The 54,634-nt window shown below is 64.9% G+C and carries 60 protein-coding genes (2 of these 60 only partly in view); 32 read left to right on the plus strand and 28 right to left on the minus strand.

Annotated features, from left to right (window positions below; translation table 11 throughout):
* On the plus strand, positions 1 to 1,749 hold the 3' portion of the coding sequence (locus JG743_RS23630) for an LTA synthase family protein (protein ID WP_202293121.1). Its footprint begins 180 nt before the window's first position; 1,749 of the gene's 1,929 nt are visible here — the last part of the coding sequence; the start codon falls outside the window, past its left edge; the stop codon is at positions 1,747 to 1,749.
* A gap of 22 nt (positions 1,750 to 1,771) precedes the next feature.
* Here the strand turns inward: JG743_RS23630 and JG743_RS23635 are convergent, their stop codons facing one another.
* Positions 1,772 to 3,403 carry a pilus assembly protein gene (locus JG743_RS23635; protein ID WP_202293122.1) on the minus strand — a complete coding sequence of 544 codons (1,632 nt, stop codon included), beginning with the start codon at positions 3,401 to 3,403 and terminating at the stop codon, positions 1,772 to 1,774.
* Between the two features lie 443 nt (positions 3,404 to 3,846).
* Between JG743_RS23635 and rpsF the strand changes: the two genes are divergently transcribed.
* From rpsF to JG743_RS23700, 13 genes are all read left to right on the plus strand, one after another.
* Complete coding sequence (gene rpsF / locus JG743_RS23640; protein WP_202293123.1) at positions 3,847 to 4,347, plus strand: 30S ribosomal protein S6; 501 nt, start codon at positions 3,847 to 3,849, stop codon at positions 4,345 to 4,347.
* On the plus strand, positions 4,347 to 4,595 hold the full coding sequence (gene rpsR, locus JG743_RS23645; RefSeq protein WP_006203718.1) for a 30S ribosomal protein S18: 249 nt from the start codon (positions 4,347 to 4,349) through the stop codon (positions 4,593 to 4,595). Before rpsF ends, rpsR begins: the two co-directional genes overlap by 1 nt.
* Positions 4,596 to 4,814: 219 nt before the next feature.
* Entirely contained in the window at positions 4,815 to 5,399 is a 585-nt protein-coding gene (rplI, locus tag JG743_RS23650; protein WP_202293124.1) for a 50S ribosomal protein L9, read from the plus strand.
* Between the two features lie 277 nt (positions 5,400 to 5,676).
* Entirely contained in the window at positions 5,677 to 6,966 is a 1,290-nt protein-coding gene (locus tag JG743_RS23655; RefSeq protein ID WP_202293125.1) for an SAM-dependent methyltransferase, read from the plus strand.
* A 91-nt stretch (positions 6,967 to 7,057) separates the two neighbouring features.
* Positions 7,058 to 7,378 carry a YnfA family protein gene (locus JG743_RS23660; protein WP_202293126.1) on the plus strand — a complete coding sequence of 107 codons (321 nt, stop codon included), beginning with the start codon at positions 7,058 to 7,060 and terminating at the stop codon, positions 7,376 to 7,378.
* Between the two features lie 117 nt (positions 7,379 to 7,495).
* Complete coding sequence (locus tag JG743_RS23665) at positions 7,496 to 8,464, plus strand: small ribosomal subunit Rsm22 family protein (RefSeq protein WP_202293127.1); 969 nt, start codon at positions 7,496 to 7,498, stop codon at positions 8,462 to 8,464.
* 218 nt (positions 8,465 to 8,682) lie between these two features.
* Positions 8,683 to 10,173, plus strand: a complete 1,491-nt coding sequence (locus tag JG743_RS23670) for a replicative DNA helicase (protein WP_202293128.1) — start codon at positions 8,683 to 8,685, stop codon at positions 10,171 to 10,173.
* Between the two features lie 231 nt (positions 10,174 to 10,404).
* Positions 10,405 to 11,823: a DNA repair protein RadA gene (gene radA, locus JG743_RS23675; RefSeq protein ID WP_202293129.1), complete on the plus strand. Its 1,419-nt coding sequence runs from the start codon at positions 10,405 to 10,407 to the stop codon at positions 11,821 to 11,823.
* Between the two features lie 43 nt (positions 11,824 to 11,866).
* A complete protein-coding gene (locus JG743_RS23680; protein WP_202293130.1) occupies positions 11,867 to 12,547 on the plus strand; it encodes a CvpA family protein in 681 nt (226 codons plus the stop codon).
* A gap of 134 nt (positions 12,548 to 12,681) precedes the next feature.
* Complete coding sequence (gene purF / locus JG743_RS23685) at positions 12,682 to 14,163, plus strand: amidophosphoribosyltransferase (protein WP_202293131.1); 1,482 nt, start codon at positions 12,682 to 12,684, stop codon at positions 14,161 to 14,163.
* Between the two features lie 27 nt (positions 14,164 to 14,190).
* Positions 14,191 to 14,946 carry an SDR family NAD(P)-dependent oxidoreductase gene (locus JG743_RS23690; protein ID WP_202293132.1) on the plus strand — a complete coding sequence of 252 codons (756 nt, stop codon included), beginning with the start codon at positions 14,191 to 14,193 and terminating at the stop codon, positions 14,944 to 14,946.
* A 77-nt stretch (positions 14,947 to 15,023) separates the two neighbouring features.
* Complete coding sequence (locus JG743_RS23695) at positions 15,024 to 15,665, plus strand: hypothetical protein (protein ID WP_202293133.1); 642 nt, start codon at positions 15,024 to 15,026, stop codon at positions 15,663 to 15,665.
* A 136-nt stretch (positions 15,666 to 15,801) separates the two neighbouring features.
* The gene (locus tag JG743_RS23700) at positions 15,802 to 16,023 is read left to right on the plus strand and encodes a hypothetical protein (RefSeq protein ID WP_126055664.1); all 222 of its coding nucleotides are present in this window, start codon (positions 15,802 to 15,804) and stop codon (positions 16,021 to 16,023) included.
* Between the two features lie 47 nt (positions 16,024 to 16,070).
* Here the strand turns inward: JG743_RS23700 and JG743_RS23705 are convergent, their stop codons facing one another.
* Entirely contained in the window at positions 16,071 to 16,577 is a 507-nt protein-coding gene (locus JG743_RS23705) for an OsmC family protein (RefSeq protein ID WP_202293134.1), read from the minus strand.
* A gap of 198 nt (positions 16,578 to 16,775) precedes the next feature.
* Here JG743_RS23705 and JG743_RS23710 point away from each other — a divergent pair, with 198 nt between their 5' ends.
* Positions 16,776 to 18,287 carry a S10 family peptidase gene (locus JG743_RS23710; RefSeq protein ID WP_202293135.1) on the plus strand — a complete coding sequence of 504 codons (1,512 nt, stop codon included), beginning with the start codon at positions 16,776 to 16,778 and terminating at the stop codon, positions 18,285 to 18,287.
* Positions 18,288 to 18,314: 27 nt separating this feature from the next.
* Here the strand turns inward: JG743_RS23710 and JG743_RS23715 are convergent, their stop codons facing one another.
* From JG743_RS23715 to JG743_RS23725, 3 genes are all read right to left on the minus strand, one after another.
* Complete coding sequence (locus JG743_RS23715; protein WP_202293136.1) at positions 18,315 to 18,491, minus strand: hypothetical protein; 177 nt, start codon at positions 18,489 to 18,491, stop codon at positions 18,315 to 18,317.
* Positions 18,492 to 18,673: 182 nt separating this feature from the next.
* The gene (locus JG743_RS23720) at positions 18,674 to 19,090 is read right to left on the minus strand and encodes a nuclear transport factor 2 family protein (protein WP_202293137.1); all 417 of its coding nucleotides are present in this window, start codon (positions 19,088 to 19,090) and stop codon (positions 18,674 to 18,676) included.
* Positions 19,091 to 19,817: 727 nt separating this feature from the next.
* The gene (locus JG743_RS23725; protein ID WP_202293138.1) at positions 19,818 to 20,243 is read right to left on the minus strand and encodes a nuclear transport factor 2 family protein; all 426 of its coding nucleotides are present in this window, start codon (positions 20,241 to 20,243) and stop codon (positions 19,818 to 19,820) included.
* Between the two features lie 327 nt (positions 20,244 to 20,570).
* Between JG743_RS23725 and JG743_RS23730 the strand changes: the two genes are divergently transcribed.
* Positions 20,571 to 21,458 carry a DMT family transporter gene (locus JG743_RS23730; RefSeq protein WP_202293139.1) on the plus strand — a complete coding sequence of 296 codons (888 nt, stop codon included), beginning with the start codon at positions 20,571 to 20,573 and terminating at the stop codon, positions 21,456 to 21,458.
* Between the two features lie 49 nt (positions 21,459 to 21,507).
* Positions 21,508 to 22,428, plus strand: a complete 921-nt coding sequence (locus JG743_RS23735; protein ID WP_202293140.1) for a DMT family transporter — start codon at positions 21,508 to 21,510, stop codon at positions 22,426 to 22,428.
* Between the two features lie 141 nt (positions 22,429 to 22,569).
* Here the strand turns inward: JG743_RS23735 and JG743_RS23740 are convergent, their stop codons facing one another.
* Complete coding sequence (locus JG743_RS23740; RefSeq protein ID WP_202293141.1) at positions 22,570 to 23,433, minus strand: LysR substrate-binding domain-containing protein; 864 nt, start codon at positions 23,431 to 23,433, stop codon at positions 22,570 to 22,572.
* A gap of 114 nt (positions 23,434 to 23,547) precedes the next feature.
* Here JG743_RS23740 and JG743_RS23745 point away from each other — a divergent pair, with 114 nt between their 5' ends.
* Together JG743_RS23745 and JG743_RS23750 are read left to right on the plus strand one after the other, a co-directional pair.
* Entirely contained in the window at positions 23,548 to 23,955 is a 408-nt protein-coding gene (locus tag JG743_RS23745) for a tautomerase family protein (RefSeq protein ID WP_202293142.1), read from the plus strand.
* 107 nt (positions 23,956 to 24,062) lie between these two features.
* Positions 24,063 to 26,285 carry an AMP-binding protein gene (locus tag JG743_RS23750; protein ID WP_202293143.1) on the plus strand — a complete coding sequence of 741 codons (2,223 nt, stop codon included), beginning with the start codon at positions 24,063 to 24,065 and terminating at the stop codon, positions 26,283 to 26,285.
* Between the two features lie 16 nt (positions 26,286 to 26,301).
* Here the strand turns inward: JG743_RS23750 and JG743_RS23755 are convergent, their stop codons facing one another.
* Together JG743_RS23755 and JG743_RS23760 are read right to left on the minus strand one after the other, a co-directional pair.
* The gene (locus JG743_RS23755; protein WP_202293144.1) at positions 26,302 to 27,120 is read right to left on the minus strand and encodes a CDP-alcohol phosphatidyltransferase family protein; all 819 of its coding nucleotides are present in this window, start codon (positions 27,118 to 27,120) and stop codon (positions 26,302 to 26,304) included.
* Positions 27,121 to 27,123: 3 nt separating this feature from the next.
* Positions 27,124 to 27,822 carry a phosphatidylserine decarboxylase gene (locus tag JG743_RS23760; protein ID WP_202293145.1) on the minus strand — a complete coding sequence of 233 codons (699 nt, stop codon included), beginning with the start codon at positions 27,820 to 27,822 and terminating at the stop codon, positions 27,124 to 27,126.
* 238 nt (positions 27,823 to 28,060) lie between these two features.
* Here JG743_RS23760 and JG743_RS23765 point away from each other — a divergent pair, with 238 nt between their 5' ends.
* The gene (locus JG743_RS23765) at positions 28,061 to 28,954 is read left to right on the plus strand and encodes an SMP-30/gluconolactonase/LRE family protein (RefSeq protein ID WP_202293146.1); all 894 of its coding nucleotides are present in this window, start codon (positions 28,061 to 28,063) and stop codon (positions 28,952 to 28,954) included.
* On the opposite strand, the gene JG743_RS23770 is transcribed toward JG743_RS23765, so the two are convergent.
* From JG743_RS23770 to JG743_RS23785, 4 genes are all read right to left on the minus strand, one after another.
* Positions 28,933 to 29,280 carry an antibiotic biosynthesis monooxygenase gene (locus JG743_RS23770; protein ID WP_202293147.1) on the minus strand — a complete coding sequence of 116 codons (348 nt, stop codon included), beginning with the start codon at positions 29,278 to 29,280 and terminating at the stop codon, positions 28,933 to 28,935. The genes JG743_RS23765 and JG743_RS23770 overlap by 22 nt on opposite strands.
* Positions 29,281 to 29,537: 257 nt before the next feature.
* Positions 29,538 to 31,421, minus strand: a complete 1,884-nt coding sequence (locus tag JG743_RS23775) for an ABCB family ABC transporter ATP-binding protein/permease (RefSeq protein WP_202293148.1) — start codon at positions 31,419 to 31,421, stop codon at positions 29,538 to 29,540.
* 20 nt (positions 31,422 to 31,441) lie between these two features.
* Positions 31,442 to 31,789 carry an ArsR/SmtB family transcription factor gene (locus JG743_RS23780; RefSeq protein WP_202293149.1) on the minus strand — a complete coding sequence of 116 codons (348 nt, stop codon included), beginning with the start codon at positions 31,787 to 31,789 and terminating at the stop codon, positions 31,442 to 31,444.
* 132 nt (positions 31,790 to 31,921) lie between these two features.
* Complete coding sequence (locus JG743_RS23785; RefSeq protein WP_202293150.1) at positions 31,922 to 33,418, minus strand: LysM peptidoglycan-binding domain-containing protein; 1,497 nt, start codon at positions 33,416 to 33,418, stop codon at positions 31,922 to 31,924.
* 131 nt (positions 33,419 to 33,549) lie between these two features.
* On the opposite strand from JG743_RS23785, the gene JG743_RS23790 reads away from it, so the two are divergent.
* Positions 33,550 to 34,161, plus strand: coding sequence for an LOG family protein (locus tag JG743_RS23790; RefSeq protein WP_202293151.1), 612 nt, complete (start codon positions 33,550 to 33,552; stop codon positions 34,159 to 34,161).
* A gap of 110 nt (positions 34,162 to 34,271) precedes the next feature.
* Here JG743_RS23790 and JG743_RS23795 read toward each other — a convergent pair whose 3' ends face one another.
* Positions 34,272 to 35,162 (minus strand): LysR substrate-binding domain-containing protein, encoded by an 891-nt coding sequence (locus JG743_RS23795; RefSeq protein ID WP_202293152.1) that lies wholly within the window; start codon positions 35,160 to 35,162, stop codon positions 34,272 to 34,274.
* Positions 35,163 to 35,279: 117 nt separating this feature from the next.
* Here JG743_RS23795 and JG743_RS23800 point away from each other — a divergent pair, with 117 nt between their 5' ends.
* Entirely contained in the window at positions 35,280 to 35,570 is a 291-nt protein-coding gene (locus JG743_RS23800; protein WP_202293153.1) for a muconolactone Delta-isomerase family protein, read from the plus strand.
* 46 nt (positions 35,571 to 35,616) lie between these two features.
* Here JG743_RS23800 and JG743_RS23805 read toward each other — a convergent pair whose 3' ends face one another.
* The 3 genes from JG743_RS23805 to JG743_RS23815 all read right to left on the minus strand — a co-directional run bounded on the left by JG743_RS23805 (position 35,617) and on the right by JG743_RS23815 (position 36,971).
* Positions 35,617 to 36,474, minus strand: coding sequence for a hypothetical protein (locus JG743_RS23805; RefSeq protein ID WP_202293154.1), 858 nt, complete (start codon positions 36,472 to 36,474; stop codon positions 35,617 to 35,619).
* A 91-nt stretch (positions 36,475 to 36,565) separates the two neighbouring features.
* Complete coding sequence (locus tag JG743_RS23810; RefSeq protein ID WP_202293155.1) at positions 36,566 to 36,739, minus strand: hypothetical protein; 174 nt, start codon at positions 36,737 to 36,739, stop codon at positions 36,566 to 36,568.
* 52 nt (positions 36,740 to 36,791) lie between these two features.
* Positions 36,792 to 36,971, minus strand: coding sequence for a hypothetical protein (locus tag JG743_RS23815; RefSeq protein WP_202293156.1), 180 nt, complete (start codon positions 36,969 to 36,971; stop codon positions 36,792 to 36,794).
* 366 nt (positions 36,972 to 37,337) lie between these two features.
* Between JG743_RS23815 and JG743_RS23820 the strand changes: the two genes are divergently transcribed.
* Together JG743_RS23820 and JG743_RS34605 are read left to right on the plus strand one after the other, a co-directional pair.
* Entirely contained in the window at positions 37,338 to 38,336 is a 999-nt protein-coding gene (locus JG743_RS23820; RefSeq protein WP_202293157.1) for a transporter, read from the plus strand.
* A gap of 107 nt (positions 38,337 to 38,443) precedes the next feature.
* Positions 38,444 to 39,076 carry a CatB-related O-acetyltransferase gene (locus tag JG743_RS34605; RefSeq protein ID WP_202293158.1) on the plus strand — a complete coding sequence of 211 codons (633 nt, stop codon included), beginning with the start codon at positions 38,444 to 38,446 and terminating at the stop codon, positions 39,074 to 39,076.
* On the opposite strand, the gene JG743_RS23830 is transcribed toward JG743_RS34605, so the two are convergent.
* The 10 genes from JG743_RS23830 to cysS form a co-directional block, all read right to left on the minus strand.
* The gene (locus tag JG743_RS23830; protein ID WP_202293159.1) at positions 39,048 to 39,734 is read right to left on the minus strand and encodes a glutathione S-transferase family protein; all 687 of its coding nucleotides are present in this window, start codon (positions 39,732 to 39,734) and stop codon (positions 39,048 to 39,050) included. The genes JG743_RS34605 and JG743_RS23830 overlap by 29 nt on opposite strands.
* 71 nt (positions 39,735 to 39,805) lie before the next feature.
* Positions 39,806 to 40,735, minus strand: coding sequence for an EamA family transporter RarD (gene rarD / locus JG743_RS23835; protein ID WP_202293160.1), 930 nt, complete (start codon positions 40,733 to 40,735; stop codon positions 39,806 to 39,808).
* 122 nt (positions 40,736 to 40,857) lie between these two features.
* Positions 40,858 to 41,385 carry a hypothetical protein gene (locus JG743_RS23840; RefSeq protein ID WP_202293161.1) on the minus strand — a complete coding sequence of 176 codons (528 nt, stop codon included), beginning with the start codon at positions 41,383 to 41,385 and terminating at the stop codon, positions 40,858 to 40,860.
* A 4-nt stretch (positions 41,386 to 41,389) separates the two neighbouring features.
* Positions 41,390 to 43,012, minus strand: a complete 1,623-nt coding sequence (gene cimA / locus JG743_RS23845; RefSeq protein WP_202293162.1) for a citramalate synthase — start codon at positions 43,010 to 43,012, stop codon at positions 41,390 to 41,392.
* Complete coding sequence (gene pip / locus JG743_RS23850) at positions 43,009 to 43,974, minus strand: prolyl aminopeptidase (RefSeq protein ID WP_202293163.1); 966 nt, start codon at positions 43,972 to 43,974, stop codon at positions 43,009 to 43,011. Before pip ends, cimA begins: the two co-directional genes overlap by 4 nt.
* On the minus strand, positions 43,971 to 44,447 hold the full coding sequence (locus JG743_RS23855; RefSeq protein ID WP_202293164.1) for a GFA family protein: 477 nt from the start codon (positions 44,445 to 44,447) through the stop codon (positions 43,971 to 43,973). Before JG743_RS23855 ends, pip begins: the two co-directional genes overlap by 4 nt.
* Positions 44,444 to 44,935, minus strand: a complete 492-nt coding sequence (locus JG743_RS23860; protein ID WP_202293165.1) for a GFA family protein — start codon at positions 44,933 to 44,935, stop codon at positions 44,444 to 44,446. Before JG743_RS23860 ends, JG743_RS23855 begins: the two co-directional genes overlap by 4 nt.
* Before the next feature lie 6 nt (positions 44,936 to 44,941).
* Positions 44,942 to 45,328 (minus strand): VOC family protein, encoded by a 387-nt coding sequence (locus tag JG743_RS23865; protein WP_202293166.1) that lies wholly within the window; start codon positions 45,326 to 45,328, stop codon positions 44,942 to 44,944.
* A complete protein-coding gene (locus JG743_RS23870) occupies positions 45,325 to 45,732 on the minus strand; it encodes an endonuclease domain-containing protein (protein ID WP_202293167.1) in 408 nt (135 codons plus the stop codon). Before JG743_RS23870 ends, JG743_RS23865 begins: the two co-directional genes overlap by 4 nt.
* A gap of 178 nt (positions 45,733 to 45,910) precedes the next feature.
* Positions 45,911 to 47,413 carry a cysteine--tRNA ligase gene (cysS, locus tag JG743_RS23875; RefSeq protein ID WP_202293168.1) on the minus strand — a complete coding sequence of 501 codons (1,503 nt, stop codon included), beginning with the start codon at positions 47,411 to 47,413 and terminating at the stop codon, positions 45,911 to 45,913.
* A gap of 390 nt (positions 47,414 to 47,803) precedes the next feature.
* Between cysS and JG743_RS23880 the strand changes: the two genes are divergently transcribed.
* Positions 47,804 to 47,959, plus strand: a complete 156-nt coding sequence (locus JG743_RS23880) for a hypothetical protein (RefSeq protein WP_202293169.1) — start codon at positions 47,804 to 47,806, stop codon at positions 47,957 to 47,959.
* A 79-nt stretch (positions 47,960 to 48,038) separates the two neighbouring features.
* On the opposite strand, the gene JG743_RS23885 is transcribed toward JG743_RS23880, so the two are convergent.
* Positions 48,039 to 48,806 carry an SOS response-associated peptidase gene (locus JG743_RS23885; protein WP_202293170.1) on the minus strand — a complete coding sequence of 256 codons (768 nt, stop codon included), beginning with the start codon at positions 48,804 to 48,806 and terminating at the stop codon, positions 48,039 to 48,041.
* 111 nt (positions 48,807 to 48,917) lie between these two features.
* Between JG743_RS23885 and JG743_RS23890 the strand changes: the two genes are divergently transcribed.
* The 4 genes from JG743_RS23890 to JG743_RS23905 all read left to right on the plus strand — a co-directional run bounded on the left by JG743_RS23890 (position 48,918) and on the right by JG743_RS23905 (position 51,310).
* Positions 48,918 to 49,346, plus strand: coding sequence for an NUDIX hydrolase (locus tag JG743_RS23890; protein WP_202293171.1), 429 nt, complete (start codon positions 48,918 to 48,920; stop codon positions 49,344 to 49,346).
* A 74-nt stretch (positions 49,347 to 49,420) separates the two neighbouring features.
* Entirely contained in the window at positions 49,421 to 49,798 is a 378-nt protein-coding gene (locus tag JG743_RS23895) for a TIGR02301 family protein (protein ID WP_202293172.1), read from the plus strand.
* A 353-nt stretch (positions 49,799 to 50,151) separates the two neighbouring features.
* Positions 50,152 to 50,409: a hypothetical protein gene (locus JG743_RS23900; protein WP_202293173.1), complete on the plus strand. Its 258-nt coding sequence runs from the start codon at positions 50,152 to 50,154 to the stop codon at positions 50,407 to 50,409.
* 103 nt (positions 50,410 to 50,512) lie between these two features.
* Positions 50,513 to 51,310: a hypothetical protein gene (locus tag JG743_RS23905; protein WP_202293174.1), complete on the plus strand. Its 798-nt coding sequence runs from the start codon at positions 50,513 to 50,515 to the stop codon at positions 51,308 to 51,310.
* 15 nt (positions 51,311 to 51,325) lie between these two features.
* Here the strand turns inward: JG743_RS23905 and JG743_RS23910 are convergent, their stop codons facing one another.
* Positions 51,326 to 52,657 (minus strand): dihydroorotase, encoded by a 1,332-nt coding sequence (locus JG743_RS23910; RefSeq protein WP_202293175.1) that lies wholly within the window; start codon positions 52,655 to 52,657, stop codon positions 51,326 to 51,328.
* A gap of 83 nt (positions 52,658 to 52,740) precedes the next feature.
* Here JG743_RS23910 and ygfZ point away from each other — a divergent pair, with 83 nt between their 5' ends.
* The 3 genes from ygfZ to JG743_RS23925 all read left to right on the plus strand — a co-directional run.
* Positions 52,741 to 53,601: a CAF17-like 4Fe-4S cluster assembly/insertion protein YgfZ gene (gene ygfZ, locus JG743_RS23915; protein WP_202293176.1), complete on the plus strand. Its 861-nt coding sequence runs from the start codon at positions 52,741 to 52,743 to the stop codon at positions 53,599 to 53,601.
* Positions 53,601 to 54,239: a YfbR-like 5'-deoxynucleotidase gene (locus JG743_RS23920; RefSeq protein WP_202293177.1), complete on the plus strand. Its 639-nt coding sequence runs from the start codon at positions 53,601 to 53,603 to the stop codon at positions 54,237 to 54,239. Before ygfZ ends, JG743_RS23920 begins: the two co-directional genes overlap by 1 nt.
* Before the next feature lie 65 nt (positions 54,240 to 54,304).
* Positions 54,305 to 54,634, plus strand: partial view of a putative bifunctional diguanylate cyclase/phosphodiesterase gene (locus JG743_RS23925; RefSeq protein WP_202293178.1) — the beginning only. Its footprint extends 1,809 nt past the window's final position; 330 of the gene's 2,139 nt are visible here — the first part of the coding sequence; the start codon lies at positions 54,305 to 54,307; its stop codon lies off the right edge, out of view.

Below are 54,634 nucleotides of genomic sequence, written 5' to 3' on the forward strand. Positions count from 1 at the left end.
ACGGTCGCCTTCTTCCTGCAGCCCTTCAAGCCGGGCTGGACCACCATCATCGTCTTCGCGCTGGTGCTGATCGGTCTCGACGCCGTCATCGGCCGCAGCCACCAGGGCCTGATGATCGTGGCGCCGCTGACGCTGGCGCTGGCCTTTGTCGGCCACCAGAAATCGCACTATCTCGGTGATCCGCTCTACCCGACCGATTTCCTCTATTCCCGCCAGATCATGGCGCTGATGCCGCTTCTGGTGCGCGAACGGCCGTGGACCGCCGCCATGCTGGCAGTGGGGATCGTCGCCGGCCTAGCGCTGCTCGTCTATGGCTGGCGCCTGTGGCGCCGCAAGGTGCCGATCCTCAGCCGCAAGGGACGGCTGGCGCGGCTGACGCTGGCGGTGCCGCTGCTCGCCTTCTTCGTCTCGATCATGGATTACGCCACCTTCTCGTGGACCCGCGATCGGCTGCAGATCATCCCGATCATGTGGGACCAGAAGGAAAACTACGCCTCCAACGGTTTTGCGCTGGCCTTCGCGCTCAACGTGCCGATGGCGCATGTCTCGGCGCCTTCGGGCTATTCCGACAAGGCGATCGCGGCGATCGAGAGGCCCGAGGTGGCGGCCTCGGTGCCCGACGAGAAGCCAGACATCATCATCGTCATGAGCGAATCCTTCTGGGATCCGACCAAGCTGCCCGGCGTCACCATCACGCCGGACCCGATCCCAAATGTGCGGGCGCTGCGTTCCGGCTACATGTTCTCGCCGGAATTCGGCGGAATGACCGCCAACATCGAGTTCGAGGCGCTGACCGGCTTTTCCAACGCCTTCCTGCCGGCGGGCTCCATCCCCTACCAGCAATATGTGCGCACGCCGACGCCGTCGCTGGCGACCTTCCTGAAGAGCGAGGGCTACCGGGCGCGCGCCATCCATCCCGGCACCAACTGGTTCTGGAACCGCGGCGCGGTCTATGCCGATTTCGGCTTCACCGACTTCCGCTCGGAGGAGACGCTGCCGCCGATGGAAAAGCGCGGGCCACTCGCCTCCGACGCGGCGATGACCGACGAGATCATCCGCGAGGCCGACGACAGCGAGGATCCGGTCTTCCTGTTCGCCGTCAGCCTGCAGAACCATGGGCCCTACGAGCCGTACCGCTATTACAATCCGACCCACAAGGTCGCAGCGCCAATCAGCTCCTGGGCGCGGGAATCGCTACTCTCCTACGCCGAAGGATCGTCCGACGCCGACCGCGGGCTGCAGCGGCTGGTCGAATGGGCAAAGAAGCGCGAGCGGCCGACGGTGATCGCCTTCTTCGGCGACCACTTGCCGCCGCTCGGCCCGGTTTATGTCGAGACCGGCTTCCTCAAGGACAATGTGGCGCCGCGCAAGGAACCCTCGCCGGAGGCTGCGCTCGAGCACCACCAGACGCCGCTGATCATCTGGTCGAACCGCACCGGTCCGGCCGAGGACATGGGCGCGGTGAGCCCTGCCTTCTTGCCCTACCACATCCTGACGACAGCCGGCATCACGCATCCTTATTACACCGGCTTCCTCGGTGCCTTGCGTGAGCGCTACCGCGTCGTCGACCGCAACCTTCTGCTCTCGCCGGCCGGCGAGGCCACGCCCGACTGGGCGCGGCAGAAGAAGATCGACCCGGCGATCAACGATTTCCGCCTGATCCAGTACGACATGATGTTCGGCAAGCGAAACGCCGCTCCGGACTTCTTCCCCGAAACGGTCGACAAGGTCGTCGCCCATACGAGCTGAGCCGGCGGGGCGGAACCGCCGTTCAGTTGGTCAGCTGCAACTTTGAGAATTTGTTGGCGATGGTCTGGAAGACGTTCGGCAACTTGCTCGGATCATTGACGGCGTAATAGTCGCTCGGATCGGAGGCGCAGGCGCTGTAAAGCGCGCGGTTGGCCGCCGTGTCGGCCTGCAGCACCATGGTGTAGACCTGCACGCCCTGGCTCTTGAGCTGCGTGCAGACGTCCTTGGTCCAGCCATCGACATTGCGCGCAGCCGCCGTCTGGTTGTCGGAGCCGAAGCGGGCGCCGGCAAGATGGCCGTAGGACGTATAGTCCGACTTGGTCGGCTGGCCGCTGGCGCCGTAGACGACGTTTTCGCCGTCGGTCAAGAGCATTACGACCTTGCTGACCCCCGAGGTCTTCCAGGGCGTCGCGTCGGTATAGGGCGCCTGCGGCGACAGCACCCGCATGCCCCAGGCCAGCCCTTCCGAGACATTGGTGCCTGAGCCGTTCCATTCGCTCATCTGGGCGGCGGCGGTGCGCAGGCCGTCGAAATCGTCGGTCAGCGGGACGATCGGCGTCGGGCAGGCACGGTTCGGACCGATAGTGATGGTGCTGCCGGCCTCGATGACGATCTTGTTGGTCGAGGCGACATACCGCGCGATCTTGTTGACGTTGGCGTCTGGCACGCCGGTAAGATCGACACCGAGGAGGTTGACGCCCGGCAGCGCCAGCTTGGTCTTGTCGATCGTGTCGTCCAGATAGGAATTGTTGTAGCCGGTCGACGAATTGCCGTAGGAAGCGGACGGCTTGCGGGCGACGTCGGGATCGTCCGGCGCGAAATAGGGGACGAACAGCGTGTCGGGGTTGGACGGATCGGGCGGCGTGTCGGAGATGTTGTAGGCACCCGGCCGCGCCTCGACGCAGCCTTTCCAGCCGGTCCCCTTCCAGCCGGTGTGCTTCAAAGCCGGAACATCCTGCTGAAGCTGCTTGAACAGCGACATGTGATCGGGACGTTTGCCTTTTACTGCCGGGAAATTGATGCCGTTGGTGGACGACTTGCCGTTCATGTCGATCCAGGACGGGTCGAATTCGGGGCCGTCGACGTTGACGGCGGTAACGAACGGCACCAGCGAGGCGCGCACCTCGCGGGTCGGCGACTTGGCCGCCTCGAGATAGTCGAGCAGCGATTTGGTCGCCTGCCTCAGCGCGCTGATGCGCGCGCCGGCCATGGAGCCGGTGTTGTCGAGCACCAGCACGACTTCGAGCTGGTTGTTCGATTCCATCGCCGAGGCGTCGACAGTGATGTGCCTGTCGCCGCCGAACAGGAAAGCGAAGTTCAAATTGACGTCGGCCGAAGCGACAGCCTTGGTCTTGATGTAGTTGACGCCCTTGTCGACGCTGAGCGTGGCCTCGGCGTTCGACAGTTCGCCGTGGGTCGCGACGTTGGCCTGGAAATAGCGGTTGAAGGCATCGGTGCGCGAGATGTCGATGTCGCCGAGATGCGAGGAGGCAAGATTGGCCGCGTCGAGCGCGTTCTGCAGATTGCTCTTGGCCTTCATCAGTGTCGAGACATCGGTGGCGAAGGCCACGGCCGTGAGGATCGCCGGCACGCCGAGCGCCAGCATCAGCGCGAAGTTGCCGCGCTTCGAGCGCCAGAAATTCTTGAGAAGCATCCTACCCCCGGGTCGCCCAACCAGACCGCCCCCGCGCGGTCACCCGGTTTCGTGCACTTCTCGCCGTGAAATTAGTGTTACAACCCAAAACAACCGCTCTTGGTGGTTAAAGCGGGATTACCGGAAAATCGATAAAATCGTTCGTCCCAGAACATCGGCGTTTTTCCCGACTGTGACAGCAAGGACCGACGCCCCTCCCTTGCCTTCCTCGGGAATTGCTGTATAGACGCCGGCAATCTGCCGGTCCTTGCTGGGGGCTGAACGGAGGGCCGCGGGTTTTCTCGAAAACCCGCGTGTGAAGCCAGAAGCGCTTCCGCCTCCCGTGTCTCCGCTCTCGACCGTCTCGTCATGCTCCTTTCTTCCCCGCTTTCGCGGGTCAGAGAAGTTGCAGAGGCTTTAGCCGCGAGGAACCGGGAGAGAAACGAAGAAAGGCACCGATCACTATGGCTCTATACGAACATGTGTTCCTTGCCCGGCAGGACCTCTCGCAGCAGCAGGTCGATGCGCTTGTCGAACAGTACAAGGGCGTCATCACCGCGAATGGCGGGTCCGTCGGCCGGGTCGAGAACTGGGGACTGAAGTCCCTCACCTACCGGGTCAACAAGAACCGGAAGGCATACTACACCCTTATGGACCTCACCTGCCCGCCGGCCGCGCTCAACGAGATGGAGCGCCAGATGGGCCTGTCCGAGGACGTGCTGCGCTTCCTGACCGTCAAGGTCGAGGCGCATGAGGAAGGTCCCTCCGCGATGATGCAGAAGCGCGAAGAGCGCTCCGAGCGCGGCGGCTTCGGCGACCGCGACCGTGGCGACCGCCCGGCGCGCAGCTTCGGCGACCGCGATCGCGGCGACCGTGGCCCGCGTTCGTTCGGCGGCGACCGTGATGGCGGCGGCGACCGTGGTCCGCGCCGTCCGCGCGAAGGCTTTGAAGGGGGTGCAGAATAATGGTCGACATCAACCAGATCCCGACCCGGCGCCCGTTCCATCGCCGCCGCAAGACCTGCCCGTTCTCCGGCGCCAACGCGCCCAAGATCGACTACAAGGACGTGCGTCTGCTGCAGCGCTACATTTCCGAGCGCGGCAAGATCGTGCCGTCGCGCATCACCGCCGTCAGCCAGAAGAAGCAGCGCGAGCTCGCCAAGGCGATCAAGCGCGCCCGCTTCCTCGGCCTGCTGCCCTACGTGGTTCGCTAAGACTTCCGAAGCGGGCGGCTTGCCGCCCGCTTTTTTCACCGCCGCGACGGGCGTGGCGGGCAGAACATCAAATCCCGAGTTGAGGTTGCAAGACCTCTAACTGCCGCGACAGGCAGGACAGCGACACCGGCGGCAACGCCCTTTTTGCTTCCTGACCTGTTCCAGACCATTCGGCGACGGTCCCTGAGGGATCGATTGCCCAGATGAAGGAACAAAACCATGGAAGTCATTCTTCTCGAACGCGTTTCCCGCCTCGGCCAGATGGGCGACACCGTCAAGGTCAAGGACGGGTTCGCCCGCAATTTCCTGCTGCCGCAGGGCAAGGCGCTGCGCGCCAACGAAACCAACAAGAAGAAGTTCGAAGGCCAGCGCGCTCAGCTCGAAGCGCGTAACCTCGAGCGCAAGTCGGAAGCCTCGCAGGTTGCCGAAAAGCTCGACGGCAAGAGCTTCGTGGCCGTGCGTTCGGCCGGCGAGACCGGCCAGCTCTACGGCTCGGTGTCGACCCGCGACATCGCCGACCTGCTGACGGCGGAGGGCTTCTCGGTCAACCGCAACCAGATCCAGCTCAACCATCCGATCAAGACCATCGGCCTCACCAATGTGGCGATCGCGCTGCATCCGGAAGTCGAGGTCACGATCACGCTCAACATCGCCCGCACGGCCGACGAAGCCGAGCGTCAGGCCAAGGGCGAGACGCTGACCACCGCCGAAGCCATCTATGGCGACGACATCAACGACAATGCGCGGCCGGAAAACTTCTTTGACCCGAACGCCGAGTTCGAAGGCGGCGAAGAGAACGGCTGACCTGGCACGATCGAGCGCCGCAGCGGCGCTCGAACACGCCTTGTCGCTTTCCGGTTTCGACTGGACCAATGCCCGGGCCTCGCGCCCGGGCATTTTTATACCAAATGGAACTTTTCGAACCCCTATATCTTGAGGCAGACTACAGCGTCGCGCGTCCTTTGGACGCACAAAGGACGTCGTAGTCCTTCGACTTGGCGCATGGATCCCCCCGCGAAATCGGAACCGATTTCGGGACCCTGCGCCAGGCCAGTCTGTCTGACGTTGGGGACATTTGGTCATGAACATTCTATTGAAACGCCTTCTCGACCGCCTGGTTCGCACCGGCAATCTCAAGGTGACCGGGCCCAAGGGCTCGACAGTCATCTTCGGCGACGGCAGCGGCGAGCCAGTGCATATGCACATCAAGACCAAGCACGCCGAACGCGCCATCACCTTCGATCCGATGCTGGCAGTGCCGGAAGCCTATATGGACGGCGAACTCGATATCCTCGAAGGCGGCGTGCTTGGGGTGATGCGCATTGCCTTCCAGAACATGGGCAGCGGCGGCATCGACGCGACATGGTCGAAGGCGATCGAAGGCCTGCGCCACGCCTTCCGCCGTTTGCAGCAGATCAACACCGCGTCGCGCTCGCGCCGCAACGTGCAGCGCCATTACGACCTCTCCGGCGACCTCTACCGGCTCTTCCTCGACGAGGACATGCAGTATTCCTGCGCCTATTTCGAGCAGCCCGACATGACGCTGGACGAGGCGCAGGCCGCCAAGAAGCGCCACATCGCCGCCAAGCTCCGGCTGAAGGCCGGCCAGACCGTGCTCGACATTGGCTCCGGCTGGGGCGGGCTCGGCCTCTATCTCGCCAAGGCCTTCGACGTCGACGTGCAAGGTGTCACACTGTCGACCGAGCAGCATGGCGTCGCCACCGACCGCGCGCATACGCTGGGCCTGCAGGACCGGGTGCATTTCGACCTCAAGGATTATCGCTCGCTCAACGAACGTTTCGACCGCATCGTCTCGGTCGGCATGTTCGAACATGTCGGCGTCAACCATTACCGCACCTTCTTTGACAAGTCGGCGACGCTGCTCAAGCCCGACGGCGTGATGCTGCTGCACACGATCGGCCGTTCCGGCGTGCCGTGGGCGACCAGCGCCTTCGTCCGCAAATACATCTTCCCGGGCGGCTACATACCTGCGCTTTCCGAAGTGATGCCGGCGATCGAGAAGTCGGGCCTCGTCGTCACCGACATCGAGATGCTCAGGCTGCATTATGCAGACACGCTGAAGCATTGGGGCCTGCGCTTCGCCGCCAACCGCGACAAAGCCAAGGCGATCTATGACGAGCGCTTCTGCCGCATGTGGGAATTCTATCTCGCCGCCTCGGAGGCCGCCTTCCGCTGGCAGGACCTGGTGATCTTCCAGATCCAGCTCGCCAAAAGGAACGACACGCTGCCGGTCACCCGCGACTACATGGGAAAATGCGAGAAGGCGCTGGAAATGCGCGACATGGGCCGCCGGCAGGAACCGGCGGTGGCCAAACCAGCCCGGCGCAGGAAAGTGGCGGACGGCGAGTAGGACGCCAGCGGCATCGCGGCCAATTCGCCCATTGTCCTTGCCATAGGCTGCCCAAGCATGAAAAAGGTCTCGTTATCGCGAGACCTTTTTCATGACCTACCTCATCTACATCGCAGCCGCGCTGGCCGAGATCGCCGGCTGCTTTTCGTTCTGGGCCTGGTGGCGGCTGGAGAAGTCGCCGCTATGGCTGGCGCCGGGCCTCGTCTCGCTCGCCTTGTTCGGCTTCCTGCTGGCGCTGGTCGACACATCGGCCGCCGGCCGCGCCTATGCGGCCTATGGCGGCATCTACATTGCGGCATCGCTTGCCTGGCTGTGGCTGGTGGAAGGCGTGCGCCCCGACCGCTGGGACCTCAGCGGAGCAGCGCTCTGCATCGTCGGCGCCTCGGTCATCCTGCTCGCGCCCAGAGCATGATGCCGAAAAGTGTGAGGCGGTTTTCGGAGGACATCATGCTCTATCTCTTTGACCTGGAACTGGATGATTTCAGGTCGATGCGACCTGAAATCATCCAGTTCTAAGGGAGCCTGAGCCGTGGAACTCCCCGCCCCGCTCCGGCAAGGTGTCGACAACCTGCTCGAAAAGGTGCCGCTGCCGGCCCTCAAACAGGCGGCGAGGACGCTGTCCGACCGCTACCGCGCTGAGCTGCGCGACGGTCGCCTGCACATGGGCGACGACATGGCGGTGAAGGCCTATCTGGCGACCAGGCTGCCCGCCACCTACGCCGCAGTCAGCGCCAGCCTCGACGCGCTCACCGAAGCACGCCCAGATTTTCAGCCGAAGAGCCTGCTCGATATCGGCGCCGGGCCCGGCACGATGCTTTGGGCCACGACTGATCTCTGGTCCGGTCTCGAAGCGGCGGTAATGCTCGAGGCGAGTGCGGCGGTGCGCAAGATCGGCCAGTCGCTTGCCACTGATGCGATCGCCGCCAGGACGGAGTGGCTCGCCGGCGACGCCACGATCGATCTCGCCGATCTCCAGCCCGCCGATCTGGTCACAGCTGCCTATGTGCTGGACGAGATCGTGCCGGCCTCGCTGCCCAAGCTTGTCGGCCGGCTCTGGCAGTTGACTGCCGACACGCTACTGATCGTCGAGCCGGGCACGCCGGCCGGCTGGCAGCGAATTCTTGCCGTGCGCCGGCAACTGGTCGAGGCCGGCGCGCATGTGCTGGCGCCGTGTCCGCACGAGGCGCCCTGCCCGCTCGCCCAGCCCGACTGGTGCCATTTCTCGCGCCGAGTCGCCCGCTCGCGCCTGCATCGCCTCGCCAAGGACGCCGACGTGCCGTGGGAGGACGAGAAGTTCATCTACATCGCCGCCTCGCGGCGACCGGCGCCGGTCCGGCCGGCACGGGTGATCGCGCCACCGAAAGCCGGCTCCGGCAAGGTCCTGCTCAAGCTTTGCCGTTCTGATGGCAATGCCGGCGAGACGCTTTTCAGCAAGCGCGACGGCGAAATGTTCAAGGCGGCGCGGCGGGCGGACTGGGGCGACTCGCTGGATATTTGAATGACGATTGTTCTTTATTTGTTCCAGACCTTCGCGTAGAATCGCGACCTTGCCGAGTCAACCGGAATCGGGGCACGGGAATTCTGTCCTGTGGACGGTTTGCCGTTCCTGTGAACAGCGGGCATCAAGGCTGATTGGCCGTGGGGTGATGCAGAAAGGTCAGCACCGACTCATCTCGTTCTTGCTATCGAGGGGTCGGGATCGAAATCGGGGACATCATGGCTGAGGCAGCGCGCAAATTCGGCGTGGCGGAGCAACCGCTCTATCGCGAGGCACCGAACAACATCGAGGCGGAGCAGGCGCTGCTCGGCGCTATCCTCGTCAACAACGACGCCTTCTACCGGGTCTCCGACTTCCTCAAGCCGGGACACTTCTACGAGCCGCTGCACCGCAGGATCTTCGAGGTGGCGGCCGAGCTCATCCGCATGGGCAAGATCGCGACGCCGATCACGCTGAAGACCTTCCTTCCCGCCGACGAAAAGGTCGGCGACATGACGGTGGCGCAATATATCGTGCGGCTTGCGGTCGAGGCGGTCACCGTCGTCAACGCCACCGACTATGGCCGCGCCATCTACGACCTCGCCACGCGCCGCGCGCTGATCACCGTCGGCGAGGACATGGTCAACATCGCCTATGACGCGCCCGTCGACATGTCGCCCTCCGACCAGATCGAGGATGCCGAGCGGCGGCTGTTCGAACTGGCCGAGACTGGCCGCTACGATGGCGGCTTCGAGAGCTTCACCGATGCGGTCAAGACCGCCGTCGACATGGCCAATGCCGCCTATATGCGCGACGGTGGCCTGTCGGGCATCGCCACCGGCCTGCGCGACCTCGACCGCCGCATGGGCGGCCTGCAGCCCTCCGACCTGATCGTGCTTGCCGGCCGCCCCGGCATGGGCAAGACGTCGCTTGCCACCAACATCGCCTTCAACATCGCCGAGGCCTATGTGCCGGCGCAGCAGGCCGACGGCTCGTTCAAGGCCGCCAATGGCGGCGTCGTCGGCTTCTTTTCGCTGGAAATGTCGTCCGAGCAGCTCGCCACCCGTATCATCTCCGAGCAGACCGAAATCTCGTCATCGAAGATCCGCCGCGGCGAGATCTCCGAGATGGATTTCGAAAAACTGGTCGCCTGCTCGCAGACCATGCAGAAGATCCCGCTGTTCATCGATCAGACCGGCGGTATCTCGATCGCCCAGCTGTCCGCCCGCGCGCGCCGCCTGAAGCGCCAGCGCGGCCTCGACCTCATCGTCATCGACTATATCCAGCTGATGCAAGGCTCCAGCGCCAAGGCCTCGCAGAACCGCGTGCAGGAGATCACCGAGATCACCACGGGCCTGAAGGCGCTGGCCAAGGAGCTCGGCGTGCCAATCATCGCGCTGTCGCAGCTCTCGCGTCAGGTCGAAAGCCGTGACGACAAGCGTCCGCAACTCTCGGACCTGCGTGAATCTGGCTCCATCGAGCAGGACGCCGACGTGGTGCTGTTCGTCTATCGCGAGGAGTACTACCTGAAGAACCGCGAACCGAAGCTCGGCACTGAGGAATACGTCAAATGGGAAAACGAGATGAACGAGATGCGCGGCAAGGCCGAGGTGATCGTGGCCAAGCAGCGCCACGGCCCGACCGGCTCGGTCAGCCTCGCCTTCCACGGCGAATTCACCCGCTTCTCCGACCTGGCGGAAGAGCATCATCTGCCGGATCGGTTTGAGTAGCTTTTTGACCTACCGTCGCGCTCTGTCACACCCCCCTCTGGCCTGCCGGCCATCTCCCCCGCAAGGGGGGAGATCGGAAGTTTTGGCGCCGGCGCTCGTCCTGCAACCTCGGCGATTGGCGAAAGCATTGGTGACAGCCAATCTCCCCCCTTGCGGGGGAGATGTCCGGCAGGACAGAGGGGGGTGGGCGGGAACGCCAGCCTTACGCCATATGCGAACAGCGCAAAACTGATGGCCAAATCCCGCGTCCAGTTCATCTGCCAGAATTGCGGATCGGTGCATCAGCGCTGGGCCGGTAAATGCGATGCCTGCGGCGAGTGGAACACGCTGGTCGAGGAAGGCACGGCGGGCGGCATCGGCTCGGGGCCGGCCAACACGCGCAATGCCCGCAAGGGGCGCGCGGTGGTGCTGACCAGCCTCTCCGGCGACATCGAGGACGCGCCGCGCATTGTGTCGGGCATCGGCGAGCTCGACCGCGCCACGGGCGGCGGTTTCGTGCGCGGCTCGGCGCTCCTGGTCGGCGGCGATCCCGGCATCGGCAAGTCGACGCTGCTTACGCAAGCCGCCGCAGCACTCGCCTCCAGGGGCCACCGCATCGTCTATGTCTCCGGCGAGGAGGCGGTAGCGCAGATCAGGCTGCGGGCGCAGCGCCTCGGCGTCGCCTCGACGCCGGTCGAGCTCGCCGCCGAGACCAATGTCGAGGACATCCTGGCGACGATCTCCGACGGCAAGCGGCCGGACCTCGTCATCCTCGATTCGATCCAGACGCTGTGGACCGACCTTGCCGATTCGGCGCCTGGCACCGTCACCCAGGTGCGCGCCGCCGCCCAGGCGATGATCCGCTATGCGAAATCCACAGGCGCGGCGATCGTGCTCGTCGGCCACGTCACCAAGGAAGGCCAGATCGCCGGCCCGCGCGTCGTCGAGCACATGGTCGACGCCGTGCTCTATTTCGAAGGCGAAGGCGGCCACCACTATCGCATCCTGCGCACGGTGAAGAACCGTTTTGGACCGACCGACGAGATCGGCGTGTTCGAGATGTCGGACAAGGGGCTGCGCGAGGTCGCCAACCCGTCCGAGCTTTTTCTCGGCGAGCGCCACGCGAAGTCGCCGGGAGCGGCCGTTTTCGCCGGCATGGAGGGCACGCGTCCAGTGCTGGTCGAGATCCAGGCGCTGGTGGCGCCGTCCTCGCTCGGCACCCCACGCCGCGCTGTCGTCGGCTGGGACGGCGCGCGGCTGTCGATGGTGCTCGCGGTGCTGGAGGCGCATTGCGGCGTGCGCTTCGGCAGCCATGATGTCTACCTCAATGTCGCCGGCGGCTACCGGATCAGCGAGCCGGCGGCCGATCTGGCGGTGGCCGCCGCGCTGGTTTCGTCGCTCACCGGTCTTGCCCTTCCCGCCGATTGCGTCTATTTCGGCGAAATCAGCCTGTCGGGTGCGGTGAGGCCGGTTGCGCATGCGCAGCAGCGCCTCAAAGAGGCCGAAAAGCTGGGTTTCGGTAGCGCGGTACTGCCCTTGGGCAGCGAGGACCTTGTCGGTGGCAATGGCGCTGGGGGGATCGGGGCCAGCGCTTTCCAGCCCACCGAGCTTGCCGACCTCGTCGCGCGCATAGCCGGCTCACGGCGCAGCCGCGCCGACGAGCAAGAATGACGCGGCTCGTCGAGCGGTAGAGACATGGAGTGGGGCGAAGGACATGCCGATTACGCTGCTTGACGGAATTCTCGTCGGCTTCACCCTGGTCTCGGCGATGCTCGCCATGGTGCGCGGCTTTTCGCGCGAGGTGCTCTCCATCGTGTCATGGGTAGCGGCGGCGGTGGCGGCGTTCTTCTTCTACAAGCCGGTTCTGCCTTACGTTCAGCCCTATGTCGACAACGACAAGATCGCCATGGCGGCCGCAGCCGGCGTCGTCTTCATCATCGCGCTGATTGTCGTTTCCGTCATCACCATGAAGCTCGCCGACTGGATCATCGATTCCCGCATCGGCGCGCTCGACCGCACGCTCGGTTTCCTCTACGGCGCGGCGCGCGGCATCCTGGTGGTCGCGGTGGCGCTGCTGTTCTTCAACTGGCTGGCCGGCGCCAAGGCGCCGGGCTGGGTCGCCAACGCCAAGTCGCGGCCGCTGCTGGAGACGATCGGCGCCAAGCTCGAAAGCCTGCTGCCGGAGAACACGGAAGAGCTCGTCAACAAATACACCCACAAGGGCGCGCCTGCGGCTGAAACGCCGGCGGCGCCAGGTGCCACGACCGACCAGCCGGCGGCCGAACCGCCGGCAAATGGCGATGACGCCGATGCGCCGGCCGATGAAAACGAAGGCGAAGCACCGGCCGATAACGCGCCCGCGCCGGCTCCCGCCGCTCCGGCGCCGGCAAACTGATCCCTGCCAGAACGAGCGCCCGCGGCAAAGCGGGTGCTTGCCGGGGATTGACGATGGTGTGAACGCCGCAAGGCATGCGTTGCTTTCGACGAGCGATCGCCTTATATGGCGACTTTAGCGGAGCTTGAGCCCCCATGGCAGTTTCGAAGGCAGACGCAGGCGACGTGCTTTCCGCCGAGGCCGACGACCATTTCCACGACGAGTGCGGCGTGTTCGGCATTTTCGGCCGCCAGGATGCGGCGGCGATCGTCACGCTCGGCCTGCATGCGCTGCAGCATCGCGGCCAGGAAGCGGCCGGCATCGTCTCCTATGACGGCAGCCAGTTCCATGTCGAACGCCATGTCGGCCTGATCGGTGACACCTTCACCAAGCAGCGCGTCATCGACAGCCTGCAAGGCAACCGCGCCATCGGCCACACGCGCTACGCCACCACCGGCGGCGCCGGCCTGCGCAACATCCAGCCCTTCTTCGCCGAGCTCGCCGAAGGCGGCTTCGCGGTCGCCCACAACGGCAACCTCACCAACGCCATGACCGTGCAGCGCGCGCTACAGAAACAGGGCGCGATCTTTTCCTCCACCTCCGACACCGAGACGCTGCTGCATCTGGTCGCGACCAGCAAGGAGCGGGATCTCAATTCGCGCTTCATCGACGCTGTGCGCCAGGTCGAGGGCGCCTTCTCGCTGGTGGCGATGACCGCCAAGAAGATGATCGGCTGCCGCGATCCGCTGGGTATCCGCCCCCTGGTGCTGGGCGATCTTGACGGCGCCTGGATCCTCGCCTCCGAGACCTGCGCGCTCGATATCATCGGCGCCCGCTTCGTGCGCGACCTGAAGCCCGGCGAGATGGTCGTCATCACCTCCAAGGGCATCGAGAGCCTGTTCCCGTTCGAACCGCAGAAGACCCGCTTCTGCATCTTCGAATATGTCTATTTCGCGCGGCCGGATTCTTCGGTCGAGGGCCGCAACGTCTACGAAGTGCGCAAGCGCATCGGCGCCGAGCTGGCGCAGGAAAACCCGGTCGAGGCCGACATCGTCGTGCCGGTGCCGGATTCCGGCACGCCGGCGGCGATCGGCTTTTCCCAGGCGGCCGGCATCCCCTTCGAGCTCGGCATCATCCGCAACCACTATGTCGGCCGCACCTTCATCCAGCCCGGCGATTCGATCCGCCACATGGGCGTCAAGCTCAAGCACAACGCCAACCGCCGCATGATCGAGGGCAAGCGCGTGGTGCTGGTCGACGATTCCATCGTGCGCGGCACCACCAGCCAGAAGATCGTGCAGATGGTGCGCGACGCGGGCGCCAGGGAAGTGCACATGCGCATCGCATCGCCGCCGACCAGTGCGTCGTGCTTCTACGGCGTCGACACGCCGGAGAAGTCGAAGCTGCTCGCCTCGCGCATGTCGGTCGAGGAGATGGCCGAGTTCATCCGTGTCGATTCGCTCGGCTTCCTGTCGATCGACGGGCTCTACCGCGCCGTCGGCGAGGCGCGGCGCGACAACGACCAGCCGCAGTTCTGCGACGCCTGCTTCACCGGCCAGTATCCGACCCGGCTGCTCGACTTCGAAGGCCACGACAATGTGCGCACGCTGTCGCTGCTGGCGACCAGCGGCGCGTAGGCCGGACCACCTCACGGAAGCTCTCGCATGACCCTCGACCTTTCCGGCCGCCTGGCGGTCGTCACCGGTGCCTCGCGCGGTATCGGCTATTCCATGGCCAAGGAATTGGCAGCCGCCGGCGCGCATGTGATCGCGGTGGCCCGCACCGTCGGCGGGCTGGAAGAACTCGACGACCAGATCAAGGCCGAACACGCCAGGACCGGCAAGGGCGAGGCAACGTTGGTGCCGCTCGACCTTGCCGACATGGCGGGTATCGACCGGCTGGGCGGCGCCATCCATGAACGCTGGGGCAAGCTCGACATCCTCGTGGCGAACGCCGCCGTGCTCGGCGTCATCTCGCCGATCGGCCACGTCGAGGCCAAGACCTTCGAGAAGGTGATGACCATCAACGTCACCGCGACCTGGCGGCTGATCCGCTCGGTCGACCCGCTGCTGCGGCTTTCCGATGCCGGCCGCGCCATCATCATGTCCTCCAACGCGGCGCACTCGGCGCGCGCCTTCTGGGCGCCCTACGCAGCCTCGAAGGCGGCTGTCGAGACGATGATGCGCTCCTGGGCGCACGAGACGCAGAGCCTGCCGCTGAGGGTGAACGCCGCCGATCCCGGTGCCACCCGTACCGCCATGCGCGCGCAGGCCGTGCCCGGCGAAGACCCGGAGACGCTGCCGCATCCGTCCGAGATCGCCAGGCGCATCCTGCCGCTGGCAAGCCCGGAGCTGAAGGAAACCGGGCTTATCTTCCAGGCCAAGCACAACCGCTTCGTCGCCTACCAGCAACCGGAATAAAGCTCGGCTCAAGGCGGATTAAATACGCCTCCGGCTACGTTCTTCGAATGTAGGACATTCGAAACCGGAGGACCGCCATGCGCAAATCTATTCTCGTTGCCGCCACCGCGACTGCCGCCGCTTTTGCCGTCACGGCGGGCGCTGCGCTCTCGCAAGACGCGAAGATGAGTTTCTTCGTCACCAGTGTCGGCTCCGGCAAGGGGGCCGATCTCGGCGGGCTGAAGGGCGCCGACGCGCATTGCGCTTCGCTGGCCGAAGCCGCCGGCGTCAAGGGCAAGACCTGGCATGCCTATCTGTCGACCAGCGCCGAGGATGCGCGCGACCGCATCGGCAAGGGTCCCTGGTTCAACGCCAAGGGTGAGAAGATCGCCGACGATGTCGTTTCGCTGCACGGCGACGCCAATGCCATCAGCAAGCAGACGGCGCTCAACGAGAAGGGCGAGGTGGTCAACGGCCGCGGCGACAAGCCGAACCGGCATGACGTGCTGACCGGCTCGAAACCCGACGGCACAAAGATCGCCGACCAGACCTGTGGCGACTGGACAATGAGCGGCGCGGAGGGAGTGGCCATGATGGGCCACCACGACCGCACCGGGCTCGACGATTCGGCGGCGGCCAAGTCGTGGAATTCCTCGCATGCCTCGCGCGGCGGCTGCAGCCAGGAGGCGCTGCAGGGCACCGGCGGCGACGGCCTCTTCTACTGCTTTGCCGTCGAATGACGCCTTGGAGAGCAGGGCTGACATCACGCGGCTGTGATGTCGCGCGCATTCACCGCGCGCCGGGCGAGCTTTCACCGCTCGCCCGGAGTTGCTAGGATCGGCCGACTCTCCCACACCAACACAGTAAGGAATTCCCATGGCTGCTCCCAGCGTAGCATTGGTCTGGTATCTGGTGATCGCCGGCCCGCAGGGCGGCATGGTGGTGCTGCCCAGCACCTTCGACACCCGCGAACAGTGCACCAACGCCATCACCGAATACCAGAAGCAGCCGACCCCACAGGGCTGGGCGGTGCAGTGCGTGCCGAGCGCCTCGCCCTTCACCGACGAAGGGGATGCCGAAGAGCCCTCGGCGCAGTAGCGACGCTGAAGCTGCTGATCTCCCCCTCGTGGGGGAGATTGGCGGTTTCAGCGCCGCGCGCTGACCGTCAGTTCCGGCTTGTTGCTGATCGTCTGGAACACCACGCAATAGCGTTCGGTGAGCTTGAGCAATGAATCGATGCGCTCCTGCGGCTCGTCGGTATCGAGGTCGAAATTCAGCCGGATGGCGCGGAAGCCGACCGGCGCATCCCTGGCGACGCCCAGCGTGCCGCGAAAATCGAGGTCGCCTTCCGCCTGCACCGTAGCGGCGCCGAGTTTGAATTCCAGCGCCGTCGCCACCGCCTTCAGCGTGACGCCGGCGCAGGCGACCAGCGCTTCGAGCAGCATGTCGCCCGAGCAGAGCTCGAGCCCGGTCCCGCCGGTCGCCGGGTGCAGACCGGCGATGGCAAGCGCCCTGCCGGTCTCGACCTTGCAGGCGATCGACTGGTCGTCGATCGAGCCCCTGGCGCGAAGCGTGATCAGCGCGAGCGAGGCGTCCTCGCGATAGGCTTCCTTCAGAGGCGCCTGCATGGCCTTGAGTGCGGTCGCGTCCATTTGCGCTCCTTTCGAGTCCTTCGTGTCTTGATAGCACTGATACGCTGGCGGGACAGCGCCCCCCTCTGTCCTGCCGGACAGAGGGGGGCGCGGAGGAACTCGACTTTTGTGATGCTGAACCACTGACCTGTCCATCATCCCCTTTGACTTCGACCGCCCCGGCCATACCTATGCGGGAGTTGTTCCCGCGGAGGCATCATGCGGTTCAAGCTGAAACTCGTCCCCCTCACCCTGCTGATGCTTGCCGCTTTCGCGCAACCCGGCCTTGCCGAGACCACTCAGCGGCCGGCGCCCGCGGGCGGGGTGCTATCGCTCTTGCCGCAGCCGCAGACGACCAATCATTCGATCACCATCGCCGGGCGCAAGCTGGACTATCAGGCCAAGGCCGGCACGCTGTCGCTGCTTTCCGGCAAGGGTGATGTCACGGCCGAGATTTTCTACGTCGCCTATACGCTGCCGCCATCGGAAGGTCCGGCGAAGGCTTCCCCTCGCCCCATCACCTTCGTCTTCAACGGCGGCCCCGGCGCGGCCTCCGCCTATCTGCATCTCGGTGCGCTCGGGCCGCGCATCATCGCCACCGGATCCGACGGGGAATTCCTGCCCTCGCCGCAAACACTCATCGACAATCCGGACAGCTGGCTCGACATGACCGACCTTGTCTTCGTCGATCCGGTCGGAACCGGCTACAGCCGCGAGGCGCCTGGCCAGGACACGCACGACTTCTGGGGCGTCAACCAGGATGCCAGTTCGATCGGCGCCTTCATCCGGCTCTATCTGGCAAAGAACGGCCGCACCGGATCGCCGCTCTTCCTCGCCGGCGAAAGCTATGGCGGCTTCCGCGCAGCGCTGCTTGCCCGCACGCTGCAGGAGGATATCGGCATCAGCCCCAGCGGCATCGTGCTGATCTCGCCGGCGCTGGAATTCATGCTGGTGCAGCCGGACGAATTCGAGCCGCTGCACTGGGCGCTCGAACTGCCGTCGCTGGCGGCGGTGCGCCTCAGCAGCGAAGGCGTCAGCGGCGATGCGTTGCGGCAAAAGCTCGCCGAGGTCGAGCATTATGCGATGGGCGACTACCTCACCGCTTTGGCCAGCGGGCTGGAGCAAGGCGGAAGGTTGGCCAGCCAGCACGTGGCCGACATCACCGGGCTGCCGCTCGACCTCGTCCAGCGCAATTTCGCCCGCATCCCGACCAGCCTGTTCGCCAGGGAGTTTCAGCGCGCCAAAGGAAAGGTGCTCAGCCCCTATGACGGCATGATCGGGACAGCCGACATCGCGCCCGAGAGCGCTCGCATCGCAGGCCCCGATCCGGTGCTCGACCGCAGCGTGGCGGCGCTCACCTCGGCCTTCGTCGGCTATATCAGCGACGAGCTCAATTTCCACACCGATGTCAGCTACCGGCTGCTCAATGGCGAGGTCACCCACAATTGGGACTACGGCACCACCCGGCAAGGCTATGCCGGCGTAATGGACGATCTGCAGCGGGCGCGCTCGCTGAACCCCGCTCTCGGCGTCGTCATCGTCAACGGCTACACCGACCTGGTCACGCCGTATCTCGCCTCGCGCTATCTCGTGAACCAGGTTCCGCCGCTCGCCGATGCCAAACCCATCCGCCTCGACGTCGTGGAGGGCGGGCATATGATGTATTTCAGGCCGGACGGAAGACGCGCGCTGAAGGAGGCGGCGGCGGAACTCTACCAGGCAACGCAGTAAACGTTAGGTAGTGTCTCAGTTTGAAATCTAGTTGCTGTCGCCGGCCTTGCCGGCCATGCGGTGCAGAACGCTACTGAGGATTTGGGCGATCTCTTGCATGCCCATCCGCTTCGCCAGCGGGATTAGAATCAATAGCTCCAAAACCAGCAAGGCAAGCGGCCCGCCGAACGTCGGCATGACGGTGAAGAACACCACGTCCAGCAACTAGCGATCTCGGCGCGCCGCTCCGGCGTCATGTTGGCGGCGCGCTTCTTTCCGCCCTTGGATCCAAGTTCTTTGGCGGCGGCGCTCTTGCCGTCGTCCTGCACTTCGTCGGTTCCTCGCCGGTAGCAATGCGCATCACGCGGACGGCATTGCCGATCACATCGGCGGGGCGCTTCTGGCCTTTAGGTCCGGTCGGCACGTTCCCCTCGCTGGTCTTTCTCCGTCATTAGCTCTACCCATTGGGCGCGCCATGCGGGTGGTTCCCAAGGCTCATTGATATACAGCCGCTCCCGAAATACTCTGCCATCGCGAAACTCCATGATCCCCACCACCTTGTGCGGCTTTTCCTTGTTGTAGCGGATCGTATACTCGTTCACCCACAGATGATCGCATCCAATAATCCGGTGCATTTCGAAGGTCACATCGGCGGGGTAAGCGGTTCTGAACGCGATAATGTTTGCTTTCCCACGAAGCCGCTCGCCACTCTGGGGGAACTCAATCACGGCATCGTCCGCATAGATTTCGGACGCGCGGACCTCATCCTTGCCGGCCCACTCGAAATGATCCTCGATCAGCGCTCGCGCGGTCGCCTCGTCCATGGCGCTATCTCCCATGCTTTCCGGTAAGCATATAGGCATTCGGGCTGGATCGCGACAAGCGAGGCGTCAGATTTCAAACTGAGACACTACCAAACGTTATGTGCCCTTGCCTCGCAGGTATTCTACTTCCCATCAGCGAGCGAGCGTTGGAACTGCTCGTCGAGCCTTTGAAATTCCACAACCAGACTGTCGCAGGCAATGCGGCCTGCCTCACAGCGCAGAGACCGTTTCGCGATCCAATGGCCCTGCCCATCCCTGTTGAGGCGCCTGCATGTTACGGCTGGATAGGCGTCCTCGGTGGGCCTTGTGAAAACCCACAGCGTAAGTCCGTCATCTGAAACGAACAATTCGAAGCGGGCCGAATCCTGTGTCCGATGAAGGGCTGTGGATGCCTTCACCTGCCTGAGAAAATCATGCGAGTCAGCACCGTGGAGACCGCACATTGTCGACGGTCCTCGTGCGTCACGATGAACGGCTGCGGCCTCCCCCTGAGCGTATAAGCTGCCAGTGCTTGCAAGCAGCACTGCGCCAGTCACGAGAAATCTTCTCACCCGCACTCCCTCAGAAGGGGCTTTCTCGTAGACTACCATCCGGCGGCATCATTGCCAGCCCTGGCCTGATTTCGCGAGCCTGGGCCGAACGTGGCTTCACCTTTCAAAGCCAACCTACCCTTCCAAGTGCATAGCCCGGCGAAGCTGCCGGTCTCTGCCGCGGCGCGGTCGCGAGGTCACGAACCGGTGCCAGCCGTTGGCGGACGGCGCCCGGAGAGGGCCTCAACCGCGTCTTCGATGCCGACAAGCTGCCGCTCGACGTCTTCTAGATACAGTCGCCCGGCCACAATCTGATCGTCGACGATCTCGAACAGCGTGACCCCGCGCACCTCGAAGGGTTGCCCGTCGCCGCGGGTGCCGGACCAATGCCATTCCGTCCAGGTCGTGTCACCGTCCTGGACCGAGCGCGTGACGGTCGCGTGGAAGTCGGGTATTCCCGCGAACATGGCCTCCCAGTTGGCGCGCATCTGGTCGCGCCCGACGAAGGCTCTGCCCGGGTGCGCCGGCTGTACGCTGCGATAGTTCTCATGGATGAGCGCGGTGACAGCGTCGAGCTGATGCGCGTTCATCGCCGTCACCAGTCGATCGATCACGTCGGTCATCGAAACTCCCGGACTTATGCAGCGCACACATTGGCGCGCCTCCCAGCAGCCCACTTGCGGGTGAGCCACGCCGATCAATCCGCGAGCCCCGAAATTAGCTGATTGGGCTGTGGCCGTCCAGCATTGCAGGACGCCGGACATGGGCGGCGCCACCTCGCGGGGTGCGCCAGCGACCACTGCAAGCGCTCTGTAGGCATCGGGCGAATGCAGGACGCCAGCCTGTGCCCTAACGCAAGCCTGGAGCTGGCGTAGCGCCGCGCGGGCTGTCGCCCGTGTAGGCTGATCCTGCTGGGCCAATTTCAAGCAATATCCGCAGACCGGTGCCGCATGGCCGATGTCGCCATTCTCGATAGCCGCGAAAGGGTGCTTGCCGGCATCCTCTTGACCGGCGGCGCCTATTTCCTGTTTTCGGCGCAGGACGCGGCGATCAAGCTGCTGGTCGTCGGCATCAGCGTCTGGCAGATCATGTTCTTCCGCTCGATCACCATCCTTGCCGCCTGCGCGGCGATCGGCGGGCGGCGCCTGTTCACGGATACGGCGCGCTCGCCCATCATGCGGCCGATGCTGGTGCGCAGCGCCTTCACGCTGGCGGCCTGGCTTTGCTACTACAATGCCGCCCGAGCCCTGCAGCTCGCCGAGCTGACCACCATCTACTATGCCGCCCCGATCATCGTCACCGTGCTGTCGGTGTTCATGCTTGGCGAGAAGGTGCCGCTGCTGCGCTGGCTGGCGGTGCTGATCGGCTTTGCGGGCGTGTTCGTCGCCTGCGATCCGACCCATCTCGGCGTCTCGCTGCCGATGCTGCTTGTGCTGGCCGCCGCCTTGCTTTGGGGTATCGCCGTGGTGCTGTTGCGCAAGACGGCGATGCAGGAGCGCACGACCATCCAGCTCGTGCTCAACAATTTCTACTTCCTGCTCTTCTCGGCGGTGCCGGCGCTGATCTGGTGGCAGACGCCCGATGGCGGCCAGTTGCTGCTTCTGGCCAGCGTCGGGGCGCTCGGCGGCATGGCGCAATATCTTTTGTTCGAAGGCATGAAACGGGCGCCGGTGTCGATCGTGGCGCCGTTCGAGTACACGTCGCTGGTCTGGGCGTTCGCGCTCGGCTTCGCCATCTGGGGCGACGTGCCACGCCGCGAGGTATTCCTGGGGGCGGTGCTGATCGTCGCCGCCGGCCTGCTCATCGTCGGCAATGAGCATTTCCGCAAACGGCTTTAGGGTAGCAACTGACAGAATGATGTCAGCAGGAGGACAATAGACTGGCGGCATGACTGATTCCCTCGATCCGCCGGACACTTTCGCGCAGGGAGCGGCCAAGGCGGCTGCCGAGCGCACGCTGGGCATCATCCTGGTGTCGGCGTCGTCGGTCGTGTTCGGCCTCACCGGCGTGCTGACGAAATCGATCCATGCCGATCCGCTGACCATCACCTGCTGGCGCGGTTTCGTCGGGTCGATACTGATCGCGCTCTACGTTCTGTGGCGGCGCAGGCGCGCCAGCGGACGCGAAAGCCTGCGGCTTGGCTGGCGCGGCTGGCTGCTGGCGGTGGAAGGGGCGGCGGCCAGCATCGCCTTCATCGCCGCCTTCAAGTTCACCTATGTCGCCAATGTCGCGGTCATCTACGCGACCTCGCCCTTCATCGCCGCGTTGCTCGCCTTCCTGCTGGTGCGCGAAAAGGTCCGACTGCAGACGATGCTAGCCGCCGCCGTGTCGCTCTGCGGCGTCGGCGTCATGGTGTGGGCGGGCTTTGGCACCGGCCATCTCGTCGGTGATGGGCTGGCGCTGCTGATGACCGCCGGCAGCGCGCTCTACATGATCATGGTGCGCGCCTTCCGCGACACGCCAGTGGTGTGGGCGGGCGCGGTATCGGCCTTCCTGCTGTTCGTCTTAGGCTGGTTCGTCACCGATCCACTGGCGGTCTCGGCGCGGGATGCGCTGCTGCTTGCCACATTCGGTGGATCCTTCGCGCTGGCATCGATACTGTGGACGGAGGGTTCGCGGCTGATCCCGGCGCCCGAATCCGGCCTGCTCGGCTCCGCCGAGGTGCCGTTCGCCATCCTGTTCGCCTTCCTGTTCCTGGGCGAGATCCCGCCGGCCGCCAGCATCATCGGCGGCGCGATCGTGCTTTGCGCGGTGTTTGCCCATGCCGGGCGCGACTGGCTCGTGGCTAGACGTTCAGCCGCCAACTGAAAAATATTTTGCCGGTCACGGAACCATCATCCGACTCAGGCATTGTTGCGATGGCGGGTCACCCCCAAGTCCCCCCAAACCCCTCGACCCGCCCTACTTAAAGCCGACCCATTAGGTCGGCTTTTTCTTTGGCGCGAACGCTCAGCCCGGGATTGCCGACGGTGCAAGGCCCTCGCCGAACAACGCGGCCAGGTCCCGCGCCGGCCGGTCGGCGTCCGGGCGCAGCCGGATGGCGAATTCTGCCGTCGGAACCGGCGGCAGGCCAAGTTCGCGCGGCGCTTCGACAATGCCGGAATGGGCAAAGCGCGCCGTGCGCAAGGTAAGCGCGATGCCGGCATCGACCGCCGTACGCAAGCCGGCAAGGCTGGCGCTGCCGGCGGCGATGCGGTAGCGGCGGCCCGTAGCGTCGAGCGCCGCGAGCGCGGCTTCGCGAAAGCCGCAATGCGGATCGAGCAGCGCCAGCGGCAACTCCTCTTCGCGCGCAGCCAGCCCTCTTTGCGAGCAGAGCCACAGCATCGGCTCGCCGATCACCGCGACCTCGTCCGGCGTCGGGGCCTGGCGAATGGTGATCGCGAGATCGAGCTGGCCGGTTTGCAGCGCCTGCGCGAGCTCGGCGGAGCGGCCGACGCGCAATTCGATCCTGACGCGCGGATGGCTGACGGCGAAGGCGCGCAGCAGCTCCGGCAGGCCGCGATCGGCAAAATCCTGCGTGGTGCCGATGGCGACGCGGCCGCCGGCACGCGCGCCCTTCAGCGCCAGCCAGGCCTCGGTGTGGACGGCAAGGATGCGCCTGGCATGGCCGACCAGATCCTCGCCCGCCGGCGTCAGGGCGCGCCCGCGGCCCTGGGGAGCAAGCAGCGGCTCGCCGACGATCTCCTCCAGACGCTGCATCTGCGCCGTCACCGCCGACGGCGAGCGGCCGACGGCGGACGCCGCCTTCGCCAGCGAGCCGCCATCGACGAAAGCGAGGAAGGTCTTGAGGAGGTCGGGGTCGAGCGCCTGCATAATTCGATTGTATCGAATCTTTTCTTCAAAACAATTCGATTTTTTTGATTCGACGGTCATGACATGGTTTTTCCCAGCGGCGAGGAAGCGCCGCTCACAACGAGGAGAAAGAAAATGCCGATCATCAATGTCAGCGTCACCGGCAAGCCCGACGTCGCTTTGTCGGCCACTATCGCCAAGGAGGTGACCGAGATCACCGCCACGCATCTGCGCAAGGACCCGACCATCACCGCGGTCGCCATCAACTACATCGATGCGCAGCACTGGTTCGCCGGCGGCAAGTCGCTGGCCGAACGCGGTTCCAATACTTTCTGGCTCGACATCAAGGTGGTCGACGGCACCAACACCAAGCTCGAGCTCGAAGCCTATCTCCAGGCGATCTTCGCCGCCTTCGGCCGCCTGCTGGGCGGCGTGCATGAGGAGAGCTACGCCTTCGTGCACGAGGTTCCGGCCGCCGCCTACGGCTATGGCGGCAAGACGCAGGAGTTCCGCTTCATCAGCGGGAGGCTGAAGGCGGCGTGAGGGGCGCTTGCACACCCACATTGACCTTCCCCCCACTTCCGCTACCCTCTCCTCTCGAAGCGGCCGCCCAAGAGCCGCGACGTGGAGGACGTTGGGAGAGAGCGGCAATGATCCTGATCCTGGCGCTGCTTGCAGGCCTCGTCGTGGCCTGGCTGCTGATCGGCGTACTCGAAACGGTGCGCCTTGGCCTGCGCTTCACGCAGGCGCTGCTCTATGTACCGTTCAAGCTCGCCTACCGGATCGCCGACGAGCGAATCCGCGTCGCCCGCAATGCCAAGGCGCCGGTCATCTATGTGATCTCGCACCAGTCGCGCTTCGAGCCGGCGCTGATGCTGTCGCTGCTGCCGGACGACACGCTGCACATCCTCGACGATGCGTCGGCTCGCTCACCCTGGTTGGAGCCATGGCGCGAGCTCGGCCGCACCATCGCCTTCAACGCCGAGCATGTCTTCGTCAGCCGCCGGCTGGTCAGGGTGCTGAAGGGCAAGGGCCGGCTTGCCGTCTATCTGCCCGATGCGGTCGAGCCTGACGTCAAATCCTTTCGCCTGTTCCGCGCCATCACCCGCATCGCCATGCAGGCCGACGCCAGCATCGTGCCGATCTTCATCGCCGGCGCGCGCGACCTGCCGGTGTCGCTGACCCCGGCGGACCGGGCGCCGCGCCACTGGTTCCCGCGCCTCGCGATAAGCGTGCTGGAGCCGATGACAATTGCCGAGCTGGTGGCGCGCAACCCTGACCAGGCTTCCAACACCAACGCGCTGTTCGACCGCTTCGCGGAAGCCAGGCTCTTCGGCACCAATCTCGACCGCGGCCTGTTCCTCGCCATGCGCGACGCGGCTGATCGCGTCGGCGCCTCGCACCCGATCATCGAGGACGTCATCTCGGGCGCACTCAGCTATCGCAAGATGTTCATCGGCGCGCGCGTGCTCGGCCGTCGCATCGAGGCGGTGACGGCGCCGGGCGAAGCGGTCGGACTGCTCCTGCCCAACGCCAATGGCGTGGTGCTGTCCTTCGTCGGCCTTTTGTCCGCCGGCCGGGTGGCGGCGATGATCAACTACACGGCCGGGCCAGCAAGCGTCACCACCGCTGTCCGCACCGCCGTCATCCGAACCGTCGTCTCCTCCCGCGCCTTCATCGAGAAGGCCGGGCTCGCCGACATCGTCGAGGCGGTCGAGGCGGGCGGCGCGAAAATGCTTTGGCTGGAGGATGCACGCCAGAGCGTGACAATGCTGGACAAGCTGGCCGCCGCGCTGCTGTGGCGCTTCCCGCTGCGGCCACAGGATGCGGCAAAGCCGGCGGTGATCCTGTTTACCTCGGGCTCTGAAGGCACGCCCAAGGCGGTGGTGCTCTCACACAAGAGCCTGCTCGCCAATGCCATGCAGGCCGAGGCCCGCATCACCATTTCGCCCGCCGATATCCTGCTCAACGTGCTGCCGGTGTTCCATTCCTTCGGGCTTACCGGCGGCACAATCCTGCCGCTGGTCACCGGCGTGAAATTGTTCCTCTACCCGTCGCCTCTCCACTACAAGATCATCCCCGAGATCGCGCGCAAGGTCAGGCCGACGATCATGTTCGGCACCGACACCTTCCTTGCCAATTATGCGCGCACGGCCAAGGACGGCGACTTCTCCAGCCTGCGCTTCGTCGTCGCCGGCGCCGAGGCGGTCAAGCCGGAGACGCGCCGCGTCTATCGCGAGCGCTTCGACGCGGCGATCATCGAAGGTTTCGGGCTGACAGAGGCCGCCCCGGTCGTTGCCGTCAACACCGCCATCCATGGCCGCGACGGCACGGTTGGACGCCTCTTGCCGGCAATCCGCATGAAGCTCGAAGCCGTCGAGGGCATCGACGATGCCGGCCGGCTGTGGCTCGACGGGCCGAACATGATGATGGGCTACATGACGGCCGACCGGCCGGGCGAACTGCAGCCGCTCAATGGCTGGCACGACACCGGCGACATCGTCTCGGTCGACCGCGACGGCTTCATCACCATCCGCGGCCGCGCCAAACGCTTCGCCAAGATCGCCGGCGAGATGGTGTCGCTGGGCGCGGTCGAGATGCTGGTGCAGTCACTGTGGCCGGAAGAGCGCCACGCCGCAGTCGCGGTGCCGGACAAAAGACGCGGCGAGCGCATCGTGCTGGTGACCACGGCCGACGACGCCAGCCCGGAGGAACTGCGCGCCTTCGGCAAGAAGGCGGGCGCGGCCGAGCTGATGGTGCCCAACGACATCATCAAGGTCGAGGAGATCCCGGTGCTGGGCTCTGGCAAGACCGACTACGTCTCGACCCGCAGGCTGGCGATCGACCGGCTGGGGCTGAGCGCCGCGGCGTAGGGTGGCGGGGTCCTCGTCACCCGATATCCGAAGGCGGCACCTTCTCGCCTTCGCGCATGGCGCGCTTCGAGTAGGCGCGCACTGAAAACGGCAGGAAGACGAGATAGCCGGCGACGGAAGCCGTCAGCGTGTACCAGGGATAGGTCATCAAAAGCAGGACATAGAGCACCACGGCGAGGATCACCGGCAGCACCTTGTCGCCCGGAACCTTGATGCTCTTGCCGGAATAGACCGGCAGCCGGCTGACCAGCAGGAAGGCGACGAGCACGGTGAAGCCAGTGGCGACAAAGCCGGCGAGACGGGTCGGCTCAAGTCCCAGCCGCAGGAAATAGAGGTAGAGCGGCAGCATGACCAGCACCGCGCCGGCCGGCGCCGGCACGCCGACGAAATATTCGGTCTGCCATATCGGCCGGTCAGCCTTCTCGTCGTCAAGCACATTGAAGCGGGCGAGCCGCAAGCCGCAGGCGATGGTGAACAGCAGCGCCGCGATCCAGCCGAACGAGCCGGCCCGGTCGAGCAGGAAGGCATAGAGCACCAGCGCGGGCGCCACGCCGAAATTGACGATGTCGGCCAGCGAATCCATCTGCGCGCCGAATTTCGACGTCGCCTTCAGCATGCGCGCCAGGCGGCCGTCTATGCCGTCAAGGAAAGCGGCGAGCAGCACCATCACCACTGCCGGCTCGAAGCGGCCCTGGAAGCCGAAGCGGATGCCGGAGAGGCCGGCGCAGATGGCAAGCACGGTGACCAGATTGGGCAGCACCATGCGCATCGGGATTTCACGGATGCGCGGACCGCCGCTGGCATGCGCCTCGAATTTTTTGAAGGGCGCGCCCACGGCTCAGGAAATCCTGACCAGCGGCGTCGCCGCCGCGCCGCCGAATTCGGCAAGCACGGTCTCGCCGCCGACCGCCGTCTGGCCGACGGCGACGCGCGGCACCGCATTCAGCGGTAGGAAGACGTCGACGCGCGAGCCGAAACGGATCAGGCCGAAACGCTCACCGATGGCGATCGAGCCGCCGGCCTCTGCCCAGCAGACGATGCGCCGCGCCACCAGGCCAGCGATCTGCACGGCGGCGACGGTGCCGTTGGGGCTGTCGATGACCAGCCCGTTGCGCTCGTTCTCCGAACTTGCCTTGTCGAGCTCGGCGTTGAGGAATTTGCCGGGCCGATGCTCGATCTTCGTGATGCGGCCGCGCACCGGGGCGCGGTTCACATGGCAGGAAAAGACGTTCATGAACACCGAGATGCGGGTCATCTCGCCACTGCCCAGGCCAAGCTCGCGCGGCGGCACGGCCGGCCCGACCGCCGAGATGACGCCATCGGCGGGGCTGACCACCAGCCGGTCGTCGACCGGCGTGACGCGCTCGGGATCACGGAAGAAATAGACGCACCAGGCGGTCAGGATCAGACCGATCCAGAACAGGATCGAGGAGAAATAGCCCAGGAAAAGCGTGCCCGCGCCAAAGGCGGCAATGAACGGATAGCCCTCGCGATGGATCGGAACGAGCGTATTCTTGATCGTATCGACGATGCTCATGGGCTGGGGGCGGTCCCTGTTTCAGGTCCGGCCTCAATAGCGGAAAGCCCCCCTCGCCGCAACGCAACATTGGGAGAGGAAGGGGCGACAGGTGGCTCCCCTTTGTGCTGGTGGGACAGCAGGGGCGCGAAGTGATGCAACGGCTCCGGTTTCTGGCAAACGATTTTTCCGTGCCGGCTGTCGGAAACCGGTCCGCTCGCGCGTCCTTGGCGAGACGGTCAAACCATGGAGCCAGCCGATGCCATCGCCGAAATCCGCAACCAAGGCCGCCAGGGTCATCACAGAAGGCCTCGCCTTCGGCGAGTCGCCGCGTTGGCGTGAGGGGCGGCTTTGGCTCTGCAACTGGGGCACCGGCGAGATCGTCGCCATCGATGCCCAAGGCAACAGCCAGATCATGCTCACAATACCGGCCACCTTGCCCTATTCGATCGACTGGCTGCCGGACGGACGCCTGCTGGTGGTTTCGGGCCGTGAAGGCCTGCTACTGCGGCAGGAGCGGGACGGGACGCTCGTCACCCATGCCGACCTCAGGCTGCTGTCGAAGAGCCCCTGGAACGAGATCGTCGTCGACGAGCGCGGCAATGCCTATGTCAATGGCGGCGGACCGGCGCCGGCGCCGGGCGAGCATTTCGGGCCAGGCACCATCGTGCTGATCCAGCCAGACGGCACGATCCGCCAGGTGGCCGAAGACATCGCCTTCGCCAACGGCATGGCGGTCACACCCGACAACAGGACGCTGATCGTGGCGGAGTCGCACGCCAACCGGCTGACCGCCTTCGACATCGCCGAAGACGGCAGCCTTGCCAACCGCCGTGTCTGGGCCGACCTCGGCGACGATTATCCCGATGGCATCTGCATCGATGCCGAGGGCTGCATCTGGTATGCCGACGTGCCCAACCGGCATTGCGTGCGGGTGCGCGAAGGCGGCGCGAAAATCGACAGGGTCGAGGCCGATCGCGGCTGCTTTGCCTGCATGCTCGGCGGGCCGGACGGCAGGACGCTCTACATCGCCGCCGCCGAATGGCGCGGCTTCGAGCATATGGTCAGCGACGCCCGCACCGGCCAGGTGCTCAGCGTCGAAGCGCCGGCACCTGGCGTTGGCTATCCTTCCTATAGTTCGGGCAAGCGCTGATAGTTGGCGATATCGGCGCGGACACCGAGCCGGGCGATCGTCTCCTGCGGATTGAAGGCGACGCGTTCATGCGCTGCCTTGACGATCGGCACCACTTTGTCGACCGCCGCCTGGTTTTCCCATTCGACGATGGTCACGAGGTTGAATTCGCCAGGCCCCGAGAACTGCTCGAGCAGGAAATCCTGCACAAAGCCGTCCTGCCGGCGCAGCAGTTCATGAGTCGCCTTGACCTTGCCGATGATCTCCTCGCGGGCCGCCGCCGGCACGACGAACTTGTCGACCCGGAACACGCTGTCCTTGCCATGCTGTTGATTTGTCTTGCTCATTTCGATCCGTCTCCGTGTTGGACGATGTGCTTCGCAGGGGCTCGGAGACGGTTTTGCAATCTCAAGGTAAGTTGAGGTCAAGGGGATTTTTTGGCACCCTCTGCTTCTGCCCTTGTGGGAGAAGGCGGCCGAGCGAAGCTCGGTCGGATGAGGGGTGTTCCAGATGACACCAACGTCTCATTCCTTCCAGCACCCCTCAACCGTCTCGGCGCTGCGCGCCGATCCACCTTCTCCCACAAGGGGAGAAGGGAGAGGCGCTAGCTCACCTCCGACGTCCTCCGGCGCACGATCACGCCAAGCTCGTCGCCCTCGCGTGCGATGCGCAGCCGCTCCTCGGCTTCGGTCGCCTCGCGCTGGCGGTCCCACATCGAGGCGTAGAGGCCGTGCTTGCTCAACAGCGCGGCGTGGGTGCCGCGTTCCGCGATCTGGCCGTCCTTGAGCACGATGATCTCGTCGGCCGAGATCACCGTCGACAGGCGATGGGCAATGACGATGGTCGTGCGGCCCTGGCTGACCAGGTCGAGGGCCGCCTGGATCTCCTGCTCGGTCTGGGTGTCCAGCGCCGAGGTCGCCTCGTCCAACATCAGGATCGGCGGCGCCTTCAGGATGGTGCGGGCGATCGCCACGCGCTGCTTCTCGCCGCCGGAGAGCTTCAGCCCGCGCTCGCCGACCATAGAGCGGTAGCCGTCGGGCAGCTTCTCGATAAAGGGGCCGATCTGGGCGAGCTCGGCCGCCTTGCGCACCTCGTCCTCGCTGGCGCCGACGCGGCCATAGCGGATGTTGTAGGCGATGGTATCGTTGAACAGCACGGTGTCCTGCGGCACCATGCCGAGCGCCGCGCGCAGGCTCTTCTGGGTGACGTCCCTGATGTCCTGGCCGTCGATCAGCACCTGTCCGGACTGAACGTCGTAGAAGCGGAACAGAAGCCTGGAGATCGTCGACTTGCCAGCGCCGGACGGGCCGACGATGGCAACCGTCTTGCCGGCCGGCACTTCGAAAGAGACACCCTTCAGGATCTTGCGGTTGGGATCGTAGGAGAAATGCACGTCGCGGAACTCGACCTTGCCGGAGCTGACGACCAACGGCCTCGCGTCGGGCTTGTCGACGATCTCCTGAGGCACGTCTAGCAGGTCGAACATGTGCTCGATGTCGGTCAGCCCCTGGCGGATCTCGCGGTAGATGAAGCCGATGAAGTTGAGCGGCACGGAAAGCTGCATCAGCATGGCGTTGATGAAGACGAAATCGCCGACGCTCTGCGTGCCGGCCTGCACCTCCAGCGCCGACATGCACATGACGATGACGGTGCCCAGGCCGAAGATGACACCCTGGCCGAAGTTCAGCCAGCCGAGCGAGGTCCAGGTGCGGGTGGCGGCGATCTCATAGCGCGCCATCGAGCGATCGAAGCGCTCGGCCTCCATGGCCTCATTGGTGAAGTACTTGACCGTCTCGAAGTTGAGCAGCGAGTCGATCGCCTTGGTGTTGGCGTCGGTGTCGCTGTCGTTCATGTCGCGACGGATCGAGATGCGCCAGTCGCTGGCCTTGACCGTGAACCAGACATAGATCCAGACGGTGACAGCGACCACGGCCACGTATTTCCAGCCATAGGTGAAAGCGAAGATGCCGGCGGTGAGCGCGAATTCAAGGATGGTCGGCGCCGTGTTCAGCATGATGAAGCGCACGATCGTCTCGATGCCCTTGGTGCCACGCTCAATGATGCGCGACAGGCCGCCGGTGCGGCGCTCGAGATGGAAACGCAGCGACAGCTGGTGCATGTGGACGAAGGTGCGGAAGGCAAGCTGGCGCACCGCATATTGGCCGACGCGGGCAAACAGCGCGTCGCGCAGCTGGTTGAAGCCGAGCTGCACCAGCCTCAGTACGTTGTAGGCGACGACGAGCATCACCGGCGCCAGCAGGAAGGACGGCAGCGGCGGCGGTGTCTTCGCGGCGCCGGCCAGCGCATCGGTCGCCCATTTGAAGAAATAGGGGCCGGCCACCAGCGTCACCTTGGCGACAACCAGGAGCAGCGTCGCCCAGGTGACCCGCGCCCTCAAGTCGGCGCGGTCGGCCGGCCACATATAGGGCCACAGATTGCGCAACGTCGCGAAGGTCGAGGACTCGGCGGAGACGGTCTTTTCGGCCATTTTTTCTTTGCCTTCTTTTTTCAGCCGGCGGAGCAGCAAGATTTGACCAGGGCCGAAAGCGATGCCGAGACATCGGCAAGCGCCACATGGTCGATCTCATAGCGCGAGCGCTGGCGGTCCGGCTCGAAGCGCACCAGGCCGGCCTCGACCAGGATCTTCAAATGCTGCGAGACGGTGGATTGGGCGAGATCGAGATGGTCGACCACCTCGCGGCAGCAGCAGGAACGGCTGGCGGCGAGATGCCTGAGTATCTCGATGCGCGCAGGATGCGACAGAGCCGCGAACCGCGCCGCGACAGCGCGGCTGTCGAGGACGCGGCCAGGCGGCGCGTTGTTTGCGCGAGTGGGTTCAGCCAGGGATTCGGTCATCGTTGATCGGCGATAGACGATGAACGATGAGAGGGCAAGCTAGGCCGATGGGTAGATGGCATTGCTGAAGCGAGCGCAACGCCGAAGCTGCCAGTCTCCCCCTCGTGGGGGAGATCAGCCAATCGCCGAACCCTACTGCGTCTTGGTCGGCGCCGTGGTCATCTGGTCGCCGAGCGCCTTCATGTCGGCGTCCTCGCCTTCCTTCGACTTTTGCGGGACCTTGAACACCTGGCCCGGCCAGATGCGGTCGGGATTGCTGATCTGGTCCTGGTTGGCGAGATAGATGGTGGAATAGCGCACGCCGTGGCCATAGACGCGCCGCGAGATCCGCCACAGCGTATCGTTGCGCCGGATGATGACGGCGCTGTCGGCATGCTCGAGCTTGGGCGCCACCGTCTCGGGGGCGTCGGGCGTCGCGGCAGCCACCTTGGCCGGGGCTTCGGCGGCAGGAGCAGCAGCAGGCGCTTCGCCTGCTGTCGCGGGCGCGGCTGGCTTGGCTTCGGCGGGCTTTGCCTCTGCCGGCTTGGTCTCGGCCGGCGCCACGGCGGCGACCGACTCGCCCGGCTCGCGCTCGAACGGCACGGCGGCGCGGGCCACCACCTTCACCCCGTCGGCATCGAGCGCATCGACATGGATGGTGTAGCTGCCGACCGGAATGTCGCGCGCCGCTTCGACCAGGAAATGGCCGTCAGGCGAGGTCTGGGCATCGCCGAGCAGGATGTCGTTGGCATAGGCGCGCACCTTGCGGCCGGGGTCGGCGGTGCCGGCGACGAAAATCTTGTTGCCGTCAATCTCGACCGCCTCGACCACGATCTTGGGCTCGCCCGCCGGTGCTGCCGGCGGGGTAGCCGGCGTGGCGGGCGCCGGTGCTGGCGCGGCTTCAACCGCGGCCGGCGCCGGTGCGGCCGGGGCCGTCGCAGCGGGCGCTTCGGCCGCCGGAGCGGCCGCCTGGTCGCCAGTGGCGGGTGCCGCGGGCTTCGCCTCGGGCGCCGGAACAGTGAGCAGTTCTGACGGCTTGCCCGGCTCCTCGACCATGGCCAGCACCTGGCCGGCTGGGCTCTGCGGGATCGAGACGACGGCGGTCTGCACCGAGGCGGTCACGACGTCGCCGGTCGCCGAGCGCAGCGTGATGGTGTAGTCGCCGGGCTTCAGCGGATCGTCGAGGACGATGGCGAAGGCGCCGTCCGGACCGGCGATGGTCGAGCCGAGCACCGTCGTGCCGTTGAGGATCTCGACCTTGGAATTGGGCGCCGCGTTGCCGGCGACGACGATCGAGCCATTGCTTTCGACGCGCACGACATCGAATGTCGGCGCAACCGGCCCGGCCGCGGCGGATGCTGCCGCTGGCGCGGCCGGAGCGGCAGGAGCTTCCGCCGCCGGGGCCGCAGGCGCAGCCGGGGCCGCCGCATCAGTGGCTGGCGCTGGCGCGGCCGGCAGCCGCCCCTCGGTGCCCGGCTCGGCCGGCTTGGTTTCCGCTGGCTTGGTGTCGCCCGGCTCCAGCGCCGCGACCTGTGCCGGCGGCGTGCGGTTGAGATACGGATCGAGCGCGCCCGAAACATAGGCGGTTCCCGCCGCGGCGACGGCGCCGCCCGCGGTAAACAACAACGCCTTCAACGGATTAATTGCCATATTTGACTGCCCCTTAGCCACCTAACGCCGGTCTAGCGTGTTTTAGCGAGTCCCACAAGAAAAACGGCCCTGCAAGAAAAAGCCCGTGCCGGGCTTGACCATGTCTGCCGTCGCTATCACCAATCATCGGCATGAACACGATTCGATCCGTCTGCGTCTATTGCGGCTCGTCTCCGGGCCGCGATGAAACCTACATCAAGGCCGGCCATCTGCTCGGCCGCTCGCTCGCCAAATCCGGCCTCAGGCTGGTCTATGGAGGCGGCACCAAGGGCATCATGGGCGCCGTCGCCGAGGGCGCACTCAAGGCCGGCGGCAAGGTGACGGGCATCATCCCCCGCTTCCTCATCAACAGGGAAGCAACCGAGACCGCACTTGACCGGCTCGACGAGCTCGTGATCACCGACAACATGCACGAGCGCAAGCACAGGATGTTCGAAAAATCCGACGCCTTTGTGGCGCTGCCGGGCGGCATCGGCACGGTCGAGGAGATCGTCGAGATCATGACCTGGGGCCAGCTCGGCCACCATCGCAAGCCGATCGTCTTCGCCAACATCAAGGGGTTCTGGGATCCGATGCTGGCGCTGCTCGACCATATGGGCAGTGAAGGCTTCATCCATACCGCCCACCGGGTGAAGCCGCTGGTGGTCGAGGACCCCGAAGCGATCGTCGCCGCCATCATGGTGGCCGGCTCGTCCGTCGATGCCCCGACGGAAGGCGTGCAGTCGGTGATAGACAAGATGTAGGGCAGTAGGGAATAGGCAGTAGGCAGTGTGTAGACTGCCGGGAACGGCAAGTGCCTACTGCCTACTGCCTACTGCCTACTGCCTACTGCCTACTGCCTACTGCCTACTGCCTACTGCCTACTGCCTACTGCCTTCCTCAAATCCGCAATCACCGCCCGCCGATCCCGACGCCTCCAGGCCAGATGAATCGAAACGCTGCGCTCGAACCAGGGCAGGTCGCGGAAGACGATGCCGCCGGGCGCCGCACTGCGCAGGCTCTCCTGCACCGTCGCCAGGCCAAGGCCGGCGCTGACCAGGCCGAGCGAGGTCAAGGGATCGGCCGTCTCATAGGCGATGTCGGGCATGAAGCCGGCCTCGGAGCAGGCGGCCAGGAACTGGGCGCGGTTGGTGTCGTCAGGCTGGCGCACTACGGTGATCCAGGCGCGGCCGTCGAGATGATGCGGGCGGATGTCTGCGACATCGGCGAGCGCATCACCCTCCGGCATCGCCAGCACCAGCGGCTCGCGCCGGACGAGCATGGAGGCGACGTCGGGGTCGTCGGCCGAAGGCGGCGAATAGACGAGGCCGAGGTCGAGCGTTCGCCGGCGCAGCCCTTCGAGCTGCGCGGCCGAACGCTGGCTCATCAACCTGAGATGAAAGTCCGGCCGATCGCTGCGGAACTGCCGGAGCATCACCGCCAGCAGGCCGGCATGCACCGCGCCCTCGACATAGCCGATGGCAAGGCGACCGGCGGCACCGCTCGCCAGGTCGCGCCCCAGCTCCTCAAGGCGCCTTGCGCCAGCAAGCAGCGCCCGCGCCTCTTCGAGGAAAGCCTGGCCCTCGGCATTGAGATGCACCCGCTGGTTCGCCCGCTCGAACAGCGCGACGCCAAGCTGCTCCTCGAGCTGGATGATCTGCCGGCTGAGCGGCGATTGCGAGATGTGCAGCAATTCGGCGGCGCGGCCGACATTGCCCTGCTCGGCCACGGCGACGAAATAGCGGAGCTGGCGCAGATCGAACATTCTTGCTCCGAGAATTAGTCCTTGAAGGTCTCAACTTTAGCCTAATCAGTCTTGGACTGTCTGGCCAGTGGCGACGACAATCCCGCCATTCCAACCAGGACGCCTCAGGAGACCGACATGCAATTCTTTGCCCTTCTCACCCGCAACACCCAGAAGTTCAGCGATGCCGATTTCGTACCGCTGCTGCCCGGCGAGGCCGAGCAGCGCCGCACGCTCTATGTGGATGGCGCGGTCCGCCAGGTTTGGAACCGGGGCGACATTCCCGGCAGCGGCATGATGTTCGAGGCGGCCGACGACGCCGAAGTGCGCAGTCATCTTGGCACGCTGCCGCTGGTCAAGGCCGGCATGATGGAGATTTCGGCGGTCGTGCCGCTCAATCCCTACCCCGGCTTCGGACCGAAGCGCTGAGGCGACCAAATGTTGGAGATGAGTGCTGCCGTGAAATCGGCGGCGCTCATGAACCTCCGCGACCGAACAAGCGACGGAAAATGCTTGCCCGAGGTGCGGTGTAGCGCTCAGGCAAAGGGTTGGTGAGCAAGAACTGCTCGTGCCCCTCGACCGTCTCGGTGCCGCGATAGCTGCATTGCAGCGACCGAGCCAGGGGAACAATCTCCTTCAGCACCGACCCGAACCCCTCACCGTCGATCGGCACATCCTTGACCATGTGCAATTCGCGCGCGAACGCCTCGATGCCGAGGAAGCGATAGCCGCGCTTTTCGAGCTCGGCGCGCAGCCTTGCCAGGGAAGGCTCCGCGCCCCAGAACTCGAAGCGTGTCGGCCGGATGCGGGCGCTCGCGGCGATTTCCAGATTGAGGTCGCCAATCGCCTCGGCAGGAAGAATAAGCGGCGCCAGCGCGCCAAGCGAATGCTGTTCGACGGCGAGCGGAAAGGCCGACGCCCCGGCGGCAGCGCGGGCTATCTGCTCGAAGCCGACGACATCCTCGGTCGTAAAGTAAAAGTCGCGGCGCCCATCGCCATGCTGCTCCGCGATGTAGCATGCGGGGCAGTTCGCGGTCACCAGATCCTCGCACAATCGTTCGAGAAACGCATAGTTCCGGCTCGACCCCTTGGGTGTCAGCAGGGCATCCCGCGGCATCACTTCGTTTGCGCGCGGGGTGAGCTTCAGGAGCAAGATCGGAAACGACGCGGCAGCGCGCAGAAGCGCCATGTTCACCCTCACCCGGACGAACAGCCCACTGCCGTCGGGGCGGTAGCGCATCAGGTCGCGATGCGGCTCGGCCTTGCGGATGACCTCTTCCGTTTCATCGTTCGATACCTGTTCACCGGTGACATCGAACTGAAGCAAAGCCATCGCCTAACCCTCGCCTCCCGGACCACGTCCGATCGGCGGCATCTTGCCAGTTCGCAGCGGCTCAGCCCAGACTCTCTCGGCCAGGCATTCTTCATTGCGTTACGGAGAACCAGGCAATGCAAGGCAGCGCGACCAGCAGCGCCAACCGCAGCACGGCCGATCGCGCCTGGTCGGTCTCCTTGCGCTGCAGCCGGCGCCATATCTGAAGGGTCGCGGCGAGAACGAGCAACGCATAGAGGCCGCCCAGCACCCCGCTCGCCGGCATACCGGCTTTCTCCAGCGATGCGCAAAGCCCTTCCGCCGCTATTTCCTCGACGTTAGCGGCCGGACCGCAGCGACAGGACGAAGCCCACGATCAGGCCAAGGACGAAGCCAAGCGGCCCGGTGATGAAGATGCCGAGCAGCGGACCCTGGTTTGCCTCGGGCGTGAAGATGACCGGCCCGACGAAACCGCCGAGAAAGCCGATGATGCCCAGTATCGCGCCCCATTTGAGCATCGGTTCCCCCATCGCCTGCCGAGCCACTGCAGCAGATTCCCGTCTCGGAACCAAGCCCTCGCATTGGCGTTGCCTCAGTGAACAGCAACTCAGGAGATCGTCATGCTGCGAGGCGCACTGCTCTGGATCATCGGGATTCCGCTGCCCATCATCCTCATCCTCTGGCTGCTCGGCTATCTGCACTGACGACCGGGATGTCCCACGCACGTCCGGCGGAGATGGTCATGAGCCAATCATCACAGGCGGCGTTTGCGTGCACGGCGTCCAACGTCACGGAACCGTCACACGCAATGGAGGCGACCATGCTAGAAACCTGGCTTGGCCGTCCCTGCGACCTGGACCGTATCAAGACCCGGCGAAGCCACCATGAATATTGCCCTCGCCCCGGAAGAGAACGCCCTCTCGCCCTATCTGCCCGATGAACACGGGCTGTTCTTTCTCTATCATTTCACCGCCGAAGGCCTGCGCACGAAGGATGCGGCGCAGGCGCACTGGACCTGGCGCAGCTACCAGATCTCCGACTTGCGCGCCCGCCGCGAGATCGCCGCCGAGACGGCGTTGCCCGGACCGGTGCGCGAAGCGTTCCTCGGAGCAAGCCAGGGCTGTCATATCGACCTCGAGGACGACTGGCTCTATGGCGACCTGCCGGACCTGCGCCACGACTATTCGGCCGAGGCGCGCGGGCTCGGCCATTTCCGCTTCGCGCTCAACGACCGGATGCTGATCGGTGCCCGCAAGCAGCCGCTGCAGTCGGTCGACACGATCCGCAAGGCGGTCGAGAACGGCACGCGGAAATTCCGCTCGCCGGCGGAACTGATCGAGGCCGTCATGGGCCAGTCCCTGGACGGCATGGCGGCCGAGCTCGGCGGCCTTTCCGCGACGCTCGACGGCATCGAGGACCGCATCGTGTGCGATGCATGGCACAGCGAGCGGCAGTCACTGGTCGACGCGCGCCGGCAGCTGGTGGTGATCCACCGGCAGATGGCGACGTTGACCAGCCTGTTTCGGCATCTGGACCATTCGCACCGCAACGACCTGCCCGATCCGGTCAACGACATGGCCGCGCGGCTCTCGCACCGGGCGCACACGCTCTATCACGACAGCGAGCAATTGCAGGCGCGCACAAGGCTGCTGCAGGACGAGATGATGGCCAAGCTGACGATGCAGTCCAATCAGCTGCTCTATATCCTGTCCGTCATGACAGCGGTGCTGTTGCCTATGACCATCATCTCGGGCCTGTTCGGCATGAATGTGGGCGGCCTGCCGCTGCTCGACTCGCCGATCGGCTTCTGGGTGGTGACGGCGGTGTCGCTGCTCGTCGCTTGCGCTGTCTATCTGTTCGTCAGGCGCCTCGGGCGAGTGTAGGACCGGATCCTTCCGGGAGACCATACTCCGGGATTTTGGGTTGTGGTACACAACTCGGAATCGCGGATGCTTCGACCAGCATCCCGTTGCTTTCGACGAGGATGCGCATGGGGTTCGCCAGGAAGCTCAGAACATGGCTCGGGCTCCGCCGAGACAAGAGCGCGCTGCCGCCATTTGCGTCCGTTGGCCGTTGGACTTATGGCGTCGAGTCAAGAATGATTTACGGCTGTGGAGAGCACTGCTCGCTCAGGATCGGCGCCTTTTGCTCGATCGCCAATGAGGCGCTTTTCATGTGCAGCGCCAATCACCCGACATCATTTGTTTCCACCTATCCGTTCAAGGTTCGTGTGACGCGGGAGGAGCCGGATGGATCGGACCTGCTCACGAATGGCCCCATCGAGATCGGCAATGACGTGTGGATCGGACGCCGTGCCACGATCATGCCTGGTGTCAGGATAGGCGACGGTGCCGTCGTTGGCGCCGGAGCCATCGTCACCAAGGACGTCGCTCCCTACGCGATCGTGGCCGGCAATCCGGCCAGACTTATCCGCTACAGGTTCGACGGGCGCCAGATCGAAAGCCTGCTTGCGATCCGGTGGTGGGATTGGAGCGACGAGAAAATCCGCGCCGAACAGCCGGCGTTCTTCGGTTCCATCGACGCCTTCATTGCGGCCCACGCAGCGCCCGAAGCCGCTCGCGCGGCCTTGGAGCCTACGCTGTCGCCCGCCGATCCTCGATGATGGTGCCGGCGGCGGCGATTTCGGCCTCGTGGTCCGGTTCGCGCCAGGTCTCGGCGAGGGCCGCGGCGTACCATTCGCGCATCGCCGGCAGGTCGAGCAGCTGCTTCGGATAGGCAGCGGCGGCGCCTTCGAAAGCCAGCCCATAGGACTGCGCGCGAAACGCCACCGGAGCAAAGAAGGCATCGGCGGCGGTGAAGCGCTCGCCGGCCAGGAACGGACCGCCGAAGCGGCCAAGGCCATCGTTCCAGAGGTCGCCGAGGCGGAAGAGATCGTGCTTCAGCGCATCGGACATCGGATACGGCTCAACGCCGAGGCCGCAGCTCATCGGGCACAACGAACGCAGGGCTGTGAAGCTCGAATGCATCTCGGCGGCGGCCGATCGCGCCCAGGCCCTTGCCTTCGGGTCCGTCGGCCATACGCCCTGATGGCGCTCGGCCAGATATTCGACAATGCTGAGCGAATCCCAGACCGCCCAGCCGTCATCGACCAGGCAAGGCACGCGGCCACTCGGCGAAAACTGCCGGTAGAGGCTAAAGCTCGATCCGGTCGGGAACGGGGTCAGCCGCTCCTCGAACGGGATGCCCAGCGTTCGCATCAGTAGCCAGGGCCGCAGCGACCAGGAGGAATAGTTCTTGTTGGCGATATGCAGCAAATACACCGGGCGCTCCCCTCCTTGTTTTGACGCAGTCCCGAACGGAAAACCGCTTCACACTTTTCCTGGAATTGCTTTTATCGCGTGGCCGGCGCCGCCGGGCGGACTTCGCGGCCACGAAACATCGACCAGGAATACATCGCCAGCGCCACCCAGATCAGAGCAAAGGCGATCGCCTGCGTCCTGCCGAAAGGCTCGTCGAATATAAGCACGGCGATCAGGAACACTATGGTCGGCGCGATGTACTGCATGATGCCGATGGTGGAGAGGCGCAGCAGCCTGGCGCCGAAGGCAAAGAGCAGGAGCGGCACGGCAGTCACCGGACCGCAGCCGACGAGCAGCGCCGTGTCGGTGGCGGTGCTGGAGATGAAATGATCCTGGCCGGTGGCGATCAGGAAGGCAATGTAGCAAAGCGCCGGTACCGAAAGCAAAAGCACCTCGAGCAAGAAACCCTGGCTGGGGCCGATCGGCAGCGTCTTGCGGAAGAAGCCGTAGGCGGCGAAGGAGAAGGCCAACGCCAGCGACACCCATGGCAGCTTGCCGCCCTCGACCGTCAACACCGCTACCGCGATCGCCGCCAGCGCCACCGCCGCGATCTGCAGCCGGTCGAGCCTTTCGCCAAGCAGCGCGGCGCCGACGACGACGCTGACCAGCGGGTTGATGTAATAGCCGAGCGCTGTCTCGACGGTGCGGTCGACCGCGATCGCCCAGACATAGATGCCCCAGTTGACCGAGATCAGCGTCGCCGTCAGCGCCGCCATGGCGATGCTCTTGGGCGAGCGGATCGCGGCCTTGAAATCGGCGGTGCGGCCGGCCCAGACCAGCACGCATGCTGCGATCGGCACCGACCAGACGATGCGGTGCGAGATCACTTCGATCAGCGGCAGATGCGCCACCGCCTTCATGTAGAAGGGCAGCATCCCCCACAGCAGATAGGCGCCCAGCGCCAGGAGGAAGCCGCGGCGGGCCTTGGCGTCTGAATCGAGGAGAGCGGTTTCGGTGACCATGGCCCAACGCTATGGCCCAGCCGGCCATCCAAGACCATCACAAAATTATGATGGATCAATGGACTTCCGCTGATGGGTCAAGCGGTTGACTTCGCGACATGCGCCTGAACTGCGATGTCTGCTCAACGCTGGGCGGGTTTTTCTACAAGCTCGAAGAAAAGCCTGTCGGGTGCCCCCTCGTCATGCCTGAAGCCCGTCAACTGCGCCGCCAGATCGAGAGGAATGTCGAAAACATAATCGACATCAGCTTCCTTGTCCTGCTGTGAAAACGCTTGCTGCCTCAGGGATTCAAAGGCGGATGGCAGATCGCCCGTGGTGTGGAGATCCGTGACCTCGTTGTCGCCGTTGTGCCAAACCCTCCAGATATTCTTGCCGGCGCTCCAGAGCTCGGCGCGAGAAAACATCGTGTGTTCCTCTATGTGCACGACGACCATTTCCCTGCCTTGCGAGAACGCCGACAGATAGCTGTCAGGAGGATTGGGAAAGCTGCAGTAGCCGAGGATGATGATAGCCCAGTTCTTGTCGCTGCGATAAGCATTCACCGGCGCATCGAAATCCTCCGATGAGCCGCCGACTTCCCTGCCGAACAAGGCTGCGGCTTCCTTGACTCCGTAGCCCCGGAAGCCAAACCAGCTGATCGAGAATCCCACGCGTCTACTCCGCAGCGACCAGCCCCGCCATGTCGCGGTTCTTCATCAGCTTGTAGATGATCGAGTCCATCAGCGCCTGGAAGGAGGCGTCGATGATGTTTTCCGACACACCGACCGTCCACCAGCGGGCCCCGGTGGAATCGTGCGATTCAATTAGGACGCGGGTGATGGCCTCGGTGCCGCCATTGAGGATACGCACCTTGAAGTCGGCGAGCTCGAGATCGGCGATCTCGTTCTGGTACTTGCCAAGGTCCTTCCTGAGCGCGATGTCGAGCGCGTTGACCGGGCCGTGGCCTTCGGCGACCGACATCTTCTCCTCGCCGTCGACCAGCACCTTGACGATCGCTTCCGACACCGTCTTCAGCTGGCCGTTGGCGTCGAAGCGACGCTCGACCATGCAGCGGAATGAGGTGACGCCGAAGAATTCCGGCAGGCCGTGCAGCATCTTGCGCGCCAACAACTCGAACGAGGCATCGGCGCCTTCATAGGCATAGCCCGAGGCCTCGCGCTCCTTGACGACGGCAATCAGCGCATCGAGCCGGTGATCGTCCCTGGGCACGTCGATGCCGCGCCGCTTCAGCTCGGCGAGGAAATTGGCCTTGCCGCCCTGGTCGGAGACCATGACGCGGCGACGGTTGCCGACCGCCTCCGGCGGCACATGCTCGTAAGTTGCCGGCTCCTTGGCGAGCGCCGAGGCATGGATGCCGGCCTTGGTGGCGAAGGCCGAGGCGCCGACATAGGGCGCCTGCGCTTCCGGCGCACGGTTCAGCAACTCGTCGAAAGCGCGCGACAGGCGCGAAATGCCGGTCAGCGCCTCGGCCGAAATCCCGGTTTCGAAGCGGTCGGCGAAGGCCGGCTTCAGCGCAAGCGTCGGCACGATGGAGATCAGATTGGCGTTGCCGCAGCGCTCGCCGATGCCGTTCAGCGTGCCCTGGATCTGACGCACGCCGGCCTCGACGGCGGCCAGCGAATTGGCCACCGCCTGGCCAGTGTCGTCATGGGCGTGGATGCCGAGATGGTCGCCCGGTATGCCGCCGGCGATGACGTTCTCGACGACGGCGCGAACCTCCGAGGGCTGCGTGCCGCCATTGGTGTCGCACAGTACCACCCAGCGCGCGCCGGCATCGTAGGCGGTCCTGGCACAGGCCAGCGCATAATCGGGATTGGCCTTGAAGCCGTCGAAGAAGTGCTCGCAGTCGACCATCGCCTCCTTGCCGGAAGCGACCGCCGTCTCGACCGAAACCTTTATCGAGTCCAGGTTCTCCTCATTGGTGCAGCCGAGCGCGACGCGCACATGATAGTCCCAGCTCTTGGCGACGAAGCAGATGGCGTCGGACTTCGACTGCACCAGCGACGCCAGCCCCGGATCATTGGAAGCCGAGACCCCTGCCCGCTTGGTCATGCCGAAGGCGACGAATTTGGCCTTCGCCGTGCGCTTCTCCTGGAAGAAGGCGGTGTCGGTGGGGTTGGCGCCGGGATAGCCGCCCTCGACATAGTCAATGCCGAACTCGTCCAGCAGCTTGGCGATCGCGATCTTGTCCTCGACGGAAAAGTCGATGCCCGGCGTCTGCTGGCCGTCGCGCAGCGTGGTGTCGAAGAGATAAAGGCGCTCGCGAGTCATGGTCATTTGCCTGCAAATTTGTCCGTCGCCCGGATCAGCCGGTCCAAAATCCCTGGCTCCGAATAGGCATGCCCCGCACCCTCGATGAGGTGGAAATCGGCCTTCGGCCAGGCGTTGTGCAGCGCCCAGGCGTAGCGGGCCGGGCACGGCATGTCGTAGCGGCCGTGGACGATGGTGCCGGGGATGTCCTTCAGCTTCCAGGCGTCGCGCAGCAACTGCCCCTCCTCCAGCCAGCCGGCATGGACGAAATAGTGGTTCTCGATGCGGGCGAAGGCCACCGCATAGTCGTCCTGTCCGAACGGCGTGCTGGTTTCCGGCTCCGGTAGCAGCGTGATCGTCTCGCCTTCCCACAGGCTCCAGGCAAGGGCGGCTCCGACCTGTGCCTTGCGGTCGCTGCCGACCAGTCGCTTGCGATAGGCGGCCATCATGTCGCCGCGCTCGGCCTCCGGGATCGGCGCCAGGAAGCGTTCCCACTTGTCAGGGAACATTTCCGACACGCCAAACTGATAGTACCATTCGAGCTCGGCGCGGGTCAGCGTGTAGATGCCGCGCACGACCAGTTCGCTGACGCGCTCGGGATGCGTCTCGGCATAGGCGAGCGCCAAGGTCGAGCCCCAGGAGCCCCCGAAGACCAGCCATTTGTCGAAGCCCGCCATCTCGCGCAGCCGCTCGATGTCGGCAACGAGATGCCAGGTGGTGTTGGCTTCGAGCGAGGCGTTGGGTGTCGACTTCCCGCAGCCGCGCTGGTCGAACAGGATGACGTCGTAGAGCTTCGGATCGAACAGCCGCCGGTGTTTTGGCGAGATGGTGCCGCCCGGCCCGCCATGCAGGAACACCGCCGGCTTGGCGCCCTTTGTGCCGCAGCGCTCCCAATAGACCCTATGGCCGTCGCCGACATCGAGCATGCCGCTGTCGAACGGCTCGATCTCGGGATAGAGCGTACGCAAGGAACTGCTGTGGATCGTCATAGTTTCAAGCCCTGCTGCGGCCAGTTGGCCGTATCGTGATCAGGATGCTGGAAGGAGATGATCTGCTCCTGCCGTCGATAGAAGTCGGGGTCGTCGAGGACCGGCGCCTCGAATATCTTTTCCACCCAGGGCAACCGGACGGCGTAGTTCACCTGGATCTGCGGCGCCAGGTCGGAGCGGTCATCGAAGGCGCCGATGGCGATCTCCAGCGCGCCGGGCTGGCGGTAGGTCAGCGGCGTGCCGCAGCGGGCGCAGAAGCCGCGATCGATGTTGATCGAGGACCGGAAATAGCTCGGCTCCTCATGGGTCCATTCGACGCCGTCCTTCGGCACCGTCACCAGCGCACCGAAGAAGGAGCCGAACTGTTTCTGGCACATGCGGCAGTGGCAGATGGACGGGCGCCCCAGCTTGCCGTTGATGCGGAAGCGTACGGCGCCGCACTGGCAGCCGCCGGTTCGAACTTGATCGGTCATGGTCTCTCCTCTGGCGGCCATTGGTCGGTGTCGTGGTCGGGATGCTGATAGGAGATGAGCTCGGCGAGATAAGGCGCCGAGCCGATGTCGGCCATCGTATCCTCGGACGGCAGTTTCGGGATGCCATCGACATAGGGAAGCTTCGCCTCGACGCCCCATTGGATGGTCGGCGCGATGCCGGCCGGGTCGTCGAAGGCGGCGATCGCCAGCGCCATGCCGTCGGGCGCCTCGAAGGTCAGCGGCGTGCCGCATTCCGCGCAGAAGCCGCGCCATGCTGCGCTGGAAGAACGGAAGCGCTTGGGCTCGCCGCGCGTCCAGTCAACCTTGGCGCCGCGCACCGAGACCAGCGGCAGGTAGAAATTGCCGCTTGCCTTCTGGCACATGCGGCAGTGGCAGATCGAGGCATCGCCGAGCGTGCCCTCGACGCGGAAGCGCACCGCGCCGCACTGGCAGCCGCCTGTGTAGACCGGCCGGTTGTCGAGGCTCATGGCGGGCTACTCCGGATCATGGCAGACCGCCTCGACATTGTTGCCGTCGGGATCGAAGACGAAGGCGCCGTAGTAGTTCGGATGATAGTGAGGACGCAGGCCCGGTCCGCCATTGTCCCTGCCGCCGGCGGCAAGCGCTGCGGCATGGAAGGCGTCGACCTCGGCACGGCTGCGCGCGGTGAACGCGACGTGCTGATGGTCCTTCGGCTTGTCCTTGCCGGAACTCAGCCAGAACACCGGCCTTTCGCGGCCGTAGCCGCCGACCTTGGCGCCGCCGGTATATTCGAGAGGCACCATGTAAAGCAGCGAAGCGCCGAGCGGCGCCATCGCCTTGTCGTAGAAGGCCTTCGAGGCGTCGAAATCGGAAACGGTGATGCCGAGATGGTCGATCATGGAACTGCCTCCCTTACTGGTTCACGTGCTGGCATTTCAGGGCCGGCCAGGCCGGCCGCGATCACGATGTGCTGGCAGACATTGTCGATATCGCGGATGACGTCGTCGTTCCAGAAGCGCAGGATTGTCCAGCCCAACGCTTCAAGCTTGGCTGTTCGCATGGCATCAGACGCCGAAACCTCATGAGAAGCGTGCTGGGAACCATCCAGCTCAACGATCAGCTTCTTGTTGGGGCAAGCAAAATCGACGATGTAGCCAGCTATCGGCATTTGACGTCGAAACGCCAGGCCCATGAGTCGGTGCGCGCGTATCTCATTCCAAAGCTTCAGCTCGGCGTCGGTCATGGCTTTGCGCATCTTGCGAGCGTTGCCGCGATTGACGGGAGATACGGGATGATGGGTCATCGCGAGGCGCCCCCCTCTGTCCTGCCGGACATCTCCCCCTCAAGGGGGGAGATCAGCAGGTTCGCCGACGGCGCCCAATCATCGACGTCTGCGATTGGCGAAAGCGGAAGTGAAGGCCAATCTCCCCCCTTGAGGGGGAGATGCCCGGCAGGGCAGAGGGGGGTACTTGGCGCCACCCTCACCGCTTCACCTCCCACGTCGTCACGCGCTCGCCGGTGGCGGGGTCCTTGCCGTCCTTGAGCTGCACGCCTTGCGCCAAGAGCTCGTCGCGGATGCGGTCGGCCTCGGCCCAGTTCTTCGCCGCGATCAACGTGAGGCGTTCAGTGATCAGCGCTTGTATGTTCGCGCCCTCTGTTGCCTCTATGACAGCCGCAACGTCAGCCCTCGCAACTACACCCTCCAAGGTAAAGCCAAGCAAGCTCCAGCCGCTAAGAAGCTGAAATGCTGCTTCTTCGTCGCCCTCTTCCGCCTTCTTTGAAAGCCGGTGCAATTCCGAAATCGCCGCTGCCAAATTTAGATCATCAGACAGGGCTGCAATCAGACCAGTGCTGGGCAGAGGATCCACCATTCTATTGGCGACAGCCCTCCAATTCAGGTTCGAAGCATCTCTGCGGAGATCCGCCCATCTCTGCAGAGTTCGCTCGGCCTCTTCGAGTTTCGCCTTCGTGAAATCAATTGGCTGCCGGTAGTGCGTCATCAGCATCGCCAGCCGCAACACCTCGCCCGGCCATTTGCGGCCGCCGAAGGTCTCGGTCTCCAGCAACTCGTGGATCGAGTAGAAATTGCCGAGACTCTTCGACATCTTCTGCCCCTCGACCTGCAGGAAGCCATTGTGCATCCACACATTGGCCATCACCTTCGTGCCGTGGGCGCAGCGCGACTGGGCGATCTCGTTCTCGTGGTGCGGGAAGATCAGGTCGAGGCCGCCGCCATGGATGTCGAAGACCTCGCCGAGATAGGCGGCCGACATCGCCGAGCATTCGATGTGCCAGCCAGGCCGACCCCTGCCCCAGGGGCTTTCCCAGCCCGGCTCTTCAGGCGAGGACAGTTTCCAAAGGACAAAGTCGCCGGAATTCTTCTTGTGGGCGTCGACGGCGATGCGGGCGCCTGCCTGCTGCTCGTCGAGATTGCGCTTCGACAGCTCGCCATAATCGGGCATCGAGGCGGTATCGAACAGCACCTCGCCCTCGGCCTGATAGGCATGGCCGCGCTCTATGAGTTGCCCGATCAACGACAGCATGTCGGCTTTGCCGTCGGCACGGGGGGCGACGAACTCGGTGGCGCGTGGCTCGAAGGTCGGTTCCAGGCAGCCAAGGGCGGCGACATCCTTGTGGTACTGGTCGGCGGTCTTTTCCGTCACCAGCCGGATGGCGTCGTTGAGCGACAGCTTTCCCCCGGCAATTTCGCCGCCGAAATCGCGCAGCGCCCGGGCGTTAATCTTGTCGTCGACATCCGTGATGTTGCGCACATATGTGACGTGGCTTTCGCCGTAGAGTTGGCGCAGCAGACGGAACAGCACGTCGAAGACGATCGCCGGCCGCGCATTGCCGATATGGGCAAAGTCGTAGACCGTCGGGCCGCAGACATACATGCGCACATTCAGCGGATCGATGGGGACGAAATCGTCCTTGGTCCGCGTCAGCGTGTTGTAGAGGCTGAGGCCCTTCGATGCGTCAGACATGCGGTCCCGGTCCTTTGATCTGGGTTGGTTGGAACCAGGCCTGCGCCGAAACGCAAATCGGGCTCCAGCCTGCTGGCCGGGGCGTTTGTCCAATCTGGGAAAAGATGAGGCGAAAACGTCCGGACCAGCGCGAGGCTAGCCAATAATGCAAATGCCACAAATGGCGAAAAACGTTTTCATGCGCGGCTTTATCGCCTTGCCGTGTGTTGCCGTCAAGTCGCAACTTTGAGCAAACGAGCGACCGGGTCACGGCTTATGAGGCTGTGAAACATTTTATTAAACATGTCGGCACAGTGATGAAACATTCGCCGGCTAGACCGCCCGGCGTCACGATTTGGTCGGAATCGGCCATCAAACGCGGACACGGAAATGTTACCAGGGAAGAGACTAATGCAACGAAGCAAGCAGGAATCGAGCCGCGCCAAGCAACCGGCGCTCGCCAACCACTACAGGGCGATCGGACCGGCCGCGATCGTCGCCGCCCTTCTTCACACCGCGAAGAAGAAGAAGCCGGCGCAGAAGATCATCTCGCCGCGCGCTGCCTGAACAGGCATGCAGCCGGCGCCGGCGCCGGCGATGAGGGCGCGCACAAGCGCCCTGGAAATGAAGGCCTCGACAGGGTTCGCTAGAATAGCGTCATCTGACTGTCATCCGCGCCGGGCTTCTGGCGCCTGACCTTCTCGGGTTGCGGCCCGACGATGCCCCGCTCCTGAATTTCCGGCCCGGTGTTGGCGACCTTGTTGACAAGGTCGGAAACCGGAATTGCCTCGAAGAAATCAGGGTGAGCCGGCCGTAACAGGTCGTGCACATCGCGCGGCTCCTGCGTGCGGCAATCCAGCCAGCGGGCGAAGTCGCGCTCGTCGATCACCACCGGCATGCGGTCATGGATATGGGCGATGCCCGAACTGGCACGGGTGGTGAGGATGGCGCCGGTGTCCATCTCGGAGCCGCCCGGCTCGGCGTAGGTCTCGATCAGTCCGGCAAAGGCGATGAGCCCGCCATGCCTGGGACGGATCCAGAAAGGCTGCCCCTTCGCGGCACCCGCCCCGGCCTGCTGCCATTCATAGAAGCCGGAGGCCGGCACCAAAGCGCGGCGATGGCGCATGGCGGTCTTGAACGAAGCCTTTTCCGCCGCCGCTTCCGAGCGGGCGTTGAACAGCAGCGGAAATTCCCTCGTGTCCTTGACCCAGGCCGGGATCAGCCCCCAGCGCACCAGCATCGCCTGCCGGTCCGGCAGGTTGGAGCCCGGCGCCCGTGGCGGACCTGCGAACGCCATCAGCACCGGCTGCGTCGGCGCAATGTTATAGCGGGCCGGAAATGCCTCCAGCTCCGCCAGGCCGAGCAAGGCAGCGGTCTGGTCGGGCGTCGCGGTCAGGGCAAAGCGTCCGCACATGGATTTGGCTCTTCGATCGGGATCGTGAAAGTGGCGATGGAACCGCGGCACTGCAACCGCTAAAGTTGTGCGGTCCACACCTCAGCCAGCAACTGACGCGATTCGAGGCGCATGAACGAGGCTCGCAAGGTCATCCCGGCCGTTTCCGTCGCGGTCGTCCGCGGCAGGACAGTGCTTCTGGTCAAGCGGGCGCGCCCGCCGTCGCAAGGGCTCTATGCCTATCCGGGCGGCAAGGTGGAAGCGGACGAGACTCTGACGCAAGCGGCGGCGCGCGAATTGCTTGAAGAAACCGGATTGGAAGCAAGCGGCTACCGCCCGCTGCGCGACATCCATATCGACGGCCGTGCTGAGAACCACGCGGTCGACTATCTGCTGACGGTGTTCGGTGCGGCTTACGCCGGCGGCGAGCCCGTGGCCAGCGACGACGCGGAGACGGCGGCGTTCTATACGCTGGCCGAGATGGCCACCATGCCGCTGGCGGGAGACGTTTTCGAGGTGGCCGAGGAATTGCTCGGGGATCAGGCAAAGGCAGGACCGTAAGGTCGGTGAAAATCGCCTTGCAGGCGACAAAATGATTCGCCACAAAGCCTGATCCTCGCCACGACAAGGTCCTGATGACCCGCGCCTCACCTCTCCTTGCCGTATGCCTTGCCGCCAGCATGATGCTGCCGGCGCGGCCGGCGCTGGCGGCCGAAGCGCCGTTCGAGCCGGGGCTGATGCGGTTGGCGGAAGTGCTGGGATCGCTCCACTTCCTGCGCAACCTCTGTGGCGAGAAGGGCGACCAGTGGCGCGTCGAGATGGAAAAACTGCTCGCGTCGGAAAACCCCGACCCGGAGCGGCGCGCCCGCTTCATCGCCTCCTTCAACCGCGGCTACCGCTCTTTCGGCGGCACCTATACGCAATGCACGGCCTCGGCGACGGAAGCCATCAGCCGCTATATGAAGGAAGGCGAGACGCTGTCGCGCGACATCGCCTCGCGCTACGGCAACTGACGGCTTCCGGCCTGCCGCAACCTCCTCTCCGCTAACAGGGTTTTCAGAGCCGGCGCTTGTGCGGGCCGGCATATTGGTGCAATCCTGATGTTGCACTTCTGCAACAGCGTTAACGAAACGTTAGCGCGCGGATGTGAAATTAACTCAAACTGAAGGTTTTGGTGCCGCTCGCCAGCCTAATCGGCTAAGTTTGAAAACTATCGAACGCAGGCTTTTGCAACGCGACGGATTTTGCCGGGGATGACCCCAAAAATGTCGTATTTACAAATGGTTACTCAAGCCTGCGTGTGAAACGGACAGCCCAGGCCCGATCCGCACCCACGGATCGCCGCTTGAACAGGGTGGACATCGCAATGGAACATGCCGTCAACGACATCGACGCGTTGGTCAGGGAAGAAAAGCGCCTGACCGCCGTGGAAAGCCACAGCGAGGCATGGGCGGAAGGGTTGTCGGCCGGCATTGAGCCGGAAATCATCGCCGAGGCGGCGCTGGAAACCGCGTTCGGCGAAATGCTGCGCGCCAATGGCGAGACCTCGGCTCTTGCCCTGCTCGACCGCATGCGTGAAAAGGTGGTCGCCGGCGCCTTCGAACCGGAACGGCTGAAGCACTGAAGCACGTTCTTTGACGGCGGCGCGGTGTCTTTGGGCATCATTGCCCCAGGCACCTAACGGGCTCGAGCAATTTGATCGGCTTGGGCACATGGAGAGGCAGGCGGTGAATTTCTCGACCTCAGGCCAGCCGCGTGGCCTGGTTATCAGCATCTGGCTTGCCGCTTTCTGTGCCGCGGTTCCGCTGGCGCTCAGCCTCACGATCAGTCCTGCCCATGCGTTGAGCGAGATCAAGCGCGAGGATCTGCCCTCCCCAGTCACGCCGTCGGCCGACGACGACATGGCGCCGCCGGGAAGTGCTGTGCCGATGCCCGATCCGCTCGGCACGACTCCGCCCGCCACCAGTCAGCCCGGCAACGAGCCCGAAGAGAGCCAGCCGGAAGGGCCGGCGAACGATGGCGGCTCCGTCAGCCCGAACTCCGACCCGGACGCGCCGCCGCCTGAAGTCGTCTACGACCTCAGCAAGCTGCCGGAACCGGTCAAGCGCATGCACGACCTGATCGTCGAGGCCTGCCGGAGCGGCGACATCGAGAAGCTGAGGCCGCTGATCGGCAAAGGTGATTCGATGACGCAACTGTCGCTGGGCGACATCGAGGGCGACCCGATCACCTTCCTGAAGGGGCTGGCCGGCGACTCGGAAGGCCAGGAGATTCTCGCCATCATGGAAGAGGTGCTGAGTGCCGGCTATGTGCACGTCGATGCCGGCACGCCACAGGAGCTCTATGTTTGGCCGTATTTCTTCGCCCTGCCGCTCGACAAGCTCGACGCCAAGCAGCGGGTCGAGCTGTTCAAGATCGTCACCGCCGGCGACTATAACGACATGAAGCAGTTCGGCGCCTACATCTTCTACCGCGTCGGCATCACGCCGGCCGGCCAGTGGATGTTCTTCGTCGCCGGGGATTGATCGGGACGCAGGCTCCTAGCCCGGCAGCGCCTCGGAGAACTCCACCGCTCTGCCCTGTCCAGGCGTGACGATCTCGCCCTCCCACATGATCCGCCTACCGCGCACCACGGTGCCGACCGGCCAGCCGGTCACTTCCTTCCCGTCATAGGGCGTCCAGCCGGCCTTGGAGCCGGACTGCGCATTGGTGATGGTCTCGCGGCGCTTGAGATCGACGACGGTGAAGTCGGCGTCGTAGCCGGCGGCGATGCGGCCCTTTCGCGCCATGCCGAAAATGCGCTGCGGACCGTGGCTGGAGAGATCGACAAAGCGCTGCAGCGTCAGCCTTCCGGCGTTGATGTGGTCGAGCATGATCGGCACCAGCGTCTGCACGCCGGTCATGCCCGACGGCGAGGCCGGATAGGGCTTTGCCTTTTCGGCCAGTGTGTGCGGAGCATGGTCCGAGCCCAGCACGTCGACGATGCCTTGCGAAATGCCATGCCAGACGCCGTCGCGGTGGCGCGCGGCGCGCACCGGCGGGTTCATCTGGATCAGCGTGCCCAGCCGCGCATAGTCGTCGGCCGACAGCGTCAGATGATGCGGCGTCGCCTCGCAGGTCGCGACATCCTTGTGCTGTTCGAGAAAGAGGATCTCCTCCGCGGTCGAGATGTGCAGCACATGGATGCGGGCGCGCGTTTGCCTGGCTATGCGCACCAGCCGCTCGGTGCAGCGCAATGCGGCGATCTCGTCGCGCCAGACCGGATGCGAGGACGGGTCGCCCTCGATGCGCTCGCCCAGCCGCTCGCGCAGGCGGAATTCGTCCTCGGAGTGAAAGGCGGCGCGGCGGCGCGTGTTGCGCAGGATCGAGGCGACGCCCTCGTCGTCCTCGACCAGCAGATCGCCAGTGGAGGAGCCCATGAAAACCTTGATGCCGGCCGCACCCGGCAGCCGTTCGAGGTCGCCGACGTCGCCGGCATTGTCGCGGGTGCCGCCGACCCAGAAGGCGAAGTCGCAATGCATGCGGCCGCTGGCGCGCCGCACCTTGTCGGCAAGGGCCGCCTCGCTGGTGGTCAGTGGGTTGGTGTTGGGCATCTCGAAGACGGCGGTGACTCCGCCCAGCACCGCCGCGCGCGAACCGGTCTCCAGATCCTCCTTGTGCTCCAGCCCCGGCTCGCGGAAATGCACCTGGCTGTCAACGACGCCGGGCAGGATGTGCAGGCCCTTACAGTCGATAGTCTCTGCGGCTGACGCCTGGCCGAGATCGCCTATCGCCGCGATGCGCCCCTCCTTCACGCCGACGTCGCGAAGACCTTCGCCGTCATGGTTGACCACGGTGCCGCCTGTCAGGATGAGGTCGTAGGTAGTGGCCATGGGCGTCCGGTCTCTTGCGGGGGGAGTGTCGTCGGCTTACGTAAAGGCCGACCGTTTTGCAAGATCAGGCTCAATTTCCATCCATGCCCTTTGCCCTGCTGAAAGACCGAGCGCTCATTTCCGTGTCAGGCCCGGATGCCGAGCATTTCCTGCAGAACATCCTGACCACCGATCTCGACGCGCTCGCCACCGGCGAGGCGAAGCCCGGCGCCCTGCTGGCGCCGCAAGGCAAGATCCTGTTCGACTTCCTGATCTCGCGGGAGGGCGACAACGGCTTCCGGCTGGAGTGCCGCGCCGACATAGCGGATGATTTCCTGCGCCGGCTGACGTTGTACCGGCTAAGGGCCAAGGCCGAGATTGCCAAGCAGGATCAGGTGCTTGTTACCGTCGCGTGGGGCGATGATTCAACCGCCTCAGATTCCGATTCAATGACGCTCGCCGATACCCGCTTCCGCGACCTCGCGGTCAAGCGCAGCTATGGCGCCGCGGCGGATGGTGGCGACGTCGCCGCATGGCAGGCCCTGCGCATTGCCAACGGCATTGCCGAAAGTGGAACCGACTATCCGCTCGGCGATGCCTTCCCGCATGATGTGCTGCTCGACGAGACCGGTGGCGTCGGCTTCAGGAAGGGCTGCTATGTCGGCCAGGAAGTGGTCTCGCGCATGCAGCATCGCGGCACCGCCAGGCGGCGCGTTCTGATCGCTTCCGCGCAAGCCCCCCTGCCCGGCCCGGGCACGGAATTGACGGTCGCCGGAAGACCGGTCGGCACGCTCGGTTCGACCGCCGGCGCGACTGGCCTTGCGATTGCCCGCATCGACCGCGTCAAGGCGGCGCTCGACGCCGGCCACCCGATCATGGCCGGCGACGTCACTGTCTCGCTCGCCATCCCGCCATTCGCCAAATTCGGCTTTCCCAAGGAAGCCGCCGGCGTGGAGGAGGCCTGATGGCGGCCGATCGCGCCGGGGCGCCGCCGCGCGCCTGGCAGCGCATGCTGTCCGGCCGTCGGCTCGACCTGCTCGACCCCTCACCGCTCGACATCGAAATTGTCGACATCGCGCACGGGCTTGCCCGTGTGGCACGCTGGAACGGCCAGACCAGCGGCGAACATGCGTTTTCGGTCGCGCAGCACTCGCTGCTGGTCGAGGCGCTGTTTTCCGAACTGGTGCCGGCGGCCTCCGCCGACGCGCGGCTGGCGGCGCTGCTGCACGATGCGCCGGAATATGTCATCGGCGACATGATCTCACCGTTCAAGTCGGTGATGGGCGGCTCCTACAAGGAGTGCGAGCTGCGCCTGCAGCACGCCATCCATCTGCGCTTTTCGCTGCCGGCGGACCTGGGGGCGACGTTACGCAAGGAAATCAAGCGCGCCGACCAGATCGCCGCCTACTACGAGGCGACGCTGCTGGCCGGCTTCTCAACCGCGGAAGCGACCGAGTATTTCGGCCGCCCGCGCGGGTTTTCCGCCGAGCGCTTCGATTTCACCCCGCGCTCGGTGACCTGGGCGCAGGCGGCTTTCCTCAAGCGCTTCACGGCGATCGAGGCAAAGCGTCAGGCACCGGTTGCGCTGCATTCGGCCAGTTGAACAAACGCTAAATTAACCGGAGACTACCACAGTAGCCGGTCAGGTCACGGTTCGCAGGCGCGTATATGCCCTTCGCTCACGTCAAGGCTGGTTCGCCCGCGCGCAGGCGCAGAGCGGCAGACATCGGCCCGGCGCGGCGCATCGAGGACGAATTGCGCCAGCAGAATGAGCGCTTCTCGGCCGCTGTCGAAAACATGTCGCATGGGCTGTGCATGTTCGACGCCGACGAGCGGATGATCATCTGCAACCGCAATTACCTCGACATCTTCTGCCTGGATCCCGCGATCGTGCGGCCAGGCATACGCTTCTTCGACATCCTCCAGCACAGCGTCGACATCGGTGTCGCGTCACATAGCGCGGCGGATCTCTATGCCATCCGCAAGCCCTATATCGAC

The organism is Mesorhizobium sp. 131-2-1 (assembly GCF_016756535.1).
Classification (GTDB): Bacteria; Pseudomonadota; Alphaproteobacteria; order Rhizobiales; family Rhizobiaceae; genus Mesorhizobium.

Coding starts and splice junctions, on each gene's coding strand:
- JG743_RS23635 (WP_202293122.1), bottom strand. CDS start 3,403: ATGCTTCTCAAGAATTTCTGGCGCTCGAAGCGCGGCAACTTCGCGCTG.
- rpsF (WP_202293123.1), top strand. CDS start 3,847: ATGGCTCTATACGAACATGTGTTCCTTGCCCGGCAGGACCTCTCGCAG.
- rpsR (WP_006203718.1), top strand. CDS start 4,347: ATGGTCGACATCAACCAGATCCCGACCCGGCGCCCGTTCCATCGCCGC.
- rplI (WP_202293124.1), top strand. CDS start 4,815: ATGGAAGTCATTCTTCTCGAACGCGTTTCCCGCCTCGGCCAGATGGGC.
- JG743_RS23655 (WP_202293125.1), top strand. CDS start 5,677: ATGAACATTCTATTGAAACGCCTTCTCGACCGCCTGGTTCGCACCGGC.
- JG743_RS23660 (WP_202293126.1), top strand. CDS start 7,058: ATGACCTACCTCATCTACATCGCAGCCGCGCTGGCCGAGATCGCCGGC.
- JG743_RS23670 (WP_202293128.1), top strand. CDS start 8,683: ATGGCTGAGGCAGCGCGCAAATTCGGCGTGGCGGAGCAACCGCTCTAT.
- radA (WP_202293129.1), top strand. CDS start 10,405: ATGGCCAAATCCCGCGTCCAGTTCATCTGCCAGAATTGCGGATCGGTG.
- JG743_RS23680 (WP_202293130.1), top strand. CDS start 11,867: ATGCCGATTACGCTGCTTGACGGAATTCTCGTCGGCTTCACCCTGGTC.
- purF (WP_202293131.1), top strand. CDS start 12,682: ATGGCAGTTTCGAAGGCAGACGCAGGCGACGTGCTTTCCGCCGAGGCC.
- JG743_RS23690 (WP_202293132.1), top strand. CDS start 14,191: ATGACCCTCGACCTTTCCGGCCGCCTGGCGGTCGTCACCGGTGCCTCG.
- JG743_RS23695 (WP_202293133.1), top strand. CDS start 15,024: ATGCGCAAATCTATTCTCGTTGCCGCCACCGCGACTGCCGCCGCTTTT.
- JG743_RS23700 (WP_126055664.1), top strand. CDS start 15,802: ATGGCTGCTCCCAGCGTAGCATTGGTCTGGTATCTGGTGATCGCCGGC.
- JG743_RS23705 (WP_202293134.1), bottom strand. CDS start 16,577: ATGGACGCGACCGCACTCAAGGCCATGCAGGCGCCTCTGAAGGAAGCC.
- JG743_RS23710 (WP_202293135.1), top strand. CDS start 16,776: ATGCGGTTCAAGCTGAAACTCGTCCCCCTCACCCTGCTGATGCTTGCC.
- JG743_RS23720 (WP_202293137.1), bottom strand. CDS start 19,090: ATGGACGAGGCGACCGCGCGAGCGCTGATCGAGGATCATTTCGAGTGG.
- JG743_RS23725 (WP_202293138.1), bottom strand. CDS start 20,243: ATGACCGACGTGATCGATCGACTGGTGACGGCGATGAACGCGCATCAG.
- JG743_RS23730 (WP_202293139.1), top strand. CDS start 20,571: ATGGCCGATGTCGCCATTCTCGATAGCCGCGAAAGGGTGCTTGCCGGC.
- JG743_RS23735 (WP_202293140.1), top strand. CDS start 21,508: ATGACTGATTCCCTCGATCCGCCGGACACTTTCGCGCAGGGAGCGGCC.
- JG743_RS23740 (WP_202293141.1), bottom strand. CDS start 23,433: ATGCAGGCGCTCGACCCCGACCTCCTCAAGACCTTCCTCGCTTTCGTC.
- JG743_RS23745 (WP_202293142.1), top strand. CDS start 23,548: ATGCCGATCATCAATGTCAGCGTCACCGGCAAGCCCGACGTCGCTTTG.
- JG743_RS23750 (WP_202293143.1), top strand. CDS start 24,063: ATGATCCTGATCCTGGCGCTGCTTGCAGGCCTCGTCGTGGCCTGGCTG.
- JG743_RS23760 (WP_202293145.1), bottom strand. CDS start 27,822: ATGAGCATCGTCGATACGATCAAGAATACGCTCGTTCCGATCCATCGC.
- JG743_RS23765 (WP_202293146.1), top strand. CDS start 28,061: ATGCCATCGCCGAAATCCGCAACCAAGGCCGCCAGGGTCATCACAGAA.
- JG743_RS23770 (WP_202293147.1), bottom strand. CDS start 29,280: ATGAGCAAGACAAATCAACAGCATGGCAAGGACAGCGTGTTCCGGGTC.
- JG743_RS23775 (WP_202293148.1), bottom strand. CDS start 31,421: ATGGCCGAAAAGACCGTCTCCGCCGAGTCCTCGACCTTCGCGACGTTG.
- JG743_RS23780 (WP_202293149.1), bottom strand. CDS start 31,789: ATGACCGAATCCCTGGCTGAACCCACTCGCGCAAACAACGCGCCGCCT.
- JG743_RS23785 (WP_202293150.1), bottom strand. CDS start 33,418: ATGGCAATTAATCCGTTGAAGGCGTTGTTGTTTACCGCGGGCGGCGCC.
- JG743_RS23790 (WP_202293151.1), top strand. CDS start 33,550: ATGAACACGATTCGATCCGTCTGCGTCTATTGCGGCTCGTCTCCGGGC.
- JG743_RS23795 (WP_202293152.1), bottom strand. CDS start 35,162: ATGTTCGATCTGCGCCAGCTCCGCTATTTCGTCGCCGTGGCCGAGCAG.
- JG743_RS23800 (WP_202293153.1), top strand. CDS start 35,280: ATGCAATTCTTTGCCCTTCTCACCCGCAACACCCAGAAGTTCAGCGAT.
- JG743_RS23805 (WP_202293154.1), bottom strand. CDS start 36,474: ATGGCTTTGCTTCAGTTCGATGTCACCGGTGAACAGGTATCGAACGAT.
- JG743_RS23810 (WP_202293155.1), bottom strand. CDS start 36,739: ATGCCGGCGAGCGGGGTGCTGGGCGGCCTCTATGCGTTGCTCGTTCTC.
- JG743_RS23815 (WP_202293156.1), bottom strand. CDS start 36,971: ATGCTCAAATGGGGCGCGATACTGGGCATCATCGGCTTTCTCGGCGGT.
- JG743_RS23820 (WP_202293157.1), top strand. CDS start 37,338: ATGAATATTGCCCTCGCCCCGGAAGAGAACGCCCTCTCGCCCTATCTG.
- JG743_RS34605 (WP_202293158.1), top strand. CDS start 38,444: ATGGGGTTCGCCAGGAAGCTCAGAACATGGCTCGGGCTCCGCCGAGAC.
- rarD (WP_202293160.1), bottom strand. CDS start 40,735: ATGGTCACCGAAACCGCTCTCCTCGATTCAGACGCCAAGGCCCGCCGC.
- cimA (WP_202293162.1), bottom strand. CDS start 43,012: ATGACCATGACTCGCGAGCGCCTTTATCTCTTCGACACCACGCTGCGC.
- pip (WP_202293163.1), bottom strand. CDS start 43,974: ATGACGATCCACAGCAGTTCCTTGCGTACGCTCTATCCCGAGATCGAG.
- JG743_RS23855 (WP_202293164.1), bottom strand. CDS start 44,447: ATGACCGATCAAGTTCGAACCGGCGGCTGCCAGTGCGGCGCCGTACGC.
- JG743_RS23860 (WP_202293165.1), bottom strand. CDS start 44,935: ATGAGCCTCGACAACCGGCCGGTCTACACAGGCGGCTGCCAGTGCGGC.
- JG743_RS23865 (WP_202293166.1), bottom strand. CDS start 45,328: ATGATCGACCATCTCGGCATCACCGTTTCCGATTTCGACGCCTCGAAG.
- JG743_RS23870 (WP_202293167.1), bottom strand. CDS start 45,732: ATGACCCATCATCCCGTATCTCCCGTCAATCGCGGCAACGCTCGCAAG.
- cysS (WP_202293168.1), bottom strand. CDS start 47,413: ATGTCTGACGCATCGAAGGGCCTCAGCCTCTACAACACGCTGACGCGG.
- JG743_RS23880 (WP_202293169.1), top strand. CDS start 47,804: ATGCAACGAAGCAAGCAGGAATCGAGCCGCGCCAAGCAACCGGCGCTC.
- JG743_RS23885 (WP_202293170.1), bottom strand. CDS start 48,806: ATGTGCGGACGCTTTGCCCTGACCGCGACGCCCGACCAGACCGCTGCC.
- JG743_RS23890 (WP_202293171.1), top strand. CDS start 48,918: ATGAACGAGGCTCGCAAGGTCATCCCGGCCGTTTCCGTCGCGGTCGTC.
- JG743_RS23895 (WP_202293172.1), top strand. CDS start 49,421: ATGACCCGCGCCTCACCTCTCCTTGCCGTATGCCTTGCCGCCAGCATG.
- JG743_RS23900 (WP_202293173.1), top strand. CDS start 50,152: ATGGAACATGCCGTCAACGACATCGACGCGTTGGTCAGGGAAGAAAAG.
- JG743_RS23910 (WP_202293175.1), bottom strand. CDS start 52,657: ATGGCCACTACCTACGACCTCATCCTGACAGGCGGCACCGTGGTCAAC.
- ygfZ (WP_202293176.1), top strand. CDS start 52,741: ATGCCCTTTGCCCTGCTGAAAGACCGAGCGCTCATTTCCGTGTCAGGC.
- JG743_RS23920 (WP_202293177.1), top strand. CDS start 53,601: ATGGCGGCCGATCGCGCCGGGGCGCCGCCGCGCGCCTGGCAGCGCATG.